53 protein-coding genes (2 of these 53 running past the window's edge) are annotated in these 57363 nt (G+C 61.3%); 30 read left to right on the top strand and 23 right to left on the bottom strand.

From position 1 onward, the window contains the following. On the bottom strand, nt 1-320 hold the start of the coding sequence (gene asd, locus GT753_RS21780) for an aspartate-semialdehyde dehydrogenase (protein WP_004930820.1). The gene continues 784 nt to the left of window position 1, outside the view; only the first 320 of its 1104 coding nucleotides appear in the window; it begins with the start codon at nt 318-320; the stop codon falls past the left edge of the window. A gap of 192 nt (nt 321-512) precedes the next feature. On the opposite strand from asd, the gene GT753_RS21775 reads away from it, so the two are divergent. Beyond that, nucleotides 513-1106, top strand: coding sequence for a YhgN family NAAT transporter (locus GT753_RS21775; protein ID WP_025159894.1), 594 nt, complete (start codon nt 513-515; stop codon nt 1104-1106). Nucleotides 1107-1136: 30 nt separating this feature from the next. On the opposite strand, the gene gntK is transcribed toward GT753_RS21775, so the two are convergent. The 4 genes from gntK to GT753_RS21755 all read right to left on the bottom strand — a co-directional run bounded on the left by gntK (nt 1137) and on the right by GT753_RS21755 (nt 5406). After that, nucleotides 1137-1664, bottom strand: coding sequence for a gluconokinase (gntK, locus tag GT753_RS21770; protein WP_160125946.1), 528 nt, complete (start codon nt 1662-1664; stop codon nt 1137-1139). A 101-nt stretch (nt 1665-1765) separates the two neighbouring features. Continuing rightward, nucleotides 1766-3082 carry a gluconate transporter gene (gntT, locus tag GT753_RS21765; protein WP_004930830.1) on the bottom strand — a complete coding sequence of 439 codons (1317 nt, stop codon included), beginning with the start codon at nt 3080-3082 and terminating at the stop codon, nt 1766-1768. A gap of 340 nt (nt 3083-3422) precedes the next feature. Then, nucleotides 3423-4418: a gluconate operon transcriptional repressor GntR gene (gene gntR, locus GT753_RS21760; RefSeq protein WP_004930833.1), complete on the bottom strand. Its 996-nt coding sequence runs from the start codon at nt 4416-4418 to the stop codon at nt 3423-3425. Nucleotides 4419-4710: 292 nt separating this feature from the next. Continuing rightward, nucleotides 4711-5406, bottom strand: coding sequence for a pirin family protein (locus tag GT753_RS21755; RefSeq protein ID WP_004930835.1), 696 nt, complete (start codon nt 5404-5406; stop codon nt 4711-4713). A 389-nt stretch (nt 5407-5795) separates the two neighbouring features. Here GT753_RS21755 and GT753_RS21750 point away from each other — a divergent pair, with 389 nt between their 5' ends. Next, on the top strand, nt 5796-6311 hold the full coding sequence (locus GT753_RS21750; RefSeq protein ID WP_015379327.1) for a GNAT family N-acetyltransferase: 516 nt from the start codon (nt 5796-5798) through the stop codon (nt 6309-6311). After that, entirely contained in the window at nt 6304-7482 is a 1179-nt protein-coding gene (locus GT753_RS21745) for a P1 family peptidase (RefSeq protein WP_088381989.1), read from the top strand. The genes GT753_RS21750 and GT753_RS21745 overlap by 8 nt, the downstream gene beginning before the upstream one ends. A gap of 60 nt (nt 7483-7542) precedes the next feature. Here GT753_RS21745 and iolE read toward each other — a convergent pair whose 3' ends face one another. Genes iolE through iolD form a run of 4 tightly spaced genes read right to left on the bottom strand, consistent with a single transcriptional unit; the run spans nt 7543 to nt 12412 of the window. Then, nucleotides 7543-8439, bottom strand: a complete 897-nt coding sequence (gene iolE / locus GT753_RS21740; protein WP_015379329.1) for a myo-inosose-2 dehydratase — start codon at nt 8437-8439, stop codon at nt 7543-7545. 59 nt (nt 8440-8498) lie between these two features. Next, on the bottom strand, nt 8499-9383 hold the full coding sequence (locus GT753_RS21735; protein WP_004930845.1) for a sugar phosphate isomerase/epimerase family protein: 885 nt from the start codon (nt 9381-9383) through the stop codon (nt 8499-8501). Between the two features lie 39 nt (nt 9384-9422). Beyond that, complete coding sequence (locus GT753_RS21730; protein ID WP_004930848.1) at nt 9423-10436, bottom strand: Gfo/Idh/MocA family protein; 1014 nt, start codon at nt 10434-10436, stop codon at nt 9423-9425. A gap of 35 nt (nt 10437-10471) precedes the next feature. Then, the gene (iolD, locus tag GT753_RS21725; RefSeq protein ID WP_099981730.1) at nt 10472-12412 is read right to left on the bottom strand and encodes a 3D-(3,5/4)-trihydroxycyclohexane-1,2-dione acylhydrolase (decyclizing); all 1941 of its coding nucleotides are present in this window, start codon (nt 12410-12412) and stop codon (nt 10472-10474) included. A gap of 547 nt (nt 12413-12959) precedes the next feature. On the opposite strand from iolD, the gene iolC reads away from it, so the two are divergent. Together iolC and GT753_RS21715 are read left to right on the top strand one after the other, a co-directional pair. Next, complete coding sequence (gene iolC / locus GT753_RS21720) at nt 12960-14891, top strand: 5-dehydro-2-deoxygluconokinase (RefSeq protein WP_015379332.1); 1932 nt, start codon at nt 12960-12962, stop codon at nt 14889-14891. Nucleotides 14892-15094: 203 nt separating this feature from the next. Continuing rightward, the gene (locus tag GT753_RS21715; RefSeq protein ID WP_004930856.1) at nt 15095-15931 is read left to right on the top strand and encodes a MurR/RpiR family transcriptional regulator; all 837 of its coding nucleotides are present in this window, start codon (nt 15095-15097) and stop codon (nt 15929-15931) included. Nucleotides 15932-15972: 41 nt separating this feature from the next. Here the strand turns inward: GT753_RS21715 and GT753_RS21710 are convergent, their stop codons facing one another. The 4 genes from GT753_RS21710 to GT753_RS21695 all read right to left on the bottom strand — a co-directional run bounded on the left by GT753_RS21710 (nt 15973) and on the right by GT753_RS21695 (nt 19174). Continuing rightward, on the bottom strand, nt 15973-16311 hold the full coding sequence (locus GT753_RS21710) for a type II toxin-antitoxin system RelE/ParE family toxin (protein ID WP_160125945.1): 339 nt from the start codon (nt 16309-16311) through the stop codon (nt 15973-15975). A 14-nt stretch (nt 16312-16325) separates the two neighbouring features. Then, nucleotides 16326-16595 carry a hypothetical protein gene (locus GT753_RS21705; RefSeq protein WP_004930864.1) on the bottom strand — a complete coding sequence of 90 codons (270 nt, stop codon included), beginning with the start codon at nt 16593-16595 and terminating at the stop codon, nt 16326-16328. Between the two features lie 174 nt (nt 16596-16769). Continuing rightward, complete coding sequence (iolB, locus tag GT753_RS21700; RefSeq protein WP_044030037.1) at nt 16770-17591, bottom strand: 5-deoxy-glucuronate isomerase; 822 nt, start codon at nt 17589-17591, stop codon at nt 16770-16772. A 77-nt stretch (nt 17592-17668) separates the two neighbouring features. Further along, nucleotides 17669-19174, bottom strand: a complete 1506-nt coding sequence (locus GT753_RS21695; RefSeq protein ID WP_160125944.1) for a CoA-acylating methylmalonate-semialdehyde dehydrogenase — start codon at nt 19172-19174, stop codon at nt 17669-17671. 556 nt (nt 19175-19730) lie between these two features. Between GT753_RS21695 and GT753_RS21690 the strand changes: the two genes are divergently transcribed. Further along, nucleotides 19731-21173: a sugar porter family MFS transporter gene (locus tag GT753_RS21690; protein ID WP_015379336.1), complete on the top strand. Its 1443-nt coding sequence runs from the start codon at nt 19731-19733 to the stop codon at nt 21171-21173. A gap of 32 nt (nt 21174-21205) precedes the next feature. Further along, a complete protein-coding gene (locus tag GT753_RS21685; RefSeq protein WP_160125943.1) occupies nt 21206-22042 on the top strand; it encodes a TIM barrel protein in 837 nt (278 codons plus the stop codon). A gap of 36 nt (nt 22043-22078) precedes the next feature. Here the strand turns inward: GT753_RS21685 and fetB are convergent, their stop codons facing one another. The 5 genes from fetB to GT753_RS21660 form a co-directional block, all read right to left on the bottom strand. Then, complete coding sequence (fetB, locus tag GT753_RS21680) at nt 22079-22852, bottom strand: iron export ABC transporter permease subunit FetB (RefSeq protein WP_033631883.1); 774 nt, start codon at nt 22850-22852, stop codon at nt 22079-22081. Continuing rightward, complete coding sequence (gene fetA, locus GT753_RS21675) at nt 22839-23516, bottom strand: iron ABC transporter ATP-binding protein FetA (RefSeq protein WP_044030043.1); 678 nt, start codon at nt 23514-23516, stop codon at nt 22839-22841. Before fetA ends, fetB begins: the two co-directional genes overlap by 14 nt. A gap of 191 nt (nt 23517-23707) precedes the next feature. Beyond that, nucleotides 23708-23995, bottom strand: coding sequence for a FaeA/PapI family transcriptional regulator (locus GT753_RS21670; RefSeq protein WP_004930885.1), 288 nt, complete (start codon nt 23993-23995; stop codon nt 23708-23710). Nucleotides 23996-24032: 37 nt separating this feature from the next. Further along, entirely contained in the window at nt 24033-25130 is a 1098-nt protein-coding gene (locus GT753_RS21665; RefSeq protein WP_080497462.1) for an FKBP-type peptidyl-prolyl cis-trans isomerase N-terminal domain-containing protein, read from the bottom strand. A 29-nt stretch (nt 25131-25159) separates the two neighbouring features. Continuing rightward, nucleotides 25160-25573, bottom strand: coding sequence for a hypothetical protein (locus GT753_RS21660; RefSeq protein WP_015379341.1), 414 nt, complete (start codon nt 25571-25573; stop codon nt 25160-25162). A 758-nt stretch (nt 25574-26331) separates the two neighbouring features. On the opposite strand from GT753_RS21660, the gene GT753_RS21655 reads away from it, so the two are divergent. The 9 genes from GT753_RS21655 to GT753_RS21615 all read left to right on the top strand — a co-directional run bounded on the left by GT753_RS21655 (nt 26332) and on the right by GT753_RS21615 (nt 35347). After that, complete coding sequence (locus tag GT753_RS21655) at nt 26332-26862, top strand: fimbrial protein (RefSeq protein ID WP_015379342.1); 531 nt, start codon at nt 26332-26334, stop codon at nt 26860-26862. A 91-nt stretch (nt 26863-26953) separates the two neighbouring features. After that, on the top strand, nt 26954-27505 hold the full coding sequence (locus GT753_RS21650) for a fimbrial protein (RefSeq protein ID WP_004930899.1): 552 nt from the start codon (nt 26954-26956) through the stop codon (nt 27503-27505). 71 nt (nt 27506-27576) lie between these two features. Continuing rightward, nucleotides 27577-30078: a fimbria/pilus outer membrane usher protein gene (locus GT753_RS21645; RefSeq protein WP_160125942.1), complete on the top strand. Its 2502-nt coding sequence runs from the start codon at nt 27577-27579 to the stop codon at nt 30076-30078. Nucleotides 30079-30102: 24 nt separating this feature from the next. Further along, nucleotides 30103-30849 (top strand): molecular chaperone, encoded by a 747-nt coding sequence (locus GT753_RS21640; protein ID WP_021505171.1) that lies wholly within the window; start codon nt 30103-30105, stop codon nt 30847-30849. Nucleotides 30850-30860: 11 nt separating this feature from the next. After that, nucleotides 30861-31472: a fimbrial protein gene (locus tag GT753_RS21635; RefSeq protein ID WP_004930909.1), complete on the top strand. Its 612-nt coding sequence runs from the start codon at nt 30861-30863 to the stop codon at nt 31470-31472. A 14-nt stretch (nt 31473-31486) separates the two neighbouring features. After that, the gene (locus GT753_RS21630) at nt 31487-32491 is read left to right on the top strand and encodes a fimbrial protein (RefSeq protein ID WP_004930911.1); all 1005 of its coding nucleotides are present in this window, start codon (nt 31487-31489) and stop codon (nt 32489-32491) included. Between the two features lie 18 nt (nt 32492-32509). Next, nucleotides 32510-33049: a fimbrial protein gene (locus tag GT753_RS21625; protein WP_015379347.1), complete on the top strand. Its 540-nt coding sequence runs from the start codon at nt 32510-32512 to the stop codon at nt 33047-33049. Between the two features lie 101 nt (nt 33050-33150). Next, nucleotides 33151-33774, top strand: a complete 624-nt coding sequence (locus GT753_RS21620; protein WP_160125941.1) for a LuxR C-terminal-related transcriptional regulator — start codon at nt 33151-33153, stop codon at nt 33772-33774. A gap of 79 nt (nt 33775-33853) precedes the next feature. Further along, a complete protein-coding gene (locus GT753_RS21615) occupies nt 33854-35347 on the top strand; it encodes a PLP-dependent aminotransferase family protein (RefSeq protein WP_044030048.1) in 1494 nt (497 codons plus the stop codon). Here the strand turns inward: GT753_RS21615 and GT753_RS21610 are convergent. Beyond that, a complete protein-coding gene (locus GT753_RS21610; RefSeq protein WP_031300281.1) occupies nt 35344-36258 on the bottom strand; it encodes a DMT family transporter in 915 nt (304 codons plus the stop codon). The genes GT753_RS21615 and GT753_RS21610 overlap by 4 nt on opposite strands. A 297-nt stretch (nt 36259-36555) precedes the next feature. On the opposite strand from GT753_RS21610, the gene GT753_RS21605 reads away from it, so the two are divergent. From GT753_RS21605 to GT753_RS21595, 3 genes are read left to right on the top strand one after another with little or no spacing between them, the layout of a single operon-like run. Then, complete coding sequence (locus GT753_RS21605; protein ID WP_031300280.1) at nt 36556-37797, top strand: SrfA family protein; 1242 nt, start codon at nt 36556-36558, stop codon at nt 37795-37797. Then, nucleotides 37797-40742 (top strand): virulence factor SrfB, encoded by a 2946-nt coding sequence (locus GT753_RS21600; RefSeq protein WP_174242170.1) that lies wholly within the window; start codon nt 37797-37799, stop codon nt 40740-40742. Before GT753_RS21605 ends, GT753_RS21600 begins: the two co-directional genes overlap by 1 nt. Next, nucleotides 40739-42928 (top strand): virulence factor SrfC family protein, encoded by a 2190-nt coding sequence (locus GT753_RS21595; protein ID WP_160125939.1) that lies wholly within the window; start codon nt 40739-40741, stop codon nt 42926-42928. The genes GT753_RS21600 and GT753_RS21595 overlap by 4 nt, the downstream gene beginning before the upstream one ends. Nucleotides 42929-42961: 33 nt before the next feature. Here the strand turns inward: GT753_RS21595 and GT753_RS21590 are convergent, their stop codons facing one another. Next, a complete protein-coding gene (locus GT753_RS21590) occupies nt 42962-43861 on the bottom strand; it encodes a LysR substrate-binding domain-containing protein (RefSeq protein ID WP_015379354.1) in 900 nt (299 codons plus the stop codon). A 142-nt stretch (nt 43862-44003) separates the two neighbouring features. Between GT753_RS21590 and GT753_RS21585 the strand changes: the two genes are divergently transcribed. From GT753_RS21585 to GT753_RS21570, 4 genes are all read left to right on the top strand, one after another. Continuing rightward, complete coding sequence (locus GT753_RS21585; protein ID WP_015379355.1) at nt 44004-45014, top strand: aldo/keto reductase; 1011 nt, start codon at nt 44004-44006, stop codon at nt 45012-45014. A gap of 55 nt (nt 45015-45069) precedes the next feature. Next, the gene (locus GT753_RS21580) at nt 45070-45867 is read left to right on the top strand and encodes an SDR family NAD(P)-dependent oxidoreductase (RefSeq protein ID WP_004930955.1); all 798 of its coding nucleotides are present in this window, start codon (nt 45070-45072) and stop codon (nt 45865-45867) included. 36 nt (nt 45868-45903) lie between these two features. Then, on the top strand, nt 45904-46320 hold the full coding sequence (locus GT753_RS21575) for an SRPBCC family protein (protein ID WP_031300306.1): 417 nt from the start codon (nt 45904-45906) through the stop codon (nt 46318-46320). 126 nt (nt 46321-46446) lie between these two features. Next, the gene (locus GT753_RS21570; protein ID WP_004930960.1) at nt 46447-46866 is read left to right on the top strand and encodes a VOC family protein; all 420 of its coding nucleotides are present in this window, start codon (nt 46447-46449) and stop codon (nt 46864-46866) included. Here GT753_RS21570 and GT753_RS21565 read toward each other — a convergent pair. Next, nucleotides 46863-47546, bottom strand: a complete 684-nt coding sequence (locus GT753_RS21565; protein WP_021505201.1) for a Crp/Fnr family transcriptional regulator — start codon at nt 47544-47546, stop codon at nt 46863-46865. The genes GT753_RS21570 and GT753_RS21565 overlap by 4 nt on opposite strands. A 160-nt stretch (nt 47547-47706) precedes the next feature. Here GT753_RS21565 and GT753_RS21560 point away from each other — a divergent pair, with 160 nt between their 5' ends. Further along, nucleotides 47707-48648, top strand: a complete 942-nt coding sequence (locus GT753_RS21560; protein WP_015379360.1) for a nucleoside hydrolase — start codon at nt 47707-47709, stop codon at nt 48646-48648. 9 nt (nt 48649-48657) lie between these two features. After that, nucleotides 48658-49650 (top strand): adenosine deaminase, encoded by a 993-nt coding sequence (gene add / locus GT753_RS21555; protein WP_075685651.1) that lies wholly within the window; start codon nt 48658-48660, stop codon nt 49648-49650. A 28-nt stretch (nt 49651-49678) separates the two neighbouring features. Here add and GT753_RS21550 read toward each other — a convergent pair whose 3' ends face one another. Then, nucleotides 49679-50878 (bottom strand): NAD(P)/FAD-dependent oxidoreductase, encoded by a 1200-nt coding sequence (locus GT753_RS21550; protein ID WP_004930974.1) that lies wholly within the window; start codon nt 50876-50878, stop codon nt 49679-49681. A 300-nt stretch (nt 50879-51178) separates the two neighbouring features. Here GT753_RS21550 and pitA point away from each other — a divergent pair, with 300 nt between their 5' ends. Further along, nucleotides 51179-52681 carry an inorganic phosphate transporter PitA gene (pitA, locus tag GT753_RS21545; protein WP_015379362.1) on the top strand — a complete coding sequence of 501 codons (1503 nt, stop codon included), beginning with the start codon at nt 51179-51181 and terminating at the stop codon, nt 52679-52681. A gap of 73 nt (nt 52682-52754) precedes the next feature. Here the strand turns inward: pitA and uspB are convergent, their stop codons facing one another. Beyond that, entirely contained in the window at nt 52755-53090 is a 336-nt protein-coding gene (gene uspB, locus GT753_RS21540) for a universal stress protein UspB (RefSeq protein WP_004930978.1), read from the bottom strand. A gap of 433 nt (nt 53091-53523) precedes the next feature. Here uspB and GT753_RS21535 point away from each other — a divergent pair, with 433 nt between their 5' ends. The 4 genes from GT753_RS21535 to gdhA form a co-directional block, all read left to right on the top strand. Then, nucleotides 53524-54297 carry an SDR family oxidoreductase gene (locus GT753_RS21535; protein ID WP_160125938.1) on the top strand — a complete coding sequence of 258 codons (774 nt, stop codon included), beginning with the start codon at nt 53524-53526 and terminating at the stop codon, nt 54295-54297. 104 nt (nt 54298-54401) lie between these two features. Continuing rightward, nucleotides 54402-55310 carry a LysR family transcriptional regulator gene (locus GT753_RS21530; protein WP_088382002.1) on the top strand — a complete coding sequence of 303 codons (909 nt, stop codon included), beginning with the start codon at nt 54402-54404 and terminating at the stop codon, nt 55308-55310. A 267-nt stretch (nt 55311-55577) separates the two neighbouring features. Further along, on the top strand, nt 55578-56015 hold the full coding sequence (gene uspA, locus GT753_RS21525) for a universal stress protein UspA (protein WP_004930988.1): 438 nt from the start codon (nt 55578-55580) through the stop codon (nt 56013-56015). Nucleotides 56016-56214: 199 nt separating this feature from the next. After that, nucleotides 56215-57363, top strand: partial view of an NADP-specific glutamate dehydrogenase gene (gene gdhA, locus GT753_RS21520; RefSeq protein WP_015379364.1) — the 5' portion only. Its footprint extends 195 nt past the window's final position; the window shows 1149 of its 1344 coding nt (coding positions 1-1149); the start codon lies at nt 56215-56217; its stop codon lies off the right edge, out of view.

Here is a 57363-nt window from a genome sequence, read left to right as displayed (position 1 = left end):
GCGTCGTCCTGCATGCGCAGCGATGAGGCCGCGTCGATCCAGTAACCCTGCCAACCGCTGGCGCGCAGCTTAGGATAAACTTCGTTGGTATAATCGCCGCCCTGACAGGTAATAATGATATCGAGCGCGCTCAGCGCGTCGATGTCATACGCATCCTGCAGCGTGCCCTGCTGGCCGCCAAAGGCCGGCGCGGCGGAACCGTGCTGCGAGGTGGAGAAAAAGACCGGGCGAATGGCGTCGAAATCGCGCTCTTCCGTCATGCGTTGCATGAGAACCGAGCCGACCATTCCGCGCCAACCGATGAAACCAACGTTTTTCATAATATCTGTGTCCCGCCCGGATAAGGGCTTATTAGGTGATAACGAGTTGTGTGCAATATCTCCTCACCTTACAAAATGTCGGCGCGGGCGCAAAGTGAATTTATTCGATGGCTGGGGATTTCTCAGCAATCCTTCTTATAGGCAAGGACGCGGCCGGAAAGGCCGAGGCGTTTTCCCGATCACGAGGTCACCATGACAGAGATGATTTCCGCTACGGTATTGCTGTTTTTAATTATGGATCCGCTGGGCAATCTGCCGATTTTCATGTCGGTGCTCAAGCATCTGGAGCCGCGCCGCCGCCGCGTGGTGTTGATTCGCGAGCTGCTGATCGCCCTGCTGCTGATGCTGATCTTTCTGTTCGCCGGCGAGAAAATTCTGGCGTTCCTCAACCTGCGCACCGAAACCGTCTCCATTTCCGGCGGCATCATCCTGTTTCTGATCGCCATCAAGATGATTTTCCCCTCTCAGGAAGGAAACAGCTCCGGGCTGTCCGCCGGCGAGGAGCCGTTCCTGGTGCCGCTGGCGATCCCGCTGGTGGCCGGGCCGTCGATTTTGGCTGCATTGATGCTGCTGTCGCACCAGTATCCGCATCAGCTGCCCCATCTGGTGGCGGCGCTGCTGATCGCCTGGGGCCTCTCTGCGGCCATTTTGCTGATGTCGAACCTGTTCCTGCGCCTGCTGGGCAGCAAAGGCGTCAGCGCGCTGGAGCGGTTGATGGGGCTGATTCTGGTGATGCTGTCGACCCAGATGTTCCTGGACGGCGTGCGGGCTTACATGAAGCTGTAGGCGCCTGGCGGCGCCGACAACGGTCCGCGCTCAGCGGGCGGTAACGCGGCGAATATAGGCGAGCGTATCGGCAACCACGCCGTCCAACGGCTGGTTGATGTCGATCGCTTGCACATCCGGCTCCTGCTCGCCCGGCTCTTCCAGCGTGGCAAACTGGGAAATCAACATCTGCGGCTTGAAGAAATGGCCCTTGCGTTGCTTCAGACGCTCCTCGATCACCGACTGGTCGCCTTTCAGATACAGGAAATGCAGGTTGAGATTGCCGTCGCGCAGGCGATCGCGATAGCTTTTCTTCAGCGCCGAGCACACCAGCAGCGACACGTCGTTGGTGCGCTGCATGGCGAAGATGGCGTCGTTCAGGGCCGCCAGCCACGGCGCGCGATCGTTGTCGTCCAACGCATGCCCGGAGGACATTTTGATGATGTTGGCGCGCGGGTGCAGGTAATCGCCGTCCAGCATGGAGGCGTTGGCCTGGTGAGCGACAGCGCTGGCCACGGCGGATTTGCCGCTGCCGGAAACGCCCATCAAAACAAATACGTGATTCTGCGGATTGCTCATTGTGTCATGCCCTTATGGGAACTGGCGCGAGCGCGCCAAATGCGTCCCGACTGATAAAGATACTTTGGAACGCCGACGCCCCGCAGGGCGCCGGATAAAGATTATACGACCGTCGCCAGCAGCAGACAGCCCACCAGGCCGCACACCGAGATAATGGTTTCCAGCACCGACCAGGATTTGATGGTTTCCATGATGCTCAGGTTGAAGTACTCCTTGAACAGCCAGAAGCCCGGATCGTTGACGTGCGAGAAGATGACGCTGCCGGAACCGACCGCAATCACCATCAGCTCAGGGCTGACGCCGGTGGTGGCGATCAGCGGCGCCACAATGCCACCCGCGGTGATCGCCGCCACGGTGGCGGAACCCAGCGCCAGACGCAGCGCAGCGGCGATCGACCAGGCCATCAGGATCGGCGAAACGTTGCTGCCTTCCATCAGGCCGGCGATGTACTTCTCAACGCCGCTGTCCACCAGCACCTGCTTGAAGGCGCCGCCGCCGCCAATGATCAACAGCATCATGGCGATGATTTTAATCGAGTCGGTGATGGTGCCCATCACTTCATCCATGGTACGGCCACGGTTCAGGCCGAAGGTGAAGATGGCGATCAGCACGGCGATCAGGGTGGCCATCACCGGGTCGCCGAAGAACTCGGCGAAGCGCAGCAGGCTGTGGCCCTTCGGCAGCACCATTTCAGCGACCGCGCGCAGCGCCATCAGGATCACCGGCACCAGCGACGTGGCGACGCTGACGCCAAAGCTTGGCATCTCCGCGTCGGTAAAGGTTTTCGGGTTGTACAGGCCTTCCGGCACCGGCTTGTCGATGCCTTTCAGGAAGCGGGCATAGACCGGGCCGGCCAGGATCACCGTCGGGATCGCCAGCAGCGTGCCGTACAGCAGGGTTTTACCCATGTCGGCATGGAAGATGGTGGCGATGGCGGTCGGGCCTGGGTGCGGCGGCAGGAAGCCGTGGGTCACCGACAGCGCGGCGGCCATCGGCACGCCGACGTACAGCAGCGGGATACGCGCGGAGGCGGCGATGGTGAACACCAGCGGCAGCAACAGCACGAAGCCCACTTCGTAGAACAGCGCGAAGCCGACGGTGAAGCCGGTCAGCACCACCGCCCATTGAATGTGTTTTCTGCCGAACTTGTCGATCAGCGTGGTGGCGATGCGCTGTGCGCCGCCGCAGTCCGCCAGCAGTTTGCCGAGCATGGCGCCGAAGCCCATGATCAGCGCCAGGCTGCCCAACGTGCCGCCCACGCCGGCCTTGATGGAGCCGATGACCTTATCGACCGGCATACCCTGCGCGATCCCGACCGCCAAAGCAACCAGAACCAGAGAGATAAAGCCGTTCAGCTTGAAGCGGATCATCAGCAGCAGCAGCAGCGCTACGCCGCCTGCAACAATCACTAATGGCATAGTTTTTCTCCAACCTTTTATCGCGACTCTCTTTACAATAGGCGTAAAGCGTGCGGTTGTTTTATTTTTAGGCTCTTTCCCGGTGTTTAAGAAGAGCTGTAGGTGTTGTTGAGTCAGAGGTTCAGTCTTGCAGCAAGATGACCGCGCACTCGTTGTTACCGGTATCATGATACCGGTAACAACATGAGCGCCGGAACCGGGTAACCGGCTAAAATTCGCGTTCTGGGACAGAGATCAAACTTATGCCGGCAACGAGCGGCGGGCTTACAGGCGGGGTAACCAGCGCGCCTCAGGGCGCGCTGTAAAAAGAAAGAGTGTTAAAACAGAACGTTAAAATGGCTCAGATGCTGCCGCCGGGGATCACGGTGAAACCGACGTCCACCATGCGCGGGCACACCGTTTCGCCGCGCAGCCGGGCCAGCAAGCGCTCGGCGCCGATCTGGCCCATGCGTTCGCGCGGCGTCAGCACGCTGGCCAGCTTCGGCACCATCACCTGGCCGATGTCATGGCCGTGGAAACCGGCGATCGCCATGTCCTGCGGGATCGACAGCCCTTGCCGCTGGCATTCGAAGGCCGCGCCGATCGCCAGGTCATCGTTGGTGCAGAAGATACTGTCGATCTGCGGGTAGTCACGCTGCGCCTGGCGCAACAGCTCGCCGCCGGCGGAATAAGAGGAAGAACGCGCGGTCATGATGCTGTACGGCTCCAGGCCGGATTCACGCATCGCCTGCTCATACCCCTGCTGCTTGATGATGGTACGCTCATCCTGACGAGCGCCGAAATAGACCACGTGACGGTGGCCGTGCGCGATGATCTGCTGGGTCATCTGGCGCGCCGCCTCGAAGTTGTTGAAGCCCACCGCCAGATCGATGCACGGTGAGACGCAGTCCATCAGCTCCACCACCGGAATGCCCGCCACCTCGATCATTTTCAGGGTGCGCGGCGTGTGATGGCGCTCAGACAGGATCAGGCCGTCGATATTGTAAGACAGCAGCGAGGTCAGACGCTCTTCTTCACGCTCCGGCAGGTAGCCATAGTGCGCCAGCATGGTTTGGTAGTTGTGCGCGTCGGTTACGCTTTCGATGCCGCGCAGCACTTCGGCGAACACCTGGTTGGTCAGCGACGGCAACAGCACGCCAATCGCCCGGCTGGTGGCGTTGGAGAGGATATCCGGCGCGCGGTTGGGGATGTAGCCCAGCTCATCCAGCGCGACGGCGATTTTTTGCTGCAGGGCGGCGGAAACCTGGTCGGGATTGCGCAGATAACGGCTCACCGTCATCTTGGTCACGCCCACCTTGTCCGCCACATCCTGGAGTACCGGCCGTTTTTTCTTCATTATCAATGAACTGACTAACCGTGAATGGGCAGTCATTTTAGCAAAAAAAACGGCGGGCCGATATTGTCGGTTATGCGACAGCCAACGCAAAAAGGGCTCACACAGTGAGCCCTTCATACGCTGACAAAGGGGGAAAAAGCGTGGTTTTTCCCCCTTTGTGATGATTAGCCGAAAATCAATAAATTGATTTTCCTTGTTTTTATATGCTGGCGGCGTCAAGTCAGGCAACATCGTCAGACGTGTCATTAACCTCAAGGGCTCACACCGTGAGCCCTTGAAATTTACCGCTTAATCACACCGGCGGCAGATCGAACAGCAGGATTTCGCTCTCTTCGTCGGCCTGGATCGTCAGCGCCGATTCATCCCACACCGCGAACGCGTCGCTGATGCCGGCGGTCTGGCCGTTGACCGAGACCTTGCCGCGCACCACCTGGATCCAAACGCGACGGCCGGCGGCAATCGGGCATTCCCCCTGCTCGCCCTTATTCAGCGCCCAACGCGACAGCGTCATATCCTGGAACACCTTCAGCGAGCCGTCACGCGCATCCGGCGACAGCACCAGCTGACGGCCCTGCGGCGCGTCGAACATGCGCTGCTCGTAGCGCGGCTCCAGCCCGACCTGATCCGGGATGATCCAAATCTGGTACAGGTGCAACGGACGATCCTGATTAGCGTTGTACTCAGAGTGACGCACCCCGGTGCCCGCACTCATGATCTGGAATTCACCGGCCTGGATCTGCTCCTTGTTGCCCATGCTGTCCTGATGTTCCACCGTGCCACTCAGCACGTAGGTCAGGATTTCCATGTCTTTATGCGGGTGAGTACCGAAACCCTGCCCTGCGTCGATCACATCTTCGTTGATCACTCGCAGCGCCGAGAACCCCATAAAGTTCGGATCGTAGTAATCGGCAAATGAGAAGGTGTGCCAGCTATCCAGCCAGCCATGATTGGCGTGGCCGCGGTCTTCCGCTTTACGTACATAAATCATTTTCAACTCTCCTCAATGTTTTTTTACAGTCTAGTCCTGCCAGCAGAATAAGAAAGCGTAAAAAACTCATGCCTCTGTTCAAAAATTTCGATGGAATGAAACAGCGGATGGGCAGCGGATTTGTTGAAAGCGGAACCGGCTGAAAAAGGGCAAAAAAAAAGCCAGCACCCGAGCTGGCTAAGTAAACACTGGAAGCAATGTGAGCAATGTCGTGCCTTCGCAGCGAGAGTATCAAGGATTGATGCCCTCCCCGGAACGCATCGCAATAATAATCATTATCATTCGCACCTGTAAAGCGTTTTTTTTGACCCGTTGAAATAATATTGACTCAAGGCAGTAAACGGATAAATTCAGAGGTTATTCAACCGGTAAGCAAAAGGATCAGCGAGATGAGCGAGATCGTGATACGCCACGTGGAAACATCGGATGCTCAGGCTCTGCATCATCTTTATTCTCAGACGCCCGTCTACCGCGATACGCTGCAGCTCCCGCTACCGTCCGTCGAGTCCTGGCAGAAACGCCTCGCCAACCCCGAACCGGGCACGCATAACCTGGCGGCCTTCGTTGACGGGCAGCTTGTCGGTCAGTTAGCCGTGATGCTGAATCAGCGCGTTCGCCGCCGCCACGTGGCCACCTTCGGCATCGGCGTCGATCCGCGCTACCACGGTAAAGGCGTCGGCAGCCGCCTGATGCAGGCGATGATCGACCTGTGCGACAACTGGGCGGCCATCGAGCGCATCGAACTGACGGTGTTCACCGACAACCCGGCGGCCATCGCGCTGTATCGCAAGTTCGGTTTTGAGATTGAAGGCACCAGCCGCGCTTTCGCCATTCGCGACGGCGTGCTGGTCGATGCCTACCATATGGCGCGTTTTCGCTCCGGGCAGCCGCGCGGCGATGCGTGATCTCATCCCCCCGCAGGGGCCGCTGCGCCGGCCCCTGAATATCAACCGCCGAACCTTTTTACACGCGCTGGCCGGCCTGACCGCCGCCGGCATGTTCTCCCCCTTCACCCCATTAGGTGCCGCTATGCCAACTTCCGCCGCCGGTCGCCCTGGCGCCCGCAACCTGATTACCGATGTGCCCGGCCTGAAGGTCGGTGTGGCGCAGGACAGCCGGGTGCGCACCGGCGCGACGGTGATACTGCCGGACAGCCCGGCGATTGCCGCCGTGGACGTGCGCGGCGGCGGCCCCGCCACCCGGGAAACCGACGCGCTGGGTGAAGACAATTTGGTACAGACCGTCGATGCGTTGACGTTCAGCGGCGGTTCGGTATACGGCCTGGCGGCGGCGGACGGCGTCGCGGCCTGGCTCGGGCTACAAGGCAGAGGCTATGCGCTGCGGCCGGCTCCCGGCGTGCCGGTCTCACCTATCGTGCCCACCGCCTGCCTGTACGACCTTGCCAACGGCGGCGATAAAAACTGGCAGCTCACGCCGCCGTATCGCCAGCTGGGCATCGACGCGGTCGGCAAGGCTGGATTGGACTTTCCACTGGGCACCGTCGGCGCCGGCTACGGCGCCATGACCGGCATGGGCAAGCTGAAAGGCGGGCTCGGTTCGGCATCGATCGTTGCCGCCAGCGGCGCTACCGTCGGTGCACTGGTGGCGGTCAACAGCCTGGGAGCGGTGGTGGCGCCCGGCACCCGCGCCTTCTGGGCGACGCCCTATGAAATTGACGGTGAATTCGGCAACGGCGGCGCGGCGGCGCTGGCGCAACTGCGCGCGCAGGGCGAAGACTGGATGGTGCAAGAGCCGCAAGGCGGCAGAAAGAACACCACCCTGGCCTGCATCGCCACCGATCTGGCGCTGACGCGTGTGGAGTTGAAACGGGTGGCCATCATGGCGCAAGACGGCATGGCGCGCGCTATTCGCCCGCTGCACAGCCCGTTTGACGGCGACGTGGTGTTCGCCCTGTCCACCGGGCAGCGCGAGGTACAGGGCAGCCGCGAACTGGCGGTGCTGCAGATCGGCGCGCTGGCGGCGGACACCCTCGCTCGGGCGATCGCCCGGGGCGTATACGCTGCCACGCCGTGGCCGGGCAGCCAGGTCACAACCTGGCAAACGCTCGGCGGCTAACGCGCCGCCATCAAAAAAGGGGGCCGGTGGCGCCCCTCGATCTTTATTGCCCCCCACCGCCTAAATGCCGGCGGTTTCCCGAATATAACGGCGCGCCTTCACCGCATACTCGAACGGGTTGGCCAGCGCCGGATCCTGCTCGGCCTCCACCACCATCCACCCTTTGTAACCGCGCTCGTCCAGCAGCTTGAACACCGGCCTGAAGTCGATCACGCCATCACCCGGCACGGTGAAGGTGCCCTTCTTCACGCCGTCGAGGAAGCTCAGCTTGTTGGCCTTCACTTCCGCCACCACCTCATCGCGCACGTCCTTCAGGTGGACATGGTTGATCCGCGGCAGATACTTCTCCAGGATCGCCATCATCGCCTGTTGGCTGCCTTCCGAATAGTAGGCGTGGCCGGTATCGAACAGCAGGTAAACGTCGTCGTTGACCATGCTCATGTAGCGATCGATTTCGGCCGTGGTCTGAATGCCGGTGCCCATGTGGTGGTGCAGGCACACCTGCATGCCTTTATCGGCGGCGATCTTCGCCAACTCGTTGTAACCGTCGGCCACGCGCTGCCACTCTTCATCGCTGAAGTACGGCTTCTCTTCGAACACGCCTTTGGTGGTGCCCTGAATGCTCTTGCTCTGCTCTGAGCAGCCAATCACCCTGGCGCCCATGGCATGCAGGAAATTCATGTGGTTGATAAATTCATCAATGGTTTTGTCTTTCTGGCCGTCAGCGAAAAAGGTGCTGAACCAGGCGTTGCAGATCTGGATGCCGCGAATATCCAGCATCGGTTTCAGCACCGCCGGATCGCGCGGGTATTTGCTGCCCACTTCGCTGCCGGTGAAACCGGCCAGCGCCATTTCACTGACGCATTGCTGGAAGGTGTTCTCCTTGCCCAGATCGGGCATGTCGTCGTTGGTCCAGCCGATCGGCGCAATGGCCAATTTCACGTTGTCTTTATTCATGGTTTGCCTCGGTCCTTGCAGGGCCGCCGGTACAAACGCCGCCGGCGAGCCGAATCAGATTATTTGCCCAACAGCTCTCTTTCGATGCGTTCTCTGGTCGCCACCGCCTGGCTCGGCATCTTTTCCGGGTAACCGAACAGCGAGGTGCAGATGATCGATTCGCCGCCGACCTTGAAGCTGCGGTTGGCAAATTCCATGTCGCGCAGCGTCTGGAACAGGGCGTCGAAATTCACCTCGCCTTCGCCGATGCCGACGTGCTGGTGCACCGCGGCGTCAACGCCCGGCGGGTTGACGATATAGCGGCAGTGCTTGGTGTGGTTCATGGTGTCGGCGATCAGCACGTGGGACAGATCGTCCCCGGCGTACTGCAGCATCCCGGCTACGTCACCCTGCCCCTTGTCGTAGTAGAAGGTGTGCGGCACGCTGTAGAGATATTTGACGTGGTCGCTGCGCAGCGACTTCACCAGATCGGCGGTTTCGTTGCTCAGCTCGCAGAAGTCCCACGGGTGCGACTGGATCTCCATACGAATACCCTCGCGCTCAACGATCGGCAGCAGCTCCTCCATCGAGCGATACCACAGCTCCTCGCAGATCTCCGGTTCGTTGGGATTGCCGGCCAGTTCGGTGTTGATCACCTGCACGCCCATTTCCACCGCAATTTCGATCATCCGCCGCCAGTTTTTGACCGCCGCCTGGCGGCGATCTTCCCCCGGACCGGACCAGCGATACACCACGATAAATGAGGAGATCTCCACGCCGGTCGCTTTTAGGGCGTTTTTATACTCCGCCATGATTTCGCGGCTGGCCTTCGGATGTTTGTAAAACGGGTTGATCTGCGGGTGCGGCGACTGCTCGATGTATTTGTAGCCCCAGTCCGCCACCTGCTGAACCATTTTGGTGACGCCCAAATCCCGGATAACGTCGACATCAAAAGCGATCTTCATGGTCACTCCTCTGCAATCGTGGTTACGCGCTGCGAGCGGTTATTTACCGTAAAACGCCGGGCGCGCCGGCAGGGTCACCGGCACGATCTCGCCGCTGAGCTGGGCCGCCACGCAGGCGTCGGCGGTTACCGCGGCGGCGTAGCCGTCCCAGGCGGAAGGCCCGGTCAACTTGCCCGCGGCTACGTCGTTGATGAAGCCCTGCAGCTCGACGTCATAGGCATCGATAAAGCGATCCTTCCAGTCGGTCAGGATTTCGGTCGACAGGCGGGCGCCGCTGCGCATCTGCACCGAGGACGGTTCCGGCAGTTTGGCGATGCCGGTTTCCCCCACCACTTCGCACTGAATGTCGTAGCCGTACTGGCAGTTGACGAAGATTTCGACGTCGATGCGCGTCCCTTTGGCGGTTTCAAACAGCACAATTTGCGGATCTTTCAGGTGCGGGAACGCCTTCGGGCTCTTGCGTGGGAACACCACCTGCACCGACACATAGTCGTCGTCGAGCAGCCAGCGCAGCACGTCGATTTCGTGGATCAGGGTGTCGGTGATCGCCATATCGGTGGTGTAGGCCTCGCCGACCGTCGGGTTGCGGTGCGCGCAGTGCAGCATCAGCGGCTCGCCGATCTGGCCGCTGGTCAGTACCTGTTTCAGCGCGCGATAGCCCTGATCATAGGGGCGCATGAAGCCGACCTGCACCAGCCGTTTGCCGTGCTTCGCTTCGGCGTCGACAATGTTTTTGCAACCCTGCGCGGTCACCGCCAGCGGCTTCTCGCAGAATACCGGTTTGCCGGCGGCGATGGCCGCCAGCACGAACTCTTCATGACTCGGCCCCCAGGAGGTGACCAGCACCGCCTGCACGTCGGCGGCTTTGATCAGATCGTGGCCGTTGTCATACACCCGCGCATCCAGCTGCAGATCGCTCACCACCTTGGCGGCGTTGTCGCGGTTGATGTCGTTGACCGCCACCACGCGGGCGCCCTGCAACACTTTGCTGCAGCGACGGATATGATCGCGGCCGATGGCGCCGGTGCCGATAACCCCAATGTTCAATGTCATTTTCGCTACCCTCGAGATTAATGTATGAAAACGAATCAGTAATCGCGCGCCTTATCGATGTTTTCCTGCAGCTTGCGCGCCACTGCGACGATTTTTTCGCTGTCGGCCACCTGAGCGCCGCCCACGCGCCACCAGCTGAGATACTTGTGCACCATGGTCTTCGGCAGCACCTTGATGTCCAGCAGCGTGGACACGGTTTGCCTGCGGGCGTCGGCCAGCGCGTCGAGCAGCTGCTGCTCGGTGGTGACGCGATAGGTTTTACAGCCGTAAGCCGCCGCCAGCATGGCGAAATCGACCGGCACCAGTTTGCCGTCGAGCTTGCCGCCCTGTGGATTGCGGAAGCGGAATTCGGTGGTGTAGCTGTCCATGCCGTGTTCCATCTGCAGGTTGTTGATGCAGCCGTTGGTCATGTTGTCGAACAGCACCACGTTGATCTTGCAGCCTTCCTGAATCGAGGTGACCAGTTCGGAATGCAGCATCATGAAGGCGCCGTCGCCCACCATCGCGTACACCTCGCGCTGGGGCTCGGCCAGCTTGACCCCCAGCGCGGCGTTCACCTCGTACCCCATGCAGGAGTAGCCGTATTCCACGTGGTAACCGTGCTCGCCGCGGTTGTGCCACACCCGCTGCAGATCGCCCGGCAGGCTGCCGGCGGCGGCGACGATCACGCTGTCCGGCGGCAGCTCGCGATTCAGCACCCCCAGCACCCGGCTTTGCGTCATCGCCGAGCCGGTCTGGGCGATAAATTCGTCGAACACCTGCTCGCGGTCGAGGTGATCGTCTATCTCCGGCACAAAGTCTGCGCCGCTATATTCCACCGAGTAAACACGCTCGGTCTCTTCACGCTGGGCACCGCGCGCCGCGGCGATGGCGTCGCCCCAGCCGGCGCGATAATCGGCCTGCGCCAGCAGCGCGCCCAGTGCGTTCAGGGCCTCGCGGGCGTCCGCCAGCACCTGCACGCCGTCGAGCTTGCCGGCGTCGAAGGCGCTGACGTTGATATTGAGGAAGCTGACGTCCGGGTGTTGGAACAGCCATTTGGACGAGGTGGTGAAATCGGTGTAACGGGTGCCGACGCCAATCACCAGATCGGCCTGCCGGGCCAGCGTGTTGGCCGCCAGGCAGCCGGTTTCGCCGATGCCGCCGAGGTTGAATTCATGGTCACTCGATACCGTGCCTTTACCGGCCTGGGTCTCGGCGAACGGAATGCCGAAGCGCTCGGCGAATTCGCACAGCGCCCGCCCGGCCTGCGAGTACTTCACGCCGCCACCGCACACCAGCAGCGGTTTGCGTTTGGCCGTCAGCAGCGCTAAGGCGTCCGCCAACATGCCGTCGGTCGCCGGGCGGCGATCGAGCCGATGCACGCGCTTTTGGAAGAAATAGTCGGGGTAGTCGTAGGCTTCACCCTGCACGTCCTGCGGCAGACACAGCGTCACCGCGCCGGTTTCCGCCGGATCGGTCAACACGCGCATCGCATTGATGCAGGCGCTCATCAGCTGTTCCGGGCGCACGATGCGATCCCAGTATTTGCTCACCGCACGGAACGCGTCGTTGGTGCTGATGCTGAGATCGTAAGACTGTTCGATTTGCTGCAACACCGGGTCCGGCTGGCGGGAAGCGTAAACGTCGCCCGGCAGCAGCAATAAAGGAATGCGGTTAGCGGTGGCGGTGGCCGCGGCGGTGATCATATTGGCGGCGCCGGGGCCGACCGATGAGGTGCAGGCGTAAATTTGCCGGCGCAGCTTCTGTTTGGCGAAGCCGATCGCCGCATGGGCCATCCCCTGCTCGTTGCGGCCCTGGTGCACCCGCAGATCGCCGCTATCCTGTTCCAGCGCCTGCCCCAGCCCCAGCACATTGCCGTGGCCGAAAATCGCGAAAATGCCCGCGACGAATTTGGTTTCCACGCCGTCGGCCAGCAGATACTGGTTATCGAGAAATCTGACGAGCGCCTGCGCCATGGTTAACCTGATCTTGCCCATTTACCCACCCTTTAGATTAAGGGCCGCCCCGGAAAGCGCTCATGCCGAGCCGACAATCCCGTGTTTGTGTTACGCGGCGGCAGCTATTATCTTGAGCAGGCGATGCCCGCGCTGCTCACGAAGTCGACAACCTGAAACGTGAAGCGATTATAAACAAATATATTTTTCATAAAATCACATTACAGAAGAAACATTTCATTTTGCGATAAAGATCGCATATTGCATGAAAAGCCCGTTTCATCTCGTGGTTCAGCCTTCATGGGCTTCGTGCCGCGCACCGGCCGATAAAAGTCGTTGGCACATGGGCTGACAGCCTTTTCCTCTGCCCTAACCTCCCTTTTATGTTCCGCCCCGGCGGCCCTTGCGCAGCCGATTCATCGCCTTTTCCCACGCCTCTGTCGATGTTTTAAACGCATCACATTTTTGGGGTGTAAATTTCATTTCATATTGAAATTGAAATTTTCATTCCCCATACTGTCCCCATGCTTCCTGCAGGGCGCCACGCTCGGGCCGCCGCCGGAGTTTTGCTTAACAGAAGGAAACGGGTATGGCTACACAACAAAAACAGCTTGATGTCATTTGTCTCGGGCGCATCGCCGTCGATTTCTATGCTCAGCAGATCGGCGCGCGTCTGGAAGACGCCGGCACATTCGCCAAATACCTCGGCGGCTCTTCCGGCAACGTGGCCTACGGCACCGCCATTCAGGGGTTGAAATCCGGCATGCTGGCCCGCGTCGGCGATGAACACATGGGCCGCTTTCTGCGTGAAGAGCTGCAGCGCGTCGGAGCCGATACCCGCTGTCTGATCACCGACAAGCAACGATTAACCGGCCTGGTGATCCTCGGCATCAAGGATCAGGAAACCTTCCCGCTGATCTTCTACCGCGAAAACTGCGCGGACATGGCGCTGACGCCGGACGACATCGACGAGGCCTACATCGCCTCCTCCCGCGCGCTGGCCATCACCGGCACGCACCTGTCGCACCCGAACACCCGCGCCGCGGTGCTGAAGGCGCTGGAGTATGCGCGCCGCCACGGCCTGCGCACCGCGCTCGACATCGATTACCGCCCGGTACTGTGGGGGCTGACGTCGCTGGGCGACGGCGAAACCCGCTTTGTGGAATCAGACCAGGTGACCCGCGAACTGCAGGAGGTGCTGCACCATTTCGATCTGATCGTCGGCACCGAAGAGGAATTTCATATCGCCGGCGGCAGCACCGACACGCTGACGGCGCTGAAAAACGTGCGCCGGACTACCGCGGCCACGCTGGTGTGCAAGCGCGGCGCGCAGGGCTGCTCGGTGTTCGAAGGTGAAATCGCCGACGACTGGGCGCAGGTGAAGCTGCACGCCGGTGTGCGGGTTGAAGTGCTGAACGTGCTGGGGGCCGGCGACGCCTTTATGTCCGGGCTGCTGCGCGGCTACCTGAACGATGAGGGCTGGGAGCAGGCCTGCCGCTACGCCAACGCCTGCGGCGCATTGGTGGTTTCGCGCCACGGCTGCGCGCCGGCGATGCCGACCAAACGGGAACTGGACGACTACCTGCAGCGTGAACAGCAGGTCACGCGCCCGGACCGCGACGCACGCCTGAACCACCTGCACCGGGTCACCACCCGCAAGCAACAGTGGCCGGAACTGTGCGTGTTCGCCTTCGATCACCGCAAGCAGCTGGCGGACATGGCGCGCGAAGCCGGCGTCGGCGAGGAACGCATTCCGCGCCTGAAGACCCTGCTGCTCACCGCGGCGCAACAGGCTGCCGCGCAGGCCGGCCTCAACGGCAACAGCGGCATTCTGGCCGACACCACCTATGGGCAGGCGGCGCTGAACGAGATCACTGGCCAGGGATGGTGGATCGGCCGGCCGGTGGAGCTGCCCAGCTCGCGCCCGCTGCGCCTGGAGCACGGCAATATCGGTTCGCAATTGATCGACTGGCCGCAGGAGCACGTGGTGAAGTGCCTGGTGTTTTATCACCCGCACGATGCGGAGGAACTGCGCCGCGAACAGGATGAGCTGATCGCCGACGTCTACCGCGGCTGCTGTAAATCCGGCCACGAGCTGCTGCTGGAAGTGATCCTGCCGGACAGCAACGCCGACAAAGACGAACGTTATTACCTGGAGATGATTGAGCATTTCTACCAGTTGGGCATTCAGCCCGACTGGTGGAAACTGCCACCGCTGAGCGCAGAAAACTGGCGGCAGGTCGGTGCCCTGATCGACACCTACGATCCCTTCTGCCGCGGCGTGCTGATCCTGGGGCTCGACTCCCCGGAGGCGGTGCTGAAGGCGGGCTTCGCCGCCGCCGCGGATGCGCGCTGGGTGAAAGGTTTCGCCGTCGGCCGCACCATTTTCGGCCAACCTTCGCGCCGCTGGCTGCAGGGGGAAATCGACGACGCGGCCCTGATCGAGCAGGTGAAACAAAAATACCTGACGCTGATCGGTTTCTGGCGCCAGTACCGTCCGCAGGCGGGCGGCACGCACTGACAGCAACAGCAGGTTCACGTCCCCTTAAGGCCATTTCGCCGCTTTAAGGGGATTTTTTTGCCCCTTTTCTGTGAAGTCGCGCAATGTGCGATCGAATAAATCGCTTTTTGAGGAAATGAAATTTCCGCTCCGTCTGTTAAAATACCCTGTCAATATTTCAGGCATCAGGCCAATACGCCTTCACCCCACTGCGAGCCGAATGGATGAACAACCCAACTCAACTTTCGCTGTTACAGGACGAGATCCGCCACCGTTATGAAACGCTGAGCAAGCGTTTGAAGCAGGTGGCGCGCTATATTTTGGATAACAGTAACAGCATCGCTTTCGATACCGTTGCCTCCATCGCCGCACAGGCCAGCGTGCCGCCTTCCACCCTGATCCGTTTCGCCAACGCCTTCGGCTTCAGCGGCTTCAACGAAATGAAGCAGGTGTTCCGTCAGCATCTGATGGAAGAAACGGTGAACTATACCGAGCGCGCGCGCCTGTTCCGCCAAACCTCTACCGACGACAACGTCGCGCCGGAGAAGCCGGCGGAGATTCTCAACGTATTCACCATGGTCAATGCGCAGGCGCTGCAGCAGCTGGCGATGCAGATTGCCCCCGAGCAATTGGATCGCGCCGTCGAACTGCTCAACAACGCCGAAAACATCTACGTGATCGGCCTGCGCCGCTCGTTCAGCGTCGCCTCCTACCTCACCTATGCGCTGCGCCATCTGGAGCGCCGCGCATTTCTGATCGACGGCCTGGGCGGCATGTTCACCGAACAGCTGAGCATGGTGAAACCGAAAGACGTGGTGATCGCCATAAGCTATTCGCCGTACGCCCGCGAGGCGGTGGAACTGGTGGAATTGGGCGCCAAGCGCGGCGCGCAGCAGATCGCCATCACCGACAGCCAGGTCAGCCCGCTGGCCGCGTTCAGCGACGTCTGTTTCGTGGTGCGCGAAGCGCAGGTGGACGGGTTCCGTTCGCAGGTGGCCTCGATGTGCCTGGCGCAGACGCTGGCGGTCTCGCTGGCGCTGAATAACGCCCGGGATGAGTAAGGCGGATGTGAACGCGCCCGACAGGCTCGGGCGCGGCGGGATTATTGCAGCAACAAATAGCGGTAGAGCGCGCTTTCCAGATCCTGCTTCATGCTGATGAAAAGCAGAATCTCCACCGTTTGGCCGTCGTAGTCATAGATGACGCGGTATTCGCTGTCGGGATCCAATCGTTCGTGCAACCGCACTCCCATGCCCGCCAGCACGGCGTTGAAGCGGTAGCGGGCGGGATCGTCGGCAATTGCCGCGAGGGACGATAACAACTGATTGTCCACGAACATCCCGGCTGCGACGGCCCCTATCGTTCCGCTCTTATAAGACTCGATGTCTTTCAGGCTCCATTCCGCCGCCGGCGCGACGGTAAAACGTATTTCCTGGGGCATCCTGCACCTCGGGTCTATTTCCGCGCGTCACGTAGCCGCTGCAAGGTTTCTTCGGGCGACAGACCGCGCTGATTTTTAATCTCTTGCTTCGCCATCATAGTCAGTTTCAACAACGCGTTGGACTGGCGCTCGAGATTGCGTTCCCGTATTTCGGCCTCTCTTTCAGCCGCCGTTTGTACAAACAGCTCGGCAACACCATTTTTTGTGACGTAAACCCCGCCTTCAAACAGATCGGGCGAACCTAATCCTTCGCGCGCCGCTTTTTGAGACATGGTGGTTGTCATAGTTTTTCCTCCTGTGTACCGGCATTCTCACTGCATAACAGCGGTTCGTTAGATTCACTCAGCCAGGAAGCAATCGCGTGCGGACAGGTTATCATTTGAGCAAGATAGAGGGCAAATTTAGGTCAAATTTATACCCTGATAAAGAGAAAGCCCGGCAAGCCGGGCCTCAAGCGCCTATTGCGCGGCGGGGTAACCTTCGCCGTTAATCCAGGCGTGGTCTTTTTCCCAGGTGAATTTCCACTGCCGCACCGGCCCGGCCATCACGTTGAGATAATAGTTGTCGTAGCCCGCCAGGGTCGCCACCGGATGATAACCGCGCGGCACTTTCACCACGTCGCGATTGTAGACCGGCATGCATTCGTCGAGCGTGCGATCGTCGGTATAGACGCGCTGCATGCAGAACCCTTGCTCCGGCTGAATGCGGTGATAGTACGTCTCTTCGAGATAGGTCTCGTCCGGCGAATCTTCTTGATCGTGCTTGTGGCTCGGGTAGGAGCTGGTATTGCCCTCGTCGGTGTAAACCTCCACCACCAGCAGACTGTCGGCCGGCTCGCTGTCCGGCAGAATGTTATGCACCAACCGCTGGTTGCGCCCCTTGCCGCGCCGCTCCACGCCGATTTCCGCCGGCGTGATCAGGCGTGAAGGCAGGTGGCCGCTGCCGGGCGCGCTGCACACCGCCAACTCCAGATCGGTTTCTGCCCGCACGTCGATGCGATCGTGGTGCGGCACGTACACCGCGTAAGGCGGCGTGCGCTCGAACGGGCTCATGCGTTTGCCGATATGCGGGTATTCGGCGCGCAGCGTGGCGACGGAGGCGATACCGGCCACCAGTACCAGACACAGTTCCTTGTCACCGCACTCCAGCTGCAGCGACTGCCCGGCGGCCAGGCGGTAAACGTCAAAGCCGACATAGCCCCAACCGGCATTTTCCGGCGTCACGTGCTGGATACGCCCCTCGGCGTTCGGCGCCTGACATTTGGCAAGCAGTGAAGACATTTCGATTCTCCTGTTAACTCCCCGTGCAAAGGCCGCTGCCCCCATGGAGCAACGGCCCGCTCATACTCTGCGATCGCTTAACCCAGCGTCGGCATGCTGAATTCAGACACCGTCTGCTGCCCGGCCGGCCAGCGCGCGGTGGCGGTCTTCATGCGCGTGTAGAAACGCACGCCGTCGGTGCCGTGCACGTTCAGCGCGCCGAACACCGAGCGCTTCCAGCCGCCGAAGCTGTGGAACGCCATCGGCACCGGCACCGGCACGTTGACGCCGACCATCCCGGCCTGCACTTCCTGCACGAACTGGCGCGCGTAGTGGCCGCTGCCGGTAAAGATGGCGCTGCCGTTGCCAAACTCGTGGCCGTTAACCGTGTCGATGGCGGTGCGATAGTCCGGCACCCGCACGATGCCCAGCACCGGCCCGAAGATCTCTTCGCGGTAGATGCGCATGTTCGGCTTCACATGGTCGAACAGCGTGCCGCCGACGTAGTAGCCTTCAGGGTAGCCCGGCACCTGATAATTGCGGCCGTCGGCCACCAGGGTGGCGCCTTCTTCCACGCCCAGATCGATGTAGCCCAGCACCTTTTTCTGATGGGCGGAAGACACCAGCGGCCCCATTTCATTCTCTTCGCCGCCCTGCTGCAAGCCCGGCCCGACGCGCAGCTGCGCGATCAGCGGCTTCAGTTTGGCGATCAGTTTATCGGCGGTGTCGTCACCAACCACCACGGCGATCGGCAACGCCATGCAGCGCTCGCCGGCAGAGCCGAACGCGCCGCCCATCAGCGCATTGACCGTGGCGTCCAGATCGGCGTCCGGCATGATGATCGCCTGGTTTTTCGCCGCGCCGAAGGCCTGTACCCGCTTGCCGTGCGCGCTGGCGGTGGTATAGATATGTTCCGCCACGGTGGAGGAGCCGACGAAGCTCACCGCCTGAATGCGCGGATCGGTGCACAGCTGCGCCGCATCTTCATTGGCGCAGTGCACCACGTTGAACACGCCGTCCGGCAGGCCGGCTTCTTTCAGCAGCTCCGCCAGGCGCACCGAGGCCGAAGGCACCAGCGCCGGCGGCTTGAGGATAAAGGTATTGCCGCAGGCCAACGCGATAGGGAACATCCACATCGGCACCATCGCCGGGAAGTTGAACGGGGTAATGCCCGCCACCACGCCCAGCGGCTGCATCAGCGAGAAACTGTCGACGCCGCCGCCGACGTCCGGCGAGTATTCGCCCTTGATCAGATGCGGGATGCCGCAGGCAAATTCGACCACTTCCATGCCGCGCGTCAGTTCGCCCAGCGCATCCGAATACACTTTGCCGTGTTCGCTGACGATAAGCTCGGCCAGCTCGTCGCGGTGCTGTTCCAGCAGCGCCTTGAAATTGAACATGATGCGCGCGCGGCGCAGCGGCGTGGTGCGCGACCAGTCGGCAAACGCCCGATGGGCCACGTCGATGGCCTGCTTGACTTCGGCGGCGGTGCTCTGCGTGACGCGCCGCTCAACCTGCCCGCTGGCCGGGTTGTGCACGTCGACGGTTTGATTGCTGCTGCTCAGGCACACCTGCCCGTCAATAAAGTTACCCACGGTTTTCATGTCACGCCCTCTTTTCAAGTCCGCTGTCGCCTGGCCACACCCAGGCGGCGCGGCGTTAATCGTCCCGCTCGCCAAACCCCGTCGGCAAGCCGGCTAAATCCTGACCGGATGCAGCAAACTCTATTTCATTGAAAAAAAAGTTTCAAATAAATTGTTTTGAAAAATTTGTTTTTAGTGCGTGAGGTCGCAATTTTGCGGTGTCGATCGGGTTGGCGCTTGCATTGCCGTGCCAGGGAAAGCGCAACTGCGGCGGAGAAAGTTGGGGCAATACACACTGACTTTGCTACAGAAAACCCGCACTGCGCCTGCCCTGCCGCCATTACCGCACGCCCTCGAGCGCCCAAGGTGCCCGAATCGCTCGCGACGGTTTTTTTTGAACTGGATCTAAAAATCAATATTCCATTATTCACTAATTATGAAATAAATGTTCTTGTTTGTTCCAGCATTTATCGACGACATCGCCTTGATGACAGGCACGGTTCACACCCTTCCGCTCGCCCTCTTCCCGACAACCCAACCGTGCGGACGGAAGCCAGGATAAAAATCGGAGCAACACATGTCATATCAGCGTAAGCATAATACCGGCTACATATTGCGAATTTGCGGCATCGCCGCCCTGGGCGGCATTCTATTCGGCTACGATACCGCCGTGATCTCCGGCGCGATCGAAGCGTTGAAAGCCTATTTCGATCTCAGCCCGGCCGAAACCGGCTGGGCAGTCTCCAACGTGGTGATCGGCTGCGTGGTCGGCGCCTTCGCCGCCGGGCCGCTGGCGGCGCGCTGGGGCCGTAAAAAGGCGCTGATGCTGGCAGCGCTGCTGTTCACCGTGTCCGCCGTCGGCGCCGCATTGGCTCCGACCTTCACCTGGTTCGTCATCTACCGCATCATCGGCGGGCTGGCGGTCGGCATTGCCGCCACCGTGTCGCCGATGTACATGTCGGAGGTGTCGCCGAAAGACATGCGCGGGCGGGCGCTCAGCATGCAGCAATTCGCCATCGTCTTCGGCCAGATCGTGATTTTCTACGTCAACTTCAAAATCGCCAGCCTCGCCAGCGAAGCTTGGCTGGTGGAAATGGGCTGGCGCTGGATGTTCGCCTCGGGCGTGATCCCCTGCATTCTGTTCTGCATCCTGGTGTTCGTCATTCCTGAATCGCCGCGCTGGAACGTGATGATGGGCCGCGACGATCAGGCGCTGGCGATGTTGACCAAAGTCTCCAACGCCGCCCATGCGCAGAATCTGCTGAAAGAAATCAAAGACTCGCTGCAGCAGGATCAACAGCAGCAGCACCGGAAGCTGAACTACGGCGATGTGCGGGTGCGGTTCATCCTGTTCGTCGGCTGCATGATCGCCATGTTGCAGCAGGTCACCGGCGTCAACGTGATGATGTATTACGCGCCGGTGGTGCTGAAAACCGTCACCGAAAACGCGCAGGAAGCGCTGTTCCAAACCATCTGGATCGGCGTGCTGCAGCTGGTCGGTTCGGTCATCGGCGCCATGCTGATGGATCGCATGGGCCGCATTCCGCTGATGCGTTACGGCACGCTGGGCGCCATCGCCGGCCTGCTGCTCACCTCGTATGCGCTCTACACGCAGGCCACCGGCTATTTCGCGCTGTTCGGCATGCTGTTCTTCATGGTGTTTTATGCGCTGTCCTGGGGCGTCGGCGCCTGGGTGCTGGTGTCGGAAATCTTCCCGAACCGCATGCGCGCGCAGGGGATGAGCATCGCCGTCGGCTGCATGTGGGTCGCCAACTTTGCGGTGTCGCAGTCGTTCCCGATGATCAACGACCACCCTTACCTGTTCTCGCATTTCCACGGCGCCTTCCCGATGTGGATCTTTGCCGCCTGCTGCCTGTTCAGCTACTGGTTTATCGGCCGCTATATTCCTGAAACCAAAGGCGTCTCGCTGGAAAAAATGGAACAGGTGGTGCTGGCCAAACGCCACCGCCAATCCCTGCCCGACGGCAAGCCGCTGCCGCTGGAAAACGGCAAATCCTGATCTCTCACCCCTTATCGCTGGAGTCATGCCCCATGAACATTGCGCTGGACCGCTTCTGCATTAACCGCAAGATCGCGCCGAATCTCGATCTGGACAATTTTTTCCGCCTGGTGAAACGCTGCGGGCTCAGCAAAGTTGAGCTGCGCAACGACATGCCCAGCGGCAAGGTGACCGACGATCTGAGCGACGCGCAGCTCAACGCGCTCGCCGCGCAATACGGCATTGAAATCGTCACGATCAACGCCCTCGGCATGTTCAATCGGGTGGATGACCCTGCGGCGCTGCAGCAGCGCGCCGAAGCGTTGCTGGCGCAGGCGCAAGCCATCCACAGCCGGGCGCTGGTGCTGTGCCCGCACTGCAGCGCCGACGACACGCGCAGCGAGCAGCAAAAACGGGACGATACCCTCGCCGCGTTGCGTCTGCTGGCGCCGCTGTTTGCCCGCTACGGCGTGCAGGGATACGTCGAGCCGCTGGGCTTCGGCATCAGCTCGCTGCGATCGTCGCTGTTGACCCAGGCGATCATCCGCGACTCGGGCGCGCCGTATCGCATCGTGCTCGATACGTTCCACCACTATTTGAGCGGTGTGGCGCAAGCCGACTTCGACGCGCAGATCCAGGTGGCGCAGATCGGCCTGGTGCATCTGTCCGGCGTGGAGGATGGGCGGGATAAAGGCGCGCTGAGCGATGAAGAGCGCATCATGCTGAGCACGGGCGATCGGCTGGAAAGCCGCCGCCAGGTACAGAACCTGGAACGCCTGGGCTACACCGGCGTCTATGCCTTCGAGCCCTTCTCTTCGCAGTTGGACGGCTGGAGCGAGGCGGATATCGAACGGGAAATCCGCCAGAGCATCGCCCTGCTGCAAGGGTAAAAAAAACGGCCTCCGCGGAGGCCGTTTTTCATGGCGTTACTTCAGGTTGCCGACCACCAACTGGTGGCGCGCATTGTAAAACTTACGGTAAGCCAGATAGCAGGCGATGATGGTCGACAGGCTGGCGGTGGAAAGCAGCATAAAGGTCACCATAATCTGGTATTTGATCGCTTTCACCGGGTCGATGCCGGCAAAGATCAGCCCGGACATCATGCCCGGCAGGCTGACCAGCCCAACGGTTTTCGCCGAGTCCACGGTCGGGATCAGCGAAGCGCGGATGCTGTCGCGGATCAGCGCCGCCGAGGCGAACTTGGGCGTCGCCCCCAGGCTGAGCATCTCCTGAATCTTCTGCTGCTCGCCTTTGAAACGCTGGCCGAGGTTGGTGTAGCACAGCCCCACCGCCACCATGGCGTTGCCGGCGATCATCCCGGAGATGGGGATCACCTGCATCGGCGTAAATTCGATGGAGCCGGTCAATACCAGCACCGCCAACGTCAGCACCGCGCCGGTGGTGATGGCGATAAACGACGTCACGAACGCGTGTTCGACGTACTTGCTGCGTTTCTTGGCGTTGTAAGCCGCGTTAAAGCAGATGAACAGCACCATCAACACGGTGAGAACGGCGTTATCCAGGTCGAAAATATACTTCAGCACGTAGCCGACGATGATCAACTGCACCACCGCGCGGCAGATGCTCCAGATAATGTCCTTTTCCAGCGCCAGCTTTTCCCGGTGGCTGATCAGGATGGCGACCACCACCAGCACCATCGACAAGCCCAAGGATTCGTTGGTGATGTTATGCTGATTCATGCTGTTGCTCCTGTTGCTCGGCGCCGTGCGCGCGCAGGGTGATCACTTCGTCCGCATGCGCTATCTCTTCGGTATCGTGCGTCACCCACAGCACCGCCAGCCGGTGTTCCGCCACCAGCTGATGCACTATCTCATTGACGTTGCGTTTGTTTTCCTCGTCCAGCGCGCTGGTGATCTCATCGAGCAACAGCACCCGGGGCATAAACTGCAGGTTGCGGATCAGGGACACCCGCTGCTTCTCCCCGCCGGACAGTTCATTGATGCTTTTGGTCAGCATCGCCTCCGGCAGCCCGAAACGCGCCAGATCGGCCTTCATTTTTCGCTCGGCCGGCGGTTCCTGGCGGATCTGGTAGGGCAGCGCCAGATTGTCGTAAACCGTATTGCCGAACAGTGACGGCGTCTGGAAGCAGTAAGAGACCTGCTTGCGATACGCCTCCGGCGACATCTCGTCGATCGCCTGGCCGTCGAAATAGAGCTTTCCGCTGGTCGGATCCATTAAGGAAGAGATGATTTTCAGCAGGGTGCTTTTCCCGCAGCCGGAAGGTCCGGTGATCAGTTTGAACTCGCCTTCACCCAGCGTGAAAGAGACGGAATCCAGGATCACCTGGTTGTCTATTTGATAATGAATATCATCCAATCTCAGTATGTCTTTCTTTTCCTTCATTACGATGCTGGCTCCCTATACCTGTTCCCGTCTGAGCGATAAGTATATGGCTGCCAAAAACATCTTAGCAATGGCTGTGCGGATGGCAGCGAACGAAGGGGAAGGATTGACGGAGCGAAACGCCCCGCCAAATGATAAATTTAATTAATGATTAGCTGTAAGAATAGTCAAAAGCGACCGCCAGGGTCGAATCACTCTTTTTTTATCGCTGCCTGTTCGTCGCAGCTGTACCAGCGGAGAGAATTGTTGATGCTGCGGTGGGTGCAGTGAACCTTACCCTCCTTTTCCAGCGCCAGCAGCAGGGTGCGGGTGGTATAAATATTTTCGCCGCATTTATCCGCCAGCTCGCGCGTCTTCGGCCACTGCTCCGGCGGGGGATGATGGCCCCCAGATCCTTCCACACGCTCCCTGCACAATCCTTGCAACACATTCAGCATCAGCGATTTTCTGCTTTCAAACGTTTTCGGCGCCTTGGCCATAGCATTCCTCCTGAGTGGTTACTGCTGAGCACCCCGCTCACGGCTGCACGTCAGCGATGCGCAGGGTGTAAATCATGGTGGCATTCGGGGGGATCGCCGGCGGGTTGCCCTGTTTGCCGTACGCCAGCGCCGGCGGCACCACCAGCGTGATCGCACCGTGTTGCTGCAGCTTCTCGATAGCCGCGCGAAACAGCGGCGGGTAGCGCGTCAACGGCTGCGAGATCACCGTCCCCGCCAGCTCCATGTCTTTGACTACCCGGCCGTCGGTCAGGCTTTCGCGCACCACGATATCCACCCGATCGTCGGCGCCGATCGCCCCGCTGCCGGCATAGTCCACCCGGTAATAGAAACCGAGCGCATCCTGCTTGACCCCCTCCTGACGAACGAAATTGGCCAGGTAGGCGTTGTCATCCCGAGGCGGCGCCTGCGTCTGTTGCGCCTGCTGCAACCGCTGCTGCGCCGTGTGCAGCGCGCCGTCGATGGCGGCTTCATCGAGCCGCAACCGCCCGGCCAGGGTATCGGCGATGCCCGCCAGCAACAGCTGGGTATCCGCTTCCAGCCCCGCGCGCCGGTTCTCCTGCTGCAGATGCAGAATGTCGCGTCCGAGCGATACGCCGGCGGCATACGCCTGCTTGTCCGCCTCGCTGGCCAGCGCAGGCGGCTCGGCCGCCTGCTGCCGTTCGGCCAGCAAGGTCTCCACCCGCTGCTGCTGCTGCGCCAGCTGCGCCGCCAAACTTGTGCGGCGCTGTTCGGCCCGCGTTAACGAAGCGGCCAGCACGCTCACTTCAGGCACCGGCGCAACGGCCTGCCGCAATCCCTTCAGGGCATCGGCCAGCGGCCGAATATCGACGACGGCCGGTTCCCGTTTCGGCGCCGCCGCGGCCTGAGCCGCCGCCAACTGCCGCTCCAGCTGACGGATTTTCTCCGCCTGCTGTTGCAAAGAGTGCTGCAACGACGTTAAACGAGCGCTGTCTGCGGCCGGTTTGGCGGCTGGTGCTGACGCCAATTTACGCGCGGTGTCTTCCCTGGGCGCGGCCGGTGGCGCCTGCCGCTGTTCGGCAAACTTCAACAGCGCGGGAATGCCGTCATCGGCGGCGCAAGCGGCCCCGCTCGCCGCCAACAGCAAAAGCCCCATCGCCCATCCTTGCGCGCATCGCTTCATGGCTACAGATTCTCAACCCGGCTGGACAGATCGGACATCAGCTCATGCTCGACGTCAGCGCAGAATTTCTCGGTTTTATATTGATAAAGAGCATCAATCGCTTTACGGGTACTCTCATCCACGTTGCCGCGCACCCCGGCATATCCCGAAGCGTTGGAAAGCAGGCCATTAAAATAGGCGATGCGTTTTTGGTAACTTTGCGGATTAATATTCTTTAATGAATTAACCCGCTGCTGACAAAGCGCGATGCGTTGCTCATCGGATTTATCATTAGGATTATTCTGTGAGATTTTTTTCACGGAATTCAGTTTTGTCTTGCTCCCGCCCGCACAGCCAGAAAGCGCCATAAGAGACAGCAGAAATAGGGTCAACCCCACCCAACGGCGCCCGCCGCAAGCATTAATCATCGTTATCATTCCGTTTATAATCCTTTAATTGTCACTTAGGTCATCATTATGTGGCGAACGGCAGCAGCACATGCCTTAATTTGATTAATCAAAATGGGTTAGGTAGCAAAAAATCCCTATCACGCAATGCGATAGAATAATTCACTACCGGTGCAATTGTTATTTAATTGTTAACCAATTAGGTCTAAACGCTGGCTAAACGCGAATAAGAAACCCCATTCCCTCATGAACAAACAACCATGAAATAACAATAAAAACAATAAATTATGTTTTATATTTTGTTTCTAAAGGGAAATGCATCATCTGCTGCCTCAGAGCGATATTAGCAAAACAATATTGTGAATTGTAGGTGCCACCCTATTTCCCCCGATCTAATATCTCGCATATCGTTATTTATATAGTGATTTATACTGGATAATATTTGTATACGATCTATTGATTTTAAAGCAAATATATTTCTTTTTCCTTTTGGTTTTATATTCTGAATTTGACTTAATTTAATAAAATCTATTTCCAAGCAATACTATTATTTGCAAGAATATTCCCAGCAACACGCCACACGTAAAAAACGTATTTTATTTACCAGAAAATCCATTATCGATTTTCCAAATTTCGTTATTTCTCATAAATAACGGATGTCGGCGTATTGCCCAGAGCAAAAGGATCTGGCTCCAACCGCACGGGCGGCGACATGGCGTTGCCACCGCCGCGGGGGATTTAGATGTGCTGTTCTTTTTATTTAAAAACTCTCTACAGGAACCTGAGAAATGAAACTGAATAAATTAATGCTGGCAACCGTGATTGCTTTCGCTTCCGCATCTGTTGCTCATGCCGCATCTAATCAGGGCAGCGGTAAAGTCACCTTTACCGGCGAAATTATCGATGCGCCATGCAGCGTCGCGCCGGAATCCGTTGACCAAACCGTGCCGATGGGCCAGATCAGCAGCCGCATCCTGGCCAACCAGGGTAAATCCAGCATGCAGCCTTTCAACATCGAACTGAAAGATTGCTCCATCTCCACCATGAAAAACGTCAAAGTGACCTTTACCGGCACGCCTGATCCGGTTAACAACAAACTGCTGGCCCTGAGCGGCACGGCAACCGGCGCCGGCATCGTGATCTACGACAACCTGCACTCCAAAGAGGTGGAACTGGGCACCGCGACCGACGGTCAGGGCCTGAACGACGGCGACAACTCGCTGAAATTCGCCGCTTATCTGCAGGGCAGCAGCGCCTCAAGCGCCGTGGTGCCGGGCGACTTCACCAGCGTGGCGAACTTCACCCTGGCTTACCTGTAATACCCCACAGGGGATGTCTCAGGGCATCCCCCGCTTTATTGCATGCCGAGGATACCGGCAAGGGAACAGGGAAAGACAGGGAGACGCCAGCATGACTATCCGCCTTTGCGGCCTGTTGCTCATCGCGCTCAGCGTCGGCAGCGCGGCGGCGGCAGCGAAAAATCAGGGCCACGGCAAAGTCAGCCTGGGCGGCACCATCGTTGAAACGCCGTGCGGCATCGCCAGTGACAGCCTGGATCAAACCGTCGATTTTGGTCTGATTTCCATGACCGACGCCTCGCAGGATGGGCAGTCGGTGCTGATCGGCAGCCGCCGCCATTTCACGATCAAACTGGTGAACTGCGAGCTGGCCAGCCAGGTGAAGCCTGACTTCATCTATCGCGCGGCCAACGTCACGTTCGACGGCACCGCCGACAGCGGGGATCCTTCCCTGCTCGGCGTTTACGGCGAGGCGAAGGGCGTGGCTATCGAGCTGTTGAACGATGCCGGCACGCCGATCCCGCTCGGCAGCACGACGGCGGATTACCAGATCGTCGCCGGCGACAACACGCTGCGCTTTGGCGCGCAGTTGCGCCTGCATCCCGACAAGGCGCGGGCGGGCGGCTTCAGCTCTCTGGCCAAATTCACCCTGTCTTATCTCTAGCGCCGGCGGGCGCTGCACAGCATTACGTATTCAGGTCGTACGGATGACCTGCTATTGGGCGCGGACTTGCCATGAGTGATTATGCTATGACGTCATTACTGACACGGAAACACCTACCTCTCCTCGTCATTCTGTCTTTCCTCTGGGTGCGTCCGGCATTTTCCGCCACGGAATTCAATACCGACGTTCTGGATATCGGCGAGCGCAGCAAAGTGGATCTTTCGCGCTTCTCCGACGCCGACTACGTCATGCCCGGCGCTTATTTGCTGGACATCAAGATCAACCAGAAAACGCTGCCCCAGCGCAGCATTCAGTATTTCCCGTCGCCGGATAACAAGAGCGGCAGCCAGGTGTGCCTGCCGCCTGACCTGGTGGAAAAAATGGCGTTAAAAGAAGAAGCGGCCAAAAAAATCACCCTGTGGCACGACAACCAGTGCGCCGACATTCGCGGCATCAAAGGCGCGACCATCTCCGATCGCATCGGCGGCGGCGTGCTGGCGATCACCATCCCGCAGGCGTGGATGAAATACTCCGATCCCGACTGGACGCCGCCCGAGCAGTGGGACGACGGCATTCCCGGCCTGCTGCTGGACTACAACCTGAGCGGCCAGTTAGGCAAACAGAGCCACAACAACAACACCGCCCAGAACCTGAGCAGCTACGGCACCTTGGGCGCCAACCTGGGCCCCTGGCGCCTGCGCGCGGACTACCAGGCCAATTACAATCAGCAGGCCGGCGATCGCAGCACCGGCTTCGACTGGAATCAGATCTACGCCTACCGCGCGCTGCCGATGCAGGCCGCCAAGCTGACGCTGGGCGAGATCTATCTCGACTCCGGGGTGTTCGACGCCTATCGCTTCACCGGCCTCAACCTGGCCAGCGACGAGCGCATGCTGCCGCCTAACCTGCAGGGCTACGCGCCGGAAGTGCGCGGCATCGCCAAGAGCAACGCCAAGATCACCGTCTCGCAGGAAGGCCGCACGCTGTACGAAACCACCGTGCCCGCCGGGCCGTTCGCCATCCAGGATCTCAACAGCTCGGTGCGCGGCAAGCTGGACGTCAAGGTGGAAGAGCAGGACGGCACCGTCTCGACCTTCCAGGTGGATACCGCCACCATTCCGTACCTGACCCGCCCGGGCTACGTGCGCTACAACGTGGCGCTCGGCAAAACCTCGGCCTACGACCACCGCACCCAGGGGCCGCTGTTTTCCGCCAGCGACTTCTCCTGGGGGCTGAGCAACGCCTGGTCGCTGTATGGTGGCGCGCTGCTCGGCGGCGACTATAACGCCTGGGCGCTCGGCCTCGGCCGCGATCTGAACGTGTTCGGCGCCATGTCGCTGGACGTCACCCAGTCGATCGCTCGCCTGCCCGGCGAGCCGACCGCCAGCGGCATGTCGTTCAAGCTCAACTACGCCAAACGCTTCGACGAGCTGAACAGCCAGATCACCTTCGCCGGCTACCGCTTCTCGCAACGCAAATTCATGAACATGTCGCAGTATCTGCAGGAGCGCTACGGCGATTACGACAAGAATTACAACGGCCGTCAGAAAGAGCTGTATACCATCACCGCCAGTAAAACCTTTATGGCGGAAGACAGCGCCAGGGCGATCACCACCTATCTGACTTACTCGCACCAGACCTATTGGGACGCGCGAACCCAGGATCGTTACGGGCTGTCGACCAGCAAGTTGTTCAGCATCGGCGATATCAGCAACATCACCGCCTCGCTGTCGGCTTACCGCACCTATTACCAGGGCCGCACCGACGACAGCGTGATGCTCAACTTCACCGTACCGATCGGCGATCGTCGGCGCGTCGGCTATGCGCTGCAAACCAACAACGGCGACGTCACGCAGACCGCGTCGTATAACGACTACAGCGATCCGGACAATACCTGGCAGGTCAGCGGCGGCTTTAACCAGTCCGGCAAATCGCTGGCGCGCGGGTACTACACCCACAACGCCTCGTTCGGCTCGCTGAACGCCAGCGCCTCTTACCAGCAGGACAGCTACTCGTCGATCGGCGGCTCGTTCCGCGGCGGTCTCACCGCGACCCGGCACGGTATCGCGGCGCATCAGAACTCGAGCAACGGCGGCAGCCGCATGATGCTCGACACCGACGGCATCGCCGGCGTGCCGATCAATAACGGCCGCGCCTACAGCAACCGTTTCGGGCTGGCGGTGATTTCCGACATCACCAGCTACTACAACACCGACACCCGTATCGACGTCAACAAGCTGGCGGACGATGTCGAGGCCACTCGCGCCGTGGTGCAAGGCACGCTGACCGAAGGCGCCATCGGCTACCGCCACTTCGAGGTGGTGAAAGGCAGCAAGCTGCTGGCCACCATTCGCCTCGCGGACGGCAGCGAACCGCCGTTCGGCGCCGCGGTGCTGAGCGAGAAAGGCCGCGAGGTCGCGGTGGTCAACGACGGCGGCTCGGTCTATCTGACCGGCGTACAGCCGGAGGAAAAACTGGATGTCGCCTGGGAAGGCCAACGCCGCTGCCGCATCGTGATCCCGGGCGCCGCCAAGCCGCTGGACCAGCTGCTGCTGCCGTGCGCCACCCTGTAATCCGTAACGCTGAGAAATAATGACATGAACAAACACCCGATAACGCTACTGACCGCCGCCGGCCTGGCCCTGAGCGCCGTACTGCCCACCGCCGACGCGGCGATATCGCTGGATCGCACGCGCGCCGTTTATGTGAGCGACGCCAAATCGATCAGCCTGAATATCGTCAACGAAAACAAAGAGCTGCCTTTCCTGGCGCAGTCCTGGCTGGAGAACGAGCAGCATCAGAAAATCACCTCGCCGCTGGTGGTGCTGCCGCCGTTGCAGCGCGTGGAGCCGAGCGAGCGCAGCGTGGTGCGCATCACCAAGACGCCGGAAGCGGATCGCCTGCCGCAGGATCGCGAGTCGGTGTTCTACTTCAACCTGCGCGAGATCCCGCCGAAAAGCACCAAAACCAACGTGATGCAGCTGGCGCTGCAGACGCAGATCAAGCTGTTTTACCGACCGAAGGCGATTGTCGCGCCCAAGGGTGAAGTGTGGCAGGAAAAGCTGGTGTTCCGTAAAAGCGGCGGCGCCATCACCGTCGACAACCCGACGCCGTTTTACATCACCCTGACCGGCATGACGCGGCAAACGCAAAAACAGGGCGGCGGCGCGATCGGCGGTTTTCAGCCGCTGATGCTGAAGCCGAAATCCAGCGAAAGCCTCAAGCTGCACGACACCGGCATGAACAGCTTCGTCATCACCTACATCAACGACTACGGCGGCCATCCGGAGCTGCGCTTCGTCTGCAATGGCGGCGTTTGCACCGCCGTGCCCGAGAAAAAATAAGGAGGTCCAGCATGGCTGAATTCACCGATCGACTGCGCCCTCTGCTGCTCGGCGCACTGCTGTGCGGCGGCGGCGCGCTGGCGGCAACGCCGCTGGGCGTGATCGAAGGCACCACCGGCACCGTCAGCTTTCACGGCGGTCTGCTCAGCTCTCCCTGTAGCCTGACGCCGGACAGCCGGGATCAGTCCGTCGATCTGGGCGACGTCAGCGCACGCGACTTCCGCAACGCCGGCGATCGCAGCGCGCCGGTGCGTTTTCGTCTCTCGTTCCGCAATTGCCTGCTGGGCGCGCGCGCGCTGGCGGATAACCCGGCCGGCCCGCGCAACGGCGATGCCGGCCGCCTCTACCTGCAGGGTGAGCAGGCCGCCACGCTGGTGTTTCTCGGCGAAAGCGACGTCGACAACCCGTCGCTGCTGAAGCTGAACGGCGGCGTACAGGGCATCGGCCTGCGGCTGCAAGACCAGCAGGGCCAGGCGTTGGAGCTGAATCAGCGCAGCCGCCCCTACATTCTGCAGCCCGGCAGCAACACCCTGTGGTTCAGCGCCAGCGTGGAATCCACCCAGCGGGCGGTGATGGCGGCCGGGTTCGCCGCCGTGGCGCACATTCAGGTGATTTACCTGTGAGGCTCGAGAACGCAATGAAAACTCAACTGACCAAACTCTGCCTGCCGCTGGCGATCGCGCTGGCGGCCCCCGCCGCCTGGGCCAACGGCTATGTCACGCCGGACGGCGGGCCGAAACAGTTCTATATCGATCTGAATGAAAGCAACATCACCAACCAGGTGGGGTTCACCAAACTGTTTCCCTATGATCTGGGCGGCACCTATACCGGCAAGGTGTATTGCGATACCCCTATCCCCACCAGCCCGCACTTTTACAAGTCGGATTCGGCGTTGCCCCCCTCCGACTACGGCAACGGCTATTTAAAGCTGAATGACTTTTTGGATTTAAAAGCCGAGGTGTGGATTGCCGGCAACAAGAACGCCTACGTCACCGTGCCTTTTTACAACGAATCGAATTTGCTGAGCCAACACCGCTGCCAGCCGCCGTACTTGCAGGTCAACAACTACGGCAGCGGCTCCAAAGGCAAGATCACCTTCCGGGTGCGCAAAAAAATCATTAACGGCGTTGAGATTAACGATCGGCAGATCATCGAGATGTACGGCCGCCTCGGCTCGACCGACGGCGGTTTCGGCCCCAACCCGATGGCGCAGGTGTTTATCCAGTCCGCAATCCTCTACGTGCCCGATAAATGCGTGGTGAACGAAGGCCAGTTGATCAACGTGGAGTTCGGCGAGATCGGCGGCAGCGATCTCAACGGCTCGAACTACCCGCAAAGCATTCCGGTGCGCTTCCAGTGCGAGGGCGGCAGCTTCGAAGACGGCACGCTGAATATCAAGCTGGCGGTGTCGGGCACGGCGGCCTCCTTCAGCAACGAGGTATTCAAAACCGACAAGAACGATCTCGGCATCCGGCTGACGCATAACGGCCAGCTGGTTATCCCGAATGAGTTTTACCCGGTGCCGAACATCGGCAACGGCGGCTCCTGGAACCTGGTGGCGGCGCCGTTCGCCAACGGCGGCGCAGAGATCGGCGAAGGGGAATTCAACGCATCGGCCACCATCGTGGCGGCATTCCAGTAACCGAGGGAGGAACGGAAAATGCGTCTACGCGCTTTAGCGCTGCTGAGCTGCGCGCCCTGGTGGTTTGCCGCCATGCCGGCGGCGGCGAACACCGAGCTTATCGGCGCGCCGGTGCAGTTCCACGGCACCGTGGTGAGCCGCCCGTGCAATATCGAACCGCAGTCCGCCGATCAGTTGGTGGAGATGGGCACGGTGATCGTCAAAACCCTGTACCGCTACGGACATACCACGCCGGTGCCGTTCAGCATCAAGCTGACCGACTGCAAGACCACGGTGTTCAAATCCGTCAGCGTGACCTTCAGCGGCGCCGAAGACGGAGAGCTGCCGGGCAAGCTGGCGATCAACAACGGCGCGAACGGCGCCGCCATCGCCCTGTTCGATCATCAGGGTGCGGACATCTCTCTGAATAAGGCCACCAGCGCCGTCGCGTTGCAAAACGGCCCCAACAACCTGAACTTCACCGCCTACGTACAAGGGCGGCCGAGCGCGATTCAGAACCAAAGCATTACCGAAGGCGAATTCACGTCCGTCGCCAATTTTGTGCTGGCGTACCAATAAGCCCCGCACCGCCCCAGGGAAATCAGGAAAACGCCCGGCGCGCAATCGCCGGCAATGGGCCGTCACCGTTCGCTCCGGCGCGGCCTTTTAAGGAGGCACCCATGCCAGATATTCGCTTCACGCTGTTCGACAGCGATAACTTCTACCAGCAGGGGCTGCGTCTGCTGCTGCAGGATTATCTGCACTCCCTGAACGAATGCCAGCGCCGGTACCCGCAGTTCTCGCCGCTGGCGCTGCAGGCGTTGGATAACATCGAAATCGTGTTCCGCACGCCGGAAGAGCGCTGGGGCTGCGCCTGCTGTTACCAGAGCCCCTACGGCATCCCGCGCCAGCGGCAGCTGACTCTGCTGATCCTCGACGACACGACCCAGCAACAGGTGAAAAACCTGCCGCCGCTGTTCAGCATCCATCGGCGCGATTCGGCCTACGCCATCCGCCTCAAGCTGCAGATGGCGTTGGAAAAGTTCATCCTGCATCCGTGGGTGGCGCTGCACGCCGCCGGCCAGTGGAAATGCCAGGCCTGCCGCATCGCCGCGCTCAGCCACTGCGAAAAAAAAGTGTTGGGGTTGATGAGCAGCGGCATGTCCGCCTGCAGCATCGCCGGCCTGCTGCAGCGCAGCCAGAAAACCATCAGCGCCCATAAACGCTCGGCGATGCGCAAGCTGAACGTGCGAAAAAACAGCGAGCTGAATAAGGTGCTGCTGAATCAGCGCGGGCTGAGTTGACTGACAACGGACTCGCGAGTGCCGAAAGAGTGGTTTACTCTGAATACTCATTTTCGCACTGCAAAGCGAGCCGGAATCCATGCCCAGAACAGCCAAAGTCGTTGACGTTCCCGCCCTCGGCGAGCTCGATCGCCAGGCGGGTCAGCTTAGCCACCAGCTGGCGCAGGCTCTGCGTCAGGCCATCCACCGCGGCGATCTGAAAGCGGGCGATCTGCTGCCCTCGACGCGCCGGCTGTCGGCGGCGCTGGATCTGGCGCGCGGCACGGTGTTGGAAGCCTTTGCTCAGCTGACGGCGGAAGGCTTTCTCGAACCGCAGCCCGGCTCCGGCACCCGGGTCGCCCACTATCAGGCGCCGCGCCGCACGCCGCACGCCACGGCGCAGGCGAGTTCGGCGGTAGCGGTTCCGCTTTCTTCACAGGCTCAGCATCTGGCGCGCTTTGCCACGCAGGCGCGGGCGCTGCCGCCGGTACCGTTCACTGTGTCAGTGCCAATCGGCGATACCGCGCCCGACGATATCTGGCGGCGGCTCGGCAACCGCATCCGCGCCCGCGGCCCCGGCGCGCCGTCGGGCTACGGCGATCCGCTGGGCGCACTGCCGCTGCGCGAAGCCATCTGCGACTATGTGCGCCGTTCCCGCTCGGTAAACTGTACGCCGCAGCAAATCCTCATTACCTCCGGCACCCAACAGGGGCTGTATCTGGCCGCGCAGATCCTGTTGGACGCCGGCGACAGCGCCTGGGTCGAAGATCCTGCCTACGCCGGCATTACCGCCATTTTCGATAGCCTGTTCCGCGATCGGCGCATGATTAGGGTGCCCGTCGCCGACGACGGCATCGACGTCGCCGCCGGCGTGCGCCTGGCCGCCAATGCCCGCGCCGCCTTTGTCACGCCGTCGCATCAGTATCCGCTGGGCATGCCGATGAGCATGGCGAAAAGAAGCGCCCTGCTGGCCTGGGCCAGAGAGCGGCAAGCCTGGATCGTGGAAGACGATTACGACAGCGAGATGCGCTACGCCGGCCACCCGTTCCCTTCGCTGCAGGGGCTGGCGCCCGAGCGGACGCTCTATCTCGGCACCTTCAGCAAGGTGTTGTTCCCTTCGCTGCGGCTGGGTTACGCCATCGTGCCGCCGCCGCTGGTCGACGCCTTTTGCGGCGCCAGGATCCTGATGGATCGCCATCCACCCAGCGCGGATCAATACGTGCTGGCCGCCTTTATCGCCGAAGGGTATCTTGACCGGCATATCCGCAAAATGCGCGGCGTCTACGCCGAGAAGCGTCGGGTGCTGATCGAGGCGATCAACGCGTACATCCCGGCCGAGCTGGCGGTGGTGCAGCCCTGCGATCAGGGCATGCACATGGTGCTGTGGTTGAGAAAAGATCTCGACGACGTGCGGGTCGCCCTGCAGGCCAACGAAGCCGGGTTGGCGCTGCGGGCGGTGTCGCCGATGTATGCGCCCGACCACGGTGAGCCGGGCCTGGTGCTGGGGTTGGGCGGTTACGCCGACCGCCAGGTGCAACAGGCGGTGGAACGGCTCGGACAGGTGATCCTGGCCTGCGCCGGCAGCGGCGCCTAGCGGGAAAAACGTTTGGCGCCGAACACGCAAACCACCACGCCGGCCATCACGGCGATCATCATCGGCTGGACGGTTTCCTGCAGCAGCCAGCCCGCCAGCGCCAGGCCGAAGAACGGCTGCAGCAGCTGCAACTGCCCGACGGCGGCGATGCCGCCCTGCGCCAGGCCGCGATACCAGAAAATAAACCCAATCCACATGCTGAACACCGAGACGTAAACCAGCGACAGCCAGGCAGCGCCGCTGACCACGGGCCAGGCGGCCGGTGCCGCCAGCCAGGTGGCCGCCAGCGTCAACGGCAAGGCGACCACCAGCGCCCAGGAGATCGCCTGCCAGCCGCCGATCCGGCGCGACAGCACCGCCCCTTCGGCATAACCCAGGCCGCACAGCAACACCGCCCCGACCATCAGCGCATCCCCTTGCCAGGCGCCGCCGCTCCCCTGGCTCAACGCGAAAGCGCCCACCAGCACGGCGCCGACGCCTGAAAAAGCCCAAAAAGCGGGCTTGGGCCGCTCTCCGCCGCGCAAAACGCCAAAACCGGCGGTCGCCAGCGGCAGCAGGCCGATATACACCAGCGAATGCGCCGACGTGGTGTGCTGCAGCGCCAACGCCGTCAGCAGCGGAAAACCGATGACCACGCCAAGCGCCACAAACAGCAGCGGCGGCAAATCGGCCCGCGTCGGCCGCGCCTGGCGAGTGATCCGCAGCGCGCACAGGGCCAGCAAAGCGGCGATCGCCGCCCTGATCGCCGTCAGAAACAGCGGATCGAGCTCCAGCACCGCCACCCGGGTGGCGGGCAACGAGCCGCTGAAGATCATCATGCCGAGGAAACCGTTCATCCAGCCCTGAGCCGAATGCCCGACGGCGGGATGAGCAGGGGTAACAACAAGCGTTTTTTCAGACTGACTGTCCATCATGCGAATGCTCCGCACGCCTGAGGCATACCGAAATCGGCAACCCGCGAGGCGAGGTCATAGTAAAAGAGAACATCGTTGCCCGGCGTCGCTTGCCGGGGCTGCGTTCTATTTTTCAGATAAAGCGGTTCACAGACAGGTCCAGATAGTGAAATTTTTACTGTGCCGGTTAGCAAAGCGCGCCGCTAACGCCAAAGAAGGGCGTTTTTCGGGCTGTCCTTGGCCGTTTGGCGGCCCTACCTGCAGGGTATCATGGACTTTTATGCGTTTTTGCAGAACAGGACAAGGTGCGGCGCCGTGGTGAAACCCTTCTTACGCAGTGGCAGTTTGGATGATGTGCTGGCTTTAGGCGAGAACGGGCAACCGGTCTACGCCTGCGCGCAGCAGCTGCGGGAAACCCTGCGCCTTCGCCGGCAGCAGCAGGCCGCCGACTGTCTGGCGATCCCCCAGCCGAACGAAAGCGGCACCCGCATCGACTGGTATGCGCCCTTCCCCGGCAAAGTCACCTCCTGGCTGGCGGCGAGCGATGCCCAGCGCGCGCAGGCGGTACGGCACCTGGAACACTGCCTGACGACCTTCCGCAGCCTGACGGAACAGGCCCTGGCGACCGATCACCCCAGCCATCGCCTGTTCGGCGCGCTGCTGGCCAAAGCGATGCACATACCCGACCCCAACCACGTTTACCTGGTGGACGATCGACCGGTGCTGACCTTCTGGGGCTTTATCAAGCCGCAGGCGCAGAGCCCGAACGATCCGTTGGCCTGCCTGCGCCCGATCGAAGCAGAGATGAAAGTCGAAGTGGAAAAACCGGCGCCGATCGCCGCCGCTCCGCGTAAACCGGTCGTTGTCGAACCGGTAAAACCGGCCCCGGCCGCCGAGCCCGAACCGGCGCCCGCCCCGGCAGCGCCTATCGAATCCCCTACCGCTCGCCGGCGCCACGCTCTCTGGCTGTTGCCCGTACTGTTGCTTGGCAGTGCGGCGCTGGCCGCCTGGCTGCACCGCTCACCGCCGCCGCAACCGGCGATACCGGCTGAGGTACGGCATCCAGCGCCGCCGAAAAAAACCGCCGCGCCGTTGCCCAAGCTGCGCTTGCCGCTGGCGCACGCGACGCTGATGCCACCGCCCCCGGCGCCGGCCATCCCGCAACCGCTGGACAAAAATGCGCTGGTGCTGCCGCCCGAGGCGGTGAAGGCCGGTTCCACCCGTTTCCTTAACGGCAAATGGCGCGCCACGGTGGCGCTGAAAGACCCGATTACCGGCAAGCGCCCCGGTCTGCAATACCGTCTGAACGGTGGCAAGGGCAGCGCCGTCATCGCCTACGGCGACGGCGTCAGCTGCCGGGTGGCGGTCGAAGCCGGGCTGATGCAGTCCGGCAATCTGGTGATCAACAGCCGCACCAAGGCGCGCTGCAGCGACGGCAGCCGCTACCAGATCCCGGAGATCGTCTGCCGCCAGGGCGAAACCGGCGCGGCAGAGTGCACCGGCCGCTACGATGCGGACACCACCTATCCCATGACGTTCAAGCGCGAGAGTAAATGATGCTGGCACCCCTTACGGACTACAAACACGGCATTACGCTGATCCAGGACAGCGGCATTCAGTTTCTGGACTTTGCCCTGACCCCGCGGCTGGACGCCGAGTTTCCCGGCAAATTCGTGCGCAAGACCGCCAGCGGCCCGCTGCTGCGCCTGCAATGGGAGGCCGAGAGCGGCAAATACCAGTTGCCGGCCGTGGGCGACCAGGCCGCCGAAGTGGTGCGGCCGGAGTTCAGCTACCCGCTGCAGCAGTCGCTGCGCCTGCTGGATAAGCTCTGGCTGCCGCTGCCCTTCTTGCGCCACACCCCGGCGGGCCTGTTTTTGTCGGGCCCGGACAACTGGGCGCGCCTGCAGGTGGTGCAGCTGGATGAACCGGATCAGGACGGCAACCTGCTGCGCGTGGTGCTGGCCTTCGACACTCGCGCCGCCGCGCCCGGCCAGGAGGCGCTGGCGCCGGGCGAAAGCGATCTCGGCGCCGATCTGAGCTTCGCGCTGGCGCACCGCAACCACGAGCTGGGCGAATTTCTCGATCTGACCTGGGTGGACGGCTGGCTGCGCGAGGCGTTCAGCCAGCGCGCCGCCGAGCAGGAACAGCGCGCCGAGGCGGAGATCAACGCCGGGCTGAAAACCTTCGAGTATCAGGCGCACTACCTCAACCTGCTGCACATGCTCGGCCACCAGTTGGCGGTGCCGCAGATAAAGATGGTGGCGGCAACGCTGCAGCAACCGGCGATCGACGTCGATCTGGTGCTGGACGTCGGCAACTCGCACACCTGCGGCGTGCTGGTCGAAGACCACCCGGAAGAGAGCAACGGCCTGAAGCAAACCTACGAGCTGCAGCTGCGTTCGCTGTCTGAACCGCACCGCGTCTACAACGAGCTGTTCGAGAGCCGGGTGGAGTTTTCTCAGGCCAGCTTCGGCAAGCCGCATCTGTCGTTCCAGAGCGGGCGCGACGACGCCTTCCAGTGGCCGTCCATCACCCGCGTCGGCCGCGAAGCCGCGCAGCTGGCGCAGCGGCGAACGGGCCATGAAGGCACCACCGGCATTTCCAGCCCGCGCCGCTACCTGTGGGACGAGGAGCGCTATGCGCCCGGCTGGCGCTTCAACGAGCGGCACGAGCCGATGGCCGCCGCCGCGCCGTTGACCACCCTGATCAACGACGAAGGCGTGCCGCTGTCCGCCCTGCCGACGGCGCAACGGCTGCCGGTGTTCGCCGCCCATTACAGCCGCAGCGCAGTGATGACGCTGATGCTGAGCGAGCTGCTGGCGCAGGCGCTGATGCAGATCAACAGCATCGCCCAGCGCAGCCGCATGCCGAACGCCGCCGCGCCGCGCCGTTTGCGCGCCATCATCCTGACGCTGCCTTCGGCGATGCCGAAACCGGAGCGCGAGATTTTCCGCCGCCGCATGCAGGAGGCGATCGGGCTGGTGTGGAAGGCCCTCGGCTGGCACCCGCAGGATGCGCCGTTCGACGGCGCGCACGCCCGCTTCCCGGCGCCGCAGGTGCAGATGGAGTGGGACGAGGCCACCTGCGGTCAGATGGTCTATCTGTACAACGAAACCCAGGTGAACTTCGCCGGCCGCACCGACGCCTTTTTCGCCGCCATGGCTCGACCCGACCGGCCGTTGGCGCCGGGTGAGCAGGCGGGAAAAACGCTGCGCATCGCCTCCATCGACATCGGCGGGGGCACCACGGATCTGGCGATCACGCACTATTCGCTCGACGACGGCGTGGGCAACAACATCAAAATCAACCCGCGCCTGCTGTTCCGCGAGGGCTTTAAAGTCGCCGGCGACGATATCCTGCTGGACATCATCCAGCAGTTTGTCCTGCCCGCCGTGCAGCAGGCATTCGAAACCGCCGGCGTGAGCGCCGCCCCGGCGCTGATGGACAGGCTGTTCGGCAACGAAGGGCGCATGGACGGGCTTTCCACCCTGCGTCAGCAGGCCGCGCTGCAGATCTTCATGCCCGCCGGACGCGCGCTGCTCGGCGCCTATGAAGAATACGACCCGCTGGACAACCGGGCGGAAATCGCCGCCAGCCTGGGCGATCTGCTGCCGCAGCCGCCGACGCCGCAGGTGCTGGCGTTTATCAACGGCGAAGTGCAGCGCGAAGCCGACAGCAACGCCTTCGATATCCTGCACACCCCGCTGGTGATCCGCCTGGCCGATCTGCACGCCGCCTTCTTGTCCGATCGCATCGGCATCGGCCGCTGCCTGCGCCTGCTGGCCGAGGTGGTGGCGCTGTATACCTGCGACGTACTGCTGTTGACCGGCCGCCCGGCGCGTTTTCCCGGCGTGCAGGCGCTGCTGCGCCATCTGCAGCCGCTGCCCGCCAGCCGTATTCTGCCGCTCGAGGGGTATCACACCCGCAGCTGGTACCCGTTCAACAAACGCGGCCGCATCGACAACCCAAAATCCACCGCCGCGGTGGGCGCCATGCTGTGCCTGCTGGCGATCGACCTGCGGCTGGAGAGCTTTTACTTCAACGTCGGGGATTTCCAGCCCTACTCCACCATTCGTTATCTGGGCATGCTGGACGGTAACAACATGCTGGCGGACGATAACGTCTATTACCGCGACATCGATCTGGATCGCGCCGATTTCGCGCTCGATCCCGCCGGCAGCTTCCAGCTGCGCGGCCCGCTGCGTCTGGGGTTCCGCCAATTGGACAACGAACGCTGGCCGGCCTCGCCACTCTATACGCTGACCATCAATGATGCCCAGCTGGCGCGCAAACTGGCCGGCGATGCGGTGATCAGCCTGCGGCTGGCCATCACCGCCAGCGCCGAGCAGGGCGCCGAGAGCGTCAAGATCGCGCAGGCGCTGCTGGCCGACGGCAGCCCCGTCCCGGCGCACCACCTGCAACTGAAACTCAATACCCTGGCTGCCAGCGCCTCCGGTGCGACCCACTACTGGATAGACAGCGGGAGCATTTACCCACGATGAACACACAAACCTTCGCCCCAGCGGCCCCGAATAACGCGCTCAGCGCCGGCATATTGCAGGCGATCGACTGGGTGGACGCCGCGCGCCGCCAATCCCCTCGCCTGGAGCGGGAGGCCGATCGCCTGATACAGCGTCTGCGCCGTTGCCATAACCGCGCCGCACGGTTGGAAAACACATGCCCTGCGCAGGTCGCCATCGGTTTGTATGGCCACAACGCCGCCGCCAAGGCCCATTTGCTGGCGGCGCTGGCGCCTGGCGCAAAGCGCTTCAACGCGGACCTTTCGCTCGCGGTGCGCTACTGCACGGCGGCCGAGGCGGGGCCCGCCGAGTATCCGATCGCCCTCGCCCTGCTCAATGAAGCGCAGTGGCTGGCCATCACGCTCGATGCCGCCGCGATGGGCGGCTTCCGGCTGGACTGGGACGCCCGCGCGATCGCCGGCCATCTGCAAACGTTGGCGCGCCACCGCCAAGCCATCGCCCCCGACGCCCTCAGCGACGGCGATGTGCTGGCGCTGTGGGATAGCCAACGCCGCCACGGCGACAAGGGACAACAGACGCTGGACAGGCATTTCTGGCCGCAGGCCGTGGCGCTGGCGCCGCAGCTGAGCATCGACGATCGCGCGCGCCTGTTTGCGCCGCTGTGGGGAGAGGAACCGACGCTGACGACGCATTATCGCCAGCTGGCACACACGCTGCATGCCCTCGGTGACAGCCGGCAGGTTCATGCCCCGCGCCGCGCCTTGACGCTGCTGACCGCGAGCGCCGCACCGGAAAACACGGCAATCGTCGTGATGGCCGAACACGGCGGTGAACGGGAGATCGCGCTGAGCGATCTGGTCTGGTTGACCGCCGAAGTCACCACCGTTCTGCCGCAAACCGCGCAGGCGGGCCTGCCCGCCGACGTGGCGCTGATCGACCTGCCCGGCAGCTGCGCCCGCCCGCAGGCGGAACCGACGCAGCGGCTGCAACAGGCGAAACGCGCCCATTTGCTGGCCCGCTGCGCGGACGGCCTGCACGCCAACCTGCTGCTGGTAGCCGATGCCGCCGCCACGCCGCAGGACGCCGCGCGCATCGGCCAGGCGCTCGCCGGTTGGGTCGACCACACCCAGGGGGAAACCCCGGCGCTGCGCCAGCGCCGCAAACCCGGTTTAATCTGGGCGATCACGCCGTTCGACCCACGCCAGGAAGGCAAACCGCGCCCTGACGACGCCGTTCAGCGCCAGGTCGGCGAACCCGGTGACAGCTGGGCCACACTGCTGGCGCTGGATGAGCAGGATTGCCGCCGCATGGTGAACTACCTGGCCGCACAGGCGCGCCCGGCCCACAAGCAAGCGCGCCTGCTCGAGCTGCGCGAAGAGTTGCAGCGCGAGCTGACGGAAAGCCTGCTCGGCAACTGGCTCACCGCCGCCGATCCATACGCGCCCCAGCAACGCGCCCAACAGCTGCTGCGCGCGCTGCAGGCGCAGGCCGGCCGCCACGGCGAACTGCTGGAACGATTGTTGCCCCAGCGCGATACGCTGCGCCAACTTTACCAGCAACAGCAGCACGCCGCGCCGACCCCGGCGACGCCTGCTCCGTTCGGGCTCGACATCGATCTGTTCGGCGCACCGGAAACCCCGGCGCCCGGCGAGCCCCCCACGTCACCCTTTGCCACGCGGATATTCGCGGATTGGATCAACCATCTGCGCAGCCTGCCGGACAGCCGCCGGTTGCTGGATCTGCTCGGCGTCGACAAACCGCATCTCGAACTGCTGGTTGATGCGTTGATCGGCGCCGCCTGCCGCCAGCGGCTCGATGATGAGCTGGAGCGCGCGCTGTGCGCCGGCGGCCTGCCGGAACAGGGGGAAGATCGGCAGATCAGCCAGGCGTTGGCGCTGTTGGGCGACTTCGTCGCCTGGCTCGGCTTCCAGCGGCGCGATGCGGCAACGCGCCCCGAGAGCCGCGTCAATCCCGGCCAACCGATCTTTACCCCGCCGCCGCAGCCGGCGGTGGACTGGAGCGGCCAGCAGCGGCTCACTCGGCTGGCGCCGACGCCAACCAAAAATACCGCATTTTATATCTATGACTGGCTGATCGGCCTGCAGACCCTGCTGGCGGAAAATGCCGCGCAGGCGCAGCCGGCGCTGGCAGACGAGCAACGCGCCGACCTGGCGGCGATCGTCGCCGCCCTGCGCGCTGCGCCGTAGCGGGCGCCATCCGGGCCGGACACCACCGCGCAGTCAGTGGCAGGCCGGCCCGGCCGACATCACTTCGCGGAAATGGGTGACCAGCGGGCGCAGGTTGGCCTTGTGCCACACGGCCCACAGCTGCGTGGTGTATTGCATCCAGGGCAGCTCGCGCAGCACCACGCCTTGCGGCGCGTTATGCCGCAGGCTGTGCTGGATCAGCGTCATCCCCAACCCGGCGGCGACCAGCCCCAACGCAGTCAGCGGCTCGCCCGCTTCCAGCCGAATATCCGGATCGAACCCGGCCTTCACGCAGGCCGCCACGAAGTCGTCGCGCGAATGGGCATCCTCTTTGTGGATCACCGAGATCCAGGCCTGATCGGTGAGATCCGCCGGCTGCAGCGTTTCCCTGTCCGCCAGCGGATGCGTCTGCGGCAGGGCCAGCAACATGCGATCGTCCAACACCTGCGTATAGTCCAAATCCTGATCGTCGCGATCCGGCGCCGTATTGACCAGCGCCACGTCCAGGCTGCGCTGCCGCAGCCCTTCCAGCTGCATGGAAGAAGGCTGGCTGTAAAGCACGATGTGCACATCCGGCCGGGACACCCGCAGCGACCGCAAGGCGTTCGACAAGACGCCGGAGTGCATCGCATTTTCGATATAGCCAATGCACAGCCCGCCGTCTTCCCCGCGCCCCAGACGGCGCCCAAGCGACTCGAGCCGGGTGGCGTGCGTCAACAGCGCGCGGGTTTCGGCCAGAAACGTCTGGCCGTCGGCGGTCAGGCGGATGCGCTGCTGATTGCGCTCGAACAGCATCAATCCGAGGCGCTCCTCAAGCTGGGAAATCTGCCGGCTCAGCGGTGACTGGGAAATGTGCAGCCGTTCGGCGGCGCGGCCGACGTGCTCTTCTTCCGCCACCGCCACAAAGTATTTCAACTGACGTAAATCGATCATGTGAGACCTCAAAGGACTTAACTTAGACAAATTATGTCCTATCAAGTCACAACTTGCCAAGTTATCTTTAGCCTCGTGACGGGGCAGACGCTGTATGAGCCCCACTAGTTTCCCTGAAAAGATAACGAATTGAGGATTCACCATGAGCATCAAAAATATTTTACCCGGCAAGATCGGTTTGGGCGGCGCGCCGCTCGGCAATATGTTCCGCGCCATTCCAGAAGAAGAAGCGCTGGCTACCGTAACCAGCGCCTGGGACTTGGGCATCCGCTACTTCGACACCGCACCACTTTACGGTTCCGGCCTGTCGGAAATTCGCATGGGCGAAGCGCTCTCTCAGTATCCACGCGATGAGTTCGTGCTGAGCACCAAAGTGGGCCGCATCATGCTGGACGAAATGGAAGATCCCGCCGCTCGCGATCTGGGTGAGAAAGGCGGCCTGTTCGAACACGGTTTGAAAAACAAGATCCTGAACGACTACTCGGAAGACGGCACGCTTCGCTCCATTGAACACAGCCTGAAGCGTCTTAAAACCGACCGTCTGGATATCGTCTGGATCCACGACGTCGCTCAGGATTTCTACGGCGACAGCTGGCTGGAACAGTTCAATATCGCCCGTACCGGCGCCTTCCGCGCACTGTCCCGCCTGCGTGACGAAGGCGTGATCAAAGCCTGGGGCCTCGGGGTCAACCGCGTCGAGCCTTGCGAACTGACGCTGGCGCTTGATGAGCCGAAACCGGATGCCTTCCTGCTGGCCGGCCGCTACAGCCTGCTGGATCACGAACGCGCCCTGCAACGCCTGATGCCGGAAGCGCTGGAACAGAATGTCGATATCGTCGTCGGCGGCCCATACAGCTCCGGTGTGCTGGCCGGCGGCGAACATTTCGAATATCAGAAAGCGTCCCCGGCTATTCGCCAGCAAGTCGCGAAAATCAAAGAGATCGCCGCTCGCTTCCAGGTAGACGTCAAAGCCGCTGCGCTGCAATTCGCGCTGGCTAACCCGGCCGTCGCCGCCGTGATCCCCGGTTCGAGCCGTCCTGGCCGCATGGCCGAAGATCTGGCTGCGCTGGATGCAGTGATCCCGGCTGAGTTCTGGGCGGAGATGCGCCGTCAGAAACTGGTGGCCGACAACGCGCCGCTGCCGATTCGTTAAGTTTTATGGGGCCGCACCCCGGCCCCATTACCCACATGACAGAGTGATATACATGATGAAACTGGATCTTTCAGGCAAAGTCGCCGTCGTCAGCGGCTCCACCTCCGGCATCGGTCTCGGCATCGCGCGCGGGCTTGCCAAAACGGGCGCCACCGTGGTGATCGTCGGCCGTCAGAAAGCCGGGGTCGATAACGCCATCGCCGACATCAGCGCCAACGTGCCCGGCGCGCAGGTACGCGGCGTGGTCGCCGATCTCGGCACCGAACAAGGGGCTGCAACCCTGTTCGCCGCGGAGCCTAAAGCCGACGTGCTGGTCAACAACCTCGGTATTTTCAACGATAAAGACTTCTTTACCGTGCCCGACAGCGAGTGGATGCACTTCTATAACGTCAACGTCCTCTCGGGCGTGCGTCTGGCGCGCCACTACGCGCAGAGCATGACCGAACAGGGCTGGGGACGCATTATTTTCGTGTCGTCCGAATCCGGCGTCGCCATCCCGGCGGATATGATCAACTACGGCGTGACCAAAAGCGCCAACCTGGCGGTATCTCACGGCCTGGCGAAACGCCTCGCCGGCACCGGCGTGACGGTCAACGCCATCCTGCCAGGGCCAACCTTTACCGAAGGCCTGCAGGAGATGCTGGCGGAAGCGGCGGCCAAATCCGGGCGCAGCGCGCGCGATCAGGCCGACGAGTTCGTAAAAACCGAACGCCCAAGCTCCATCATTCAACGCGCGGCGGACGTCGATGAAGTGGCCAACCTGGCCGTTTACCTTGCGTCTCCGCTGTCTTCGGCCACTACCGGCGCGGCGCTGCGCGTCGACGGCGGCGTCGTCGACACCCTGGCAATGTAATTCCGTACCCTAAACCGATATCAAGAGAGAAAGAAAATGGCTACTACATCCGTATCTATGAACATCCCGGCATCCGCCGATACCGTATGGCAACTGATCGGCGGCTTCGACGCCCTGCCTGACTGGCTGCCGTTCATTCCGAAAAGCGTCGTTTCTGAAGGCGGCCGCGTGCGCACTTTGACGACCTCTGACGGCGGCACCGTTATCGAGCGGCTGGAAGCGTTCGACAACCGTCAACGCAGCTACAGCTACTCCATTATGCAGGCGCCGTTCCCGGTAGTGAATTACCTGTCCACCCTGTCGGTACACGCCACCGACGACGCCAACGTGGCGCGCGTGGAATGGTCGGGCAGCTTCACGCCGGTCAATATCAGCGACGACGAAGCCGTCGCCCTGTTCCATGGCATCTACCAGGATGGCCTGGATGCGCTGAGCGGCAACTTCCCGCGCTAATGCGTGAACACTCCTCACGCTTACGGCCGATGGTGAAAACCATCGGCCATTTTTTTGCTTTAGCTCTGGAGCAGGATAAATCCGCCAGCGCCGTTTATGCTGTAAAGGAGACTTCCGTTTGAGGAGATGGCCGTGCGCCCTTTCAGCCTGAAGACTATCGACCATGTGGTGCTGCGCGTGCGCGATATGCAGAAAAGCCTGCATTTTTATACCCGGATCGTCGGCTGTGATATCGCCAAACAGCGGCCGGATTTGGGGCTGATGCACCTGCGCGCCGGAGCGGCCATGATCGATCTGGTGGATATTAACGGCGTGTTGGGGAAAAAAGGCGGCACGGCGCCCGATCCTCACCGGCAAAATGTCGATCACATCTGCCTGCGCATCGATCCTTTCAACGAGGACGAGCTGTTGGCCTATCTGCGATCGCAGGGGATCGGCGTTGATCCCGCCGAATCGCGCTATGGCGCTGAAGGCGACGGCCCGTCCATTTATTTCAGCGATCCGGACGGCAATCGCGTGGAATTGAAGGGGCCGGCGATCGGCTAGATCCTGGCGCTCCCGTTGATGTCGGACAGCCGTTGGCGATCCGTCACCCGCAGTGATTTGTTTTTAAATTGAATGATGCCGTCCGCCGCGAGCTGCGCCAGCGCGCGGCTCAGCTGTCTGACGGAGATGCCCAATCTCGCCGCCAGCGCCTCCCGGTTTTCCAGCTCAATCAATTCCCCTTCGTTCTTTATCTTGAATAATAAAAATTTTCGCAGTTTATACTCCGCCGTAAAAACGCCGTTCGCATGCAGCAAAGAGGCATTCAGCAGCTTATTGCTCAATTGCCGGCAGATAAAGGTGAGGAACGCCGGGTCGCTCAGGGCGTGATTGTTGATGGCCTCTATCGGTGCCGCGAGGAGCAGCGCGTCGGTCACCGCCTGCACGGTGCTGAACAGCGTGCGCTGCGCCTGGGAGAACAGCTCCAGATCGCCAATCACCGAGAAATCCGTTTCGAAGGAAAAGACAATGTGCGCGCCATTCACATCAAAATTCTCAACCTGCAATTTTCCCTGCACGAGAAAAAACAGGTGGGTCAAACGATCGCTTTGCGTCACCAGGTATTCGCCGGCTTCGACGCTGACCAGGCGCAGTGCGGCGAGCAGCGTGGGCGAAAGCGCCGTTCGCAGATCGTGAGCGTCGATAAAAGCTTCTTTTAGCTTGCTGTCACCGACCGTTTTCAAGGCGATTCACTCCCAGGGCTCATCCTTAAACGTCTTACATCCTCGCTTTCGACTGCGTTCAGCATAGCCGACGCGCTTCAGAACGAAAAAGGACATCTGACCTTTTTTGCCTTAGGTCGTCTGGGTACTTTCTCCGCATAGCCCACCCGAGGAGATGGCCATGCGACATATTTTGATAGATACCGATACTGCTTCCGACGATGCCGTCGCGCTGCTGATGGCGTTGCGCGCACCCGACGTGAAGGTGGAAGCGATCACCACCGTCGCGGGAAACTGCCCGCTTGAACAGTGCGTCAAAAATGCACTTATCTGCGTGGAAAAAGCGGGAACCTATGCGCCCCCGGTTTATGCCGGCATGGCGAAACCGCTTTTGCGAACGCGTTATCATTCGCACCATATTCACGGCGAAGACGGCATGGGCGACATGGCCTTGCCCGATCCGCGCCAGAGCGCCGAACCCGTTCATGCCGTGGACGCCATCATCGACTGCGCCGCACGGCTCAATGGCGAGCTGGAAATCGTCACCCTCGGGCCGTTGACCAATCTCGCGATGGCGGTGCTGAAAGCGCCCACGCTGGCCGAAAAAGTGAAGAGGGTTTATGTGATGGGCGGTTCCGGGCTGATGCCCGGCAATATCACCCCGCTGGCCGAATTTAATTTTTACGCCGATGCCGAGGCCGCGCATCTGGTGCTCACTGCCGGGCTGCCGCTCACCCTCGTTGGCTGGGAGATCGGCATGGGGGAAGCATTTATCAACGAACGCGATATAGAGCGATTGAATAATCTCGGCGAACTGGGGCGCTTTGCCGTGCGCTGCAATCGCACGCTGATGGCGTTCAACGCCATGCGCACCGAACGTAAAGGCTTTGATTTGCCCGATCCGACCACCATGGCGGTGGCGCTCTATCCGGACATCGTCGAAACCAGTCTGGAGGCGTATTCCTGGGTTGAATATAAAAGTGAAAGGTCTTACGGCCATTACGTCATCGATTCCACCCACCTGACCGGCGAACCGGCCAATGCGTGCGTGATCACCCGCATCAAACCCGGCCTGTTTAAAGAAAAACTGTTTTCGTTGTTATCTCAGCCGTTAATGAAATAAGTGGCCCGTATGAAATTCGATCCAAGAAAATTGAAGAAAGTGGAATTACACGTCCATTTGGATACCTGTTTAAGCTACCACTATGTCAAAAAGGTCGACCCGCAAATAACCAGAGCGGCATTTAATCGGCAATTTATCGCGCCGAAGCGATGCGCCGATCTGGGGAACTTTTTAAGCAAGATAGCGCCGCAAATAGATCTATTACAGACACGCCAGGCGATAACGCTGGCCGTCGGGGACTTATTCGCGCAGTTGGCGGCGGATAATGTCATCTATGCCGAGCTGCGCTTCGCGCCGCTGCTGCATACCCGGCTGGGATTAACCGGCGAAGCGGTGGTCGAGACGGTGCTGGCGGCCATGCATCACGCATCACGGGCTTACGGCATCGCCGCCGGGCTGATCCTGTGTACGCTGCGACATTTCGACGCGGCCGCCAGCCTGCAAACGGCGAAACTGGTTATCGATTATCAGGGAAGCGGCGTGGTGGCGCTGGATTTGGCCGCCGATGAAGCGCGTTACCCGCTGACCCACCATGTGGCGGCCTTTCGCGCCGTGCGAGCAGCCGGCGGCAACGTCATCGCCCACGCCGGTGAGGCGAAGGGCGCCGACAGCGTACGGGAAACGCTGGAGCAGCTACAGGTGTCGCGCATCGGCCACGGCGTCAGAAGCATCGAGGATGCTGCCCTTATCGAGCGTCTGATAGCCACCGGCGTCCTGCTCGAGATCTGCCCCAGCTGCAATCTCGTCTGCAATCTGTTCGACAGCATCGACGATCATCCGATAGATCGGCTGAAAAGGATGGGAGTGCGGCTGAACGTGAATACCGATGCGCGCACCGTCGCCGACACCACGCTGAACAAGGAGTACCAGCTGTTGCATGACGCCTTCGGCTGGCAGGATGACGATTTTAACCGCAGCAACCGACAGGCGCTGGAGGCGAGTTTTCTCGACGGCAACACTAAAATGAAATTAATGAATCAGCTCAAGGCCGGGCCAATGTGACCCGGCACATGTCAAGGCTGCGCGGGTTTTAACGCCCCTGCGCCGCCAGCGCCTGGGCGCAGGCCCAGGCCGAACTCCAGGCCCACTGGAAGTTGTAGCCACCCAGCCACCCGGTCACGTCCACCACTTCGCCGATGAAATAGAGCCCCGGCACCTTGTGGGCCTCCATCGTCTTGGAAGAAAGTTCGTTGGTGTCAACGCCGCCGAGCGTCACTTCCGCCGTGCGGTAGCCTTCGGTGCCGTTCGGCTGCACGCGCCAGTTCTGCAACAGATCCACCAGCGCCGCTTGTTGCGGCGCATTCAGCTGCTTCAGCGTCGCCTCCGGCAGTTGTCCCAGGGTCTGCAAGCACTCCACCAGCCGCTTCGGCAAATGCAGCGCCAGAGTGTTTTTCAGGCTTTGGTTCGGGTGCTCTTGGCGTTGGTTATCCAGGAAGCCCGCCAGATCCAGCTCAGGAAGTAAGTTAACGCTCACATACTCACCCGGTTGCCAGTAGCTGGACAGCTGCAATACCGCCGGGCCGGAGAGACCGCGATGGGTAAACAGGATGCTTTCACGGAAGCTGACGCCGTTCTCGGCGGTGATCACCGCCGGCACCGACACGCCGGACAGCGCCTGCACATGCTCCAGCAGCGGCTTATGCAGGGTAAAAGGCACCAGCCCGGCGCGCGTCGGCAGCACCCTGAGGCCGAACTGCTCCGCCAGTTTGTAACCGAACGGCGAGGCGCCCAACCCCGGCATGGATAATCCGCCGCTGGCCACCACGAGTGAGCGAGCACTTACTTTTTCGCCATTGAGCGCCAGCTGGTAGCCGTTCTCGGTTTTCTCCACGCCCAGCACTTCGCTGCGCAGGCGCATCGTCACCTGACCCAGCTCGCACTCTTTGACCAGCAGATCCACCACCTGCTGCGCCGAGTCGTCGCAGAACAGCTGCCCCAGCGTTTTTTCATGGTAGGCGATGCCGTAGCGGTTGATCAGATCGATGAAGTCCCACTGGGTGTAGCGCGCCAGCGCCGACTTGCAGAAGTGCGGGTTGTTCGACAGATAGGCCGCCGGTTCGGCGTACATGTTGGTAAAGTTGCAGCGCCCGCCGCCGGACATCAGGATCTTGCGGCCCGGTTTTTTGCCGTTGTCGAGCAGCAACACGCGGCAACCGAGTTGCCCCGCCTGCGCGGCGCAAAACATGCCGGCGGCACCCGCCCCAATCACTACGACATCAAACTGTTCCACCTGAGCCTCACTTATCAAAACCACAATCGCGACAAAAGAGCGCCATATTACGCCGTTTCGCCGCCGGTCACCGCCAAATTCACGGCGGCAGATTGTAAAGCCCCGGCGCCGCCAACGCCACAGTAAGAAAATATTACAGAGGTCAGAGGAGAATAACGCGTTGATATTCAATATTTTTGTTATAGGCGCGTCATCGTTTCGTCATGTCCAAATCAAAAAAACGTCATATTTTCCTTTTCCCCGGCCCCGGTTGTCACTGATAATGCGCGGCGTTCATGTCCACAAACTGGCGTAACGCTTATGCTGCATTTGTTCGCTGGCCTGGATTTCCATACCGGCCTGATGTTAATTCTCGCATTGTTGTTCGTGTTGTTTTATGAAGCCATCAACGGTTTTCATGATACGGCCAATGCGGTCGCTACAGTTATTTATACCCGCGCCATGCGCTCGCAACTTGCGGTCGTGATGGCAGGTTTGTTCAACTTTCTTGGCGTAATGCTCGGCGGTTTGAGTGTTGCTTACGCCATCGTCCACTTGCTGCCTACCGATCTGTTGTTGAACGTCAGTTCAGCACACGGATTAGCCATGGTCTTCTCCATGCTGTTGGCGGCAATCATCTGGAACCTCGGCACCTGGTATTTCGGTCTGCCGGCCTCCAGTTCCCATACGCTGATAGGCGCAATCATCGGTGTCGGTTTAACCAACGCCCTGATGACCCACACTTCGGTGGTGGATGCGCTTAACGTCCCGAAAATGATTGGCATTTTCCTTTCTCTGCTGTTCTCGCCGCTGGTCGGCATGATGGTGGCGGGAGTGATGGTGTTCGCCTTGCGCCGCTATTGGAGTGGCACCAAGAAACGCCAGCGTATCCACATGACCCCTGCGGAACGTGAAAAGGTCGACGGCAAACGCAAGCCGCCGTTCTGGACCCGTATCGCGCTGATCCTGTCGGCGATTGGCGTCAGCTTCTCGCACGGCGCCAACGACGGCCAGAAAGGCATCGGCCTTATCATGCTGGTGTTGATCGGCGTTGCGCCGGCCGGCTTCGTGGTCAATATGAATGCAACCGGTTATGACATCACCCGTACGCGTGACGCCGTGACCCACCTGCAGCAATATTACCAGCAGCACGGCGACGCGCTGTCGCATGCGGTGTCGCTGACGCCGCTGGTGCCAAGCCCGGATGACGAAGCTGCGTCTGGCAAACCGGCCGAGTTCCACTGTGACAGTTCGCGCGCCATGCCGGCGATCGAGCTGGCTCAGGGCATGTTGACCAACCTGCAAAGCTACGATCAGCTGACGGTTGACCAGCGCAGCCACCTGCGCCGCCTGCTGATGTGCGTGACCGACACGGCGGATAAAGTCGCCAAGCTGCCGGAAACCTCATCCGCCGACCAGCGCTTCCTGAAGAACCTGCGTCAGGATCTGCTGCAGACCGTCGAGTACGCGCCGATGTGGATCATCGTCGCCGTCGCGCTGGCGCTGTCGCTCGGCACCATGGTGGGCTGGAAACGCGTGGCCACCACCATCGGCGAGAAGATCGGCAAGAAAGGCATGACCTACGCCCAGGGCGTATCGGCCCAGATGACCGCGGCGCTGTCGATCGGCGTGGCGAGCTATACCGGCATGCCGGTCTCCACCACCCACGTCCTCTCTTCGGCGGTTGCCGGGACGATGATCGTGGACGGCGGCGGCGTGCAGAGCAAAACCGTGAAGAACATCCTGTTGGCCTGGGTACTGACCCTGCCAATCTCGATTCTGCTTTCCGGTGCGCTGTATTGGATTGCGTTGAAGCTGATCTAAGCGATAAGCATCATGAGGAAGGCGGCCGCAGGGCCGCCTTTTTTTTGCCTGCATCAAGGGAAACAGAAAGGCATTAATACCAAATCATCATCGCTATCAGGCAGATGACCACCAGGCCGCACAGGGCCGAGGTCAGCATAAACTGCCCGCGCACCCGCTCACAGCGGCGAATAAACTCCGGATCGTGGTGTTCGACATAGCGCTGCGCAAAGATATAGCGCACCAGCCTCAGCTGCTTGCTGGGTTGGCCGTGGGCGGTGAAGAAGCCGCCGCCGTCGACGTATTGGTACAGCAACGGGTCACAGCCGCGCAATACCACCAGCAACGCGCGCAGAGAAGAGTAATACCGCACCATGTTTACCACACACACCACACATAAGGCCCAAAACAGCGCGACGGTACTGATCATGATTACCCCCTCAAGGCGTTGTTATCCGCGGCCATCCGCCGGGTCCAACCGCCCTACCTCATTACCCGATACTCTGCTGGAGCTTACCGCTCTCATCCCCTTTTTTTGCCTGCACGAGCCACGCCCATAACCCACCGCCTCCAAAGACGTTGCCGCGCCGCACAGAGAGATTTGCACGGCATGGTTCTACTCAGAGGAGAAATGGTGAGGCCCATATCCATCATTGTAGGTTAATGGAACGCAAACTGGCCTGAGCAGTGGATAAAATTTACCGCCCTGTACCGAAAAGTCACCTGCCGGGGCGTTATAAGCGATAACCGTCCGTTTCGATTATGTCGCTTTTCTGGATAGTCTATCCCGCGCCACGCCGCTGATCTTTCCCCCCACGCTGGCTAGACTCAGGTTTCCGTTACGCTCATCCAAGGAAACTGTTATGGTAAACCATTCAATCAAGGGAAAAACCGTCCTCATCGCCGGCGGCGCCAAAAACCTCGGCGGACTGATCGCGCGCGATTTGGCTGAACAAGGCGCCAAAGCGGTGGTGATCCACTACAACAGCGCCGCTTCCAAAGCCGAAGCGGAGAAAACCGTCGCCGCCATTCAGGCCGCCGGGACGCAAGGTGTCGCGCTGCAGGCCGATCTGACCACCGCAGGCGCGGTCGAGAAGCTGTTCGCCGATGCGGTCGCCGCCGTCGGCAAGCCGGATATCGCCATCAATACCGTCGGCAAGGTGCTGAAAAAGCCGCTGATCGACATCAGCGAAGCCGAGTACGACGAGATGACGGCGGTCAACGCCAAAACCGCGTTCTTCTTCCTGAAAGAAGCGGGTAAGCACCTTAACGACAACGGCAAAATCTGCACGCTGGTCACCTCGCTGCTCGGCGCCTTCACGCCGTTCTACGCCGCTTATGCCGGCACCAAGGCGCCGGTGGAGCACTTCACCCGCGCCGCCGCCAAGGAGTTCGGCGAGCGCGGTATCTCCGTGACGGCGGTCGGCCCCGGCCCGATGGATACCCCGTTCTTCTACCCGGCAGAGGGTGCGGACGCCGTGGCCTACCACAAGACGGCGGCGGCGCTGTCGCCATTCAGCCAAACCGGCCTGACCGATATCGAAGACGTGGTGCCGTTCATCCGCCATCTGGTCAGCGACGGCTGGTGGATAACCGGCCAAACCATCCTGATCAACGGCGGCTACACCACCAAATAAACCCGGCGGGGGCACCTATCGCCCCCGCACCTGCTCGCGCGCAACCGCGCCATGCGGCTACACTCTCTGTCAGAAACGGCGCCAAGGAACAGCAGGTCAACGAGATGGACAGATTCAATCAATACCGCGTATTCGTGCAGGTGGCGGAGATGGGCAGCTTTATCCGGGCGGCCCATGCGCTGGAGGTGCCGCGCGCCTCGGTGTCCGCCGCCGTTCAGCAACTGGAAACGCAGCTGGGCGTGCGCCTGCTGCACCGCACCACACGGCAAGTGCGGCTGACCGCCGACGGCGAACAGCTGCTCGAACGGCTGCGCCCGCTGCTGGCCGAGGTGGAGGATATCGATCAGTCGTTTCAGGCCAGCCAACGGCAGGCCTCCGGGCGGCTCAGCGTCGATGTGCCGAGCCGCATCGCCCGTCGGCTGATCGCGCCGGCGCTGCCCAGCCTGCTGCGGCGCCACCCTCATCTGCAGCTGGTGCTCGGCTCCGCCGATCGCGCCATCGATCTGGTGCAGGAGGGGGTCGACTGCGCGGTGCGCGTCGGCGATCTGCACGACAGCAGCCTGGTGATGCGCCCGCTCGGCCATATCGCGCTGATCAACTGCGCCAGCCCCGCCTACCTGAGCGAATTCGGTCATCCGCTCCACCCCGGCGATCTTGCCGAGGGGCACTGGAGCATCGGCTACGCCTCGCCCAGGACCGGCCGCGAATCCCCCTGGGAATACCTGACCGGCGACGGCCATACGCAACGGCTCGAACTGCCCAGCCGGGTGGTAGTCAACAACGCCGAAAGCTATATCGCCTGCTGCCTCGCCGGGCTGGGGCTGATGCAAATCCCGCGCTACGACGTGCAACACCTGCTCGACGCCGGTGAACTGGTGGAAGTCCTGCCCGGTTACCGCGCCACCTCCATGCCGATCGCCCTGATCTACCCCCATCGCCGCCAGCGCTCAAGGCGCCTGGCGGTGTTTCATGAGTGGTTTGAAAGCCTGCTGCAGCCGCATCTGGAGCGCTGATTGCACATTTAGCGCTATACTTTGTTTAATAACGCTTATAATTCAAGCGGTCAGACCGTTAAAACCCGCATACCCCATAGGCTTTTACGCCACGCGGGTGTACAACAAAAGGTATCGTGCGCAGAGATTTTCGATGCGGCGCAGTGTGATCGCCCCAACATATCATTGCGTTATCCGAATGATACTATGGAACCAACAGCGCCAGGCGGGTACACGGAACGCCTGCTAACCCTTTTTAATCGGCATGTTTATGGAAGGAGTATTCTTATGGCTTACAAACACATATTGATCGCGGTAGACCTATCCCCGGAAAGCAAGATCCTGGTAGAAAAAGCCGTCTCTATGGCGCGGCCGTATAACGCCAAAGTTTCTCTGATCCACGTCGATGTCAACTATTCCGACCTCTATACCGGCCTTATCGACGTCAATCTCGGCGACATGCAAAAACGGATCTCTGAAGAAACCCATCAGGCGCTGACCGAGCTGTCGCAAAACGCCGGCTACCCGATCACTGAGACCCTGAGCGGCAGCGGCGATCTGGCGCAGGTGCTGGTGGACGCCATCAAGAAATACGATATGGACCTGGTGCTGTGCGGCCACCACCAGGACTTCTGGAGCAAGCTGATGTCTTCCGCGCGCCAGCTGATCAATACCGTGCACATCGATATGCTGATCGTGCCGCTGCGCGATGAAGAAGACGAATAAAGTAAGCGCTTGCTAACTTAACTGACCAACGCCCGCGCCCTGCGGGCGTTTTTCATGCCGCCACGCCGATTAATCGCTTGATAATCAACCGCCCTCCGATGATATAGTCGCTAAAGACACAACATCCTCCCCCGAGCATCGCCTATACCCAAATCTATAAGAAATAGCGGGGGAAATTTAATGCGAAAAGGAGTTATCCATGGAATATGCCGTATCGGTAGAGTCTTTCCTGTCCTCGTTACAACGCCATAACCCCCACCAGCCGGAATATCTGCAGGCCGTGCGCGAAGTGTTCACCTCGCTGTGGCCATTTATCGAGCGCAACCCGCGCTATCGCGAACAGGCGCTGCTGGAGCGCCTGGTGGAGCCCGAGCGCGTCATTCAGTTCCGCGTCAGCTGGGTGGACGATCGCGGCCAGGTGCAGGTCAACCGCGCATTCCGCGTGCAGTTCAACTCGGCCATCGGCCCCTACAAGGGCGGCATGCGCTTCCACCCGTCGGTAAACCTGTCGATCCTGAAGTTCCTCGGCTTTGAGCAGACCTTCAAGAATGCGCTGACCACCCTGCCGATGGGCGGCGGCAAAGGCGGCTCCGATTTCGATCCGAAGGGCAAAAGCCAGGGCGAGATCATGCGCTTCTGCCAGGCGCTGATGACCGAGCTGTATCGCCACTTGGGCCCGGACACCGACGTGCCGGCCGGGGACATCGGCGTCGGCGGCCGTGAAGTCGGCTTTATGGCCGGCATGATGAAAAAACTGTCCAACAACACCGCCTGCGTGTTTACCGGCAAGGGCCTCTCCTTCGGCGGCAGCCTGATCCGCCCCGAGGCGACCGGCTACGGCCTGGTGTACTTTACCGACGCCATGCTGCAGCGCCACGGCCTGGGCTTTGAGGGCATGCGGGTGGCGGTATCCGGCTCCGGCAACGTGGCGCAGTACACCATCGAGAAAGCGCTGGAGCTGGACGCGCGCGTGATCACCGTATCGGATTCCGGCGGCACTCTGGTGGACGAAGACGGCTTCACCACCGAGAAGCTGGCGCACCTGGCGGAGATCAAAAACCAGCGCTACGGCCGGGTGGCGGACTACGCCCGCGAACGCGGCCTGACCTACCTGGCGGGCCAGCAGCCGTGGAACGTGCCGGTGGATATCGCCCTGCCGTGCGCCACCCAGAACGAGCTGGATCTCGAGGCGGCGCAGACGCTGATCCGCAACGGGGTGAAAGCGGTGGCGGAAGGCGCCAACATGCCGACCACCATCCAGGCCACCGACGCCTTCCTTGACGCCGGGGTGCTGTTCGCGCCCGGCAAGGCGGCCAACGCCGGCGGCGTGGCCACCTCGGGGCTGGAG

Origin of the sequence: Serratia sp. Z4 (genome assembly GCF_009900725.1) — a bacterium.
Taxonomy (GTDB): domain Bacteria; phylum Pseudomonadota; class Gammaproteobacteria; order Enterobacterales; family Enterobacteriaceae; genus Serratia; species Serratia nematodiphila.
The sequence above is the reverse complement of the archived record's forward strand: the minus strand, read 5'-3'. Positions and strand labels throughout refer to the sequence as shown.

Bases quoted from the DNA above. Each gene is read 5' to 3' on its own strand.
- GT753_RS21655 (WP_015379342.1), top strand. From the start codon at position 26,332: ATGAAACTGAATAAATTAATGCTGGCAACCGTGATTGCTTTCGCTTCC.
- GT753_RS21730 (WP_004930848.1), bottom strand. From the start codon at position 10,436: ATGACATTGAACATTGGGGTTATCGGCACCGGCGCCATCGGCCGCGAT.
- pitA (WP_015379362.1), top strand. From the start codon at position 51,179: ATGCTGCATTTGTTCGCTGGCCTGGATTTCCATACCGGCCTGATGTTA.
- GT753_RS21585 (WP_015379355.1), top strand. From the start codon at position 44,004: ATGAGCATCAAAAATATTTTACCCGGCAAGATCGGTTTGGGCGGCGCG.
- GT753_RS21650 (WP_004930899.1), top strand. From the start codon at position 26,954: ATGACTATCCGCCTTTGCGGCCTGTTGCTCATCGCGCTCAGCGTCGGC.
- GT753_RS21665 (WP_080497462.1), bottom strand. From the start codon at position 25,130: ATGGGGCTTTTGCTGTTGGCGGCGAGCGGGGCCGCTTGCGCCGCCGAT.
- GT753_RS21640 (WP_021505171.1), top strand. From the start codon at position 30,103: ATGAACAAACACCCGATAACGCTACTGACCGCCGCCGGCCTGGCCCTG.
- iolB (WP_044030037.1), bottom strand. From the start codon at position 17,591: ATGTCTTCACTGCTTGCCAAATGTCAGGCGCCGAACGCCGAGGGGCGT.
- GT753_RS21590 (WP_015379354.1), bottom strand. From the start codon at position 43,861: ATGATCGATTTACGTCAGTTGAAATACTTTGTGGCGGTGGCGGAAGAA.
- GT753_RS21535 (WP_160125938.1), top strand. From the start codon at position 53,524: ATGGTAAACCATTCAATCAAGGGAAAAACCGTCCTCATCGCCGGCGGC.
- iolD (WP_099981730.1), bottom strand. From the start codon at position 12,412: ATGGGCAAGATCAGGTTAACCATGGCGCAGGCGCTCGTCAGATTTCTC.
- GT753_RS21745 (WP_088381989.1), top strand. From the start codon at position 6,304: ATGCGTGATCTCATCCCCCCGCAGGGGCCGCTGCGCCGGCCCCTGAAT.
- uspB (WP_004930978.1), bottom strand. From the start codon at position 53,090: ATGATCAGTACCGTCGCGCTGTTTTGGGCCTTATGTGTGGTGTGTGTG.
- GT753_RS21710 (WP_160125945.1), bottom strand. From the start codon at position 16,311: ATGCCCCAGGAAATACGTTTTACCGTCGCGCCGGCGGCGGAATGGAGC.
- gntK (WP_160125946.1), bottom strand. From the start codon at position 1,664: ATGAGCAATCCGCAGAATCACGTATTTGTTTTGATGGGCGTTTCCGGC.
- GT753_RS21690 (WP_015379336.1), top strand. From the start codon at position 19,731: ATGTCATATCAGCGTAAGCATAATACCGGCTACATATTGCGAATTTGC.
- GT753_RS21750 (WP_015379327.1), top strand. From the start codon at position 5,796: ATGAGCGAGATCGTGATACGCCACGTGGAAACATCGGATGCTCAGGCT.
- fetA (WP_044030043.1), bottom strand. From the start codon at position 23,516: ATGAAGGAAAAGAAAGACATACTGAGATTGGATGATATTCATTATCAA.
- GT753_RS21755 (WP_004930835.1), bottom strand. From the start codon at position 5,406: ATGATTTATGTACGTAAAGCGGAAGACCGCGGCCACGCCAATCATGGC.
- GT753_RS21705 (WP_004930864.1), bottom strand. From the start codon at position 16,595: ATGACAACCACCATGTCTCAAAAAGCGGCGCGCGAAGGATTAGGTTCG.
- iolC (WP_015379332.1), top strand. From the start codon at position 12,960: ATGGCTACACAACAAAAACAGCTTGATGTCATTTGTCTCGGGCGCATC.
- add (WP_075685651.1), top strand. From the start codon at position 48,658: ATGAAATTCGATCCAAGAAAATTGAAGAAAGTGGAATTACACGTCCAT.
- GT753_RS21570 (WP_004930960.1), top strand. From the start codon at position 46,447: ATGGCCGTGCGCCCTTTCAGCCTGAAGACTATCGACCATGTGGTGCTG.
- iolE (WP_015379329.1), bottom strand. From the start codon at position 8,439: ATGAATAAAGACAACGTGAAATTGGCCATTGCGCCGATCGGCTGGACC.
- uspA (WP_004930988.1), top strand. From the start codon at position 55,578: ATGGCTTACAAACACATATTGATCGCGGTAGACCTATCCCCGGAAAGC.
- GT753_RS21600 (WP_174242170.1), top strand. From the start codon at position 37,797: ATGCTGGCACCCCTTACGGACTACAAACACGGCATTACGCTGATCCAG.
- GT753_RS21635 (WP_004930909.1), top strand. From the start codon at position 30,861: ATGGCTGAATTCACCGATCGACTGCGCCCTCTGCTGCTCGGCGCACTG.
- GT753_RS21575 (WP_031300306.1), top strand. From the start codon at position 45,904: ATGGCTACTACATCCGTATCTATGAACATCCCGGCATCCGCCGATACC.
- GT753_RS21695 (WP_160125944.1), bottom strand. From the start codon at position 19,174: ATGAAAACCGTGGGTAACTTTATTGACGGGCAGGTGTGCCTGAGCAGC.
- GT753_RS21620 (WP_160125941.1), top strand. From the start codon at position 33,151: ATGCCAGATATTCGCTTCACGCTGTTCGACAGCGATAACTTCTACCAG.
- gntR (WP_004930833.1), bottom strand. From the start codon at position 4,418: ATGAAGAAAAAACGGCCGGTACTCCAGGATGTGGCGGACAAGGTGGGC.
- GT753_RS21775 (WP_025159894.1), top strand. From the start codon at position 513: ATGACAGAGATGATTTCCGCTACGGTATTGCTGTTTTTAATTATGGAT.
- GT753_RS21630 (WP_004930911.1), top strand. From the start codon at position 31,487: ATGAAAACTCAACTGACCAAACTCTGCCTGCCGCTGGCGATCGCGCTG.
- GT753_RS21530 (WP_088382002.1), top strand. From the start codon at position 54,402: ATGGACAGATTCAATCAATACCGCGTATTCGTGCAGGTGGCGGAGATG.
- GT753_RS21670 (WP_004930885.1), bottom strand. From the start codon at position 23,995: ATGGCCAAGGCGCCGAAAACGTTTGAAAGCAGAAAATCGCTGATGCTG.
- GT753_RS21715 (WP_004930856.1), top strand. From the start codon at position 15,095: ATGAACAACCCAACTCAACTTTCGCTGTTACAGGACGAGATCCGCCAC.
- gntT (WP_004930830.1), bottom strand. From the start codon at position 3,082: ATGCCATTAGTGATTGTTGCAGGCGGCGTAGCGCTGCTGCTGCTGCTG.
- GT753_RS21685 (WP_160125943.1), top strand. From the start codon at position 21,206: ATGAACATTGCGCTGGACCGCTTCTGCATTAACCGCAAGATCGCGCCG.
- fetB (WP_033631883.1), bottom strand. From the start codon at position 22,852: ATGAATCAGCATAACATCACCAACGAATCCTTGGGCTTGTCGATGGTG.
- GT753_RS21645 (WP_160125942.1), top strand. From the start codon at position 27,577: ATGAGTGATTATGCTATGACGTCATTACTGACACGGAAACACCTACCT.
- GT753_RS21660 (WP_015379341.1), bottom strand. From the start codon at position 25,573: ATGATAACGATGATTAATGCTTGCGGCGGGCGCCGTTGGGTGGGGTTG.
- GT753_RS21735 (WP_004930845.1), bottom strand. From the start codon at position 9,383: ATGAAGATCGCTTTTGATGTCGACGTTATCCGGGATTTGGGCGTCACC.
- GT753_RS21580 (WP_004930955.1), top strand. From the start codon at position 45,070: ATGAAACTGGATCTTTCAGGCAAAGTCGCCGTCGTCAGCGGCTCCACC.
- GT753_RS21615 (WP_044030048.1), top strand. From the start codon at position 33,854: ATGCCCAGAACAGCCAAAGTCGTTGACGTTCCCGCCCTCGGCGAGCTC.
- GT753_RS21610 (WP_031300281.1), bottom strand. From the start codon at position 36,258: ATGGACAGTCAGTCTGAAAAAACGCTTGTTGTTACCCCTGCTCATCCC.
- GT753_RS21595 (WP_160125939.1), top strand. From the start codon at position 40,739: ATGAACACACAAACCTTCGCCCCAGCGGCCCCGAATAACGCGCTCAGC.
- GT753_RS21625 (WP_015379347.1), top strand. From the start codon at position 32,510: ATGCGTCTACGCGCTTTAGCGCTGCTGAGCTGCGCGCCCTGGTGGTTT.
- GT753_RS21560 (WP_015379360.1), top strand. From the start codon at position 47,707: ATGCGACATATTTTGATAGATACCGATACTGCTTCCGACGATGCCGTC.